We start from the raw sequence: 55,391 nt of genomic DNA, 5'->3' as shown, positions 1-55,391 counted from the left end.
AGTCCGCAAGGCCAAATCCGAGGCGAAGGTCAAGCAGCGGACCGAGGTGCTGTCCGCCACGATCACCGCAACTGAGGCCCTGACGGCACAGCTGCGGGCCGGGCTGGCGGATTTGAAGGCGGCATCAAACGCCCGCGAAATTACCCTGGTGGTGGGTGACGGGGATCTTGCGGTCACCGACGTTGCCCTCGCCGCGAGCGACGAGCCCGCCAAGGCCTGACACCCGGTCCCGTCAGGCCGCCCTGGTTCCAGGGCAAAGGGGAAGCCCCATCAGCGTTTTGCCGTTGGTGGGGCTTCGACTTTTCGGCCATCTGGTGACGTTTGTCCGATGGTCTGGCAGGATCCGCTGAGTTTCCAGGTCTTACTGCTCCGTCACTGGCAGCTTGCATTCGACTTTGCCGATGGCTGCGTCGAAATTGCATATCACTGAATCTTTGGTTCCTGCGTCCCGCTTCTTTCGAAGTGGGTAAGAACCATTGTTCTCCCGTGCCGGGCCACGTGCAAGGGCCCCGGCGGAACTACTGTCATGTAGTTCCCCCGGGGCCCTTGGCGTGCAATCGAACCGGGTTCTAGTCGAACTCGGGGCTCTCCGTGCGGCTGCGCTTCAGCTCGAAGAAGTGGGGATAGCCGGCGATCGCGGTGGTCGCATCCCACAGCTGCCCGGCAACCTCGCCGCGCGGAATGCGGGTCAGGACGGGGCCGAAAAAGGCTGTTCCGTTGAAGGCCACCACCGGCGTCCCAACGTCCTGGCCCACCAGGGAGATACCTTCCTCGTGGCTGGCCCGGAGCTCAGCGTCAAAAGCGTCAGTGGCCGCGGCCTCGGCGAGGGACTCTGGGAGGCCGCATTCGGCGAGGGCCTTGGCAATGACCTCCGACCGGTCCTTCTCCCCACGCTCGTGGATCAGGGTTCCCATGGCGTCGTACAGCGGCTTGATGACCTGCGGGCCGTGCCCTTCGCGGGCCGCGATGATCACGCGGACCATACCCCAGGCGTTGTCCATGGATTCCCGGTAGGCCGGCTCAAGATCGCGGCCCTCGTTCAGGACGGCCAGGCTCATGACGTGCCATTCGGTCTCGATGTCACGGACGGCCTCCACCTCGCCAATCCAGCGGGACGTAATCCACGCGAACGGGCACAGGGGGTCGAACCAGAAATCGGCTTTGTTCTTGGCGGGTGCAGTCACGAAAATCCTCTCGGTCAGGCAGACTTGCGGCGCTTGGCCGCGTGCGGAATCAGGGTGGGTTCGGCGCCCCGCAGCACCACATCCTCGGTGATGACCACGCTGGCAACGTCCTCGCGGCTTGGCAGATCGAACATCACCGGAAGCAGGACTTCCTCCAGGATGGCGCGAAGGCCGCGGGCACCGGTGCCGCGCTCAAGGGCCTGCTCCGCGATGGCGTCCAGGGCGGTGTCGTCGAACACCAGTTCCACGCCATCAATCTGGAACATCTTCTGGTACTGCTTCACCAAGGCATTCTTTGGCGTGGACAGGATCTGGATCAAGGCGTCACGATCCAGGTTGGAGACGGTGGTGATGACAGGAAGCCTGCCGATGAATTCGGGGATCAGGCCAAACTTCAACAGGTCCTCCGGCATGACTTCGCCGTATGAGTCGACCTTCTTGCTGGCCTCGTTGAGCGGGGCGCCGAACCCGATGCCCTTGCGCCCGGAGCGCGAGCCGATGATCTCTTCCAACCCGGCGAAGGCACCGGCCACGATGAACAGCACGTTCGTGGTGTCGATCTGGATAAATTCCTGGTGCGGATGCTTCCGGCCGCCCTGCGGCGGGACCGACGCCACCGTGCCTTCCAGGATCTTCAGGAGTGCCTGCTGGACGCCCTCGCCGGACACGTCCCGGGTGATGGAAGGGTTTTCGCTCTTCCGCGAGATCTTGTCGATCTCATCGATGTAGATGATGCCCTGCTCGGCCTTCTTGACGTCGTAGTCCGCAGCCTGGATGAGCTTAAGCAGGATGTTCTCGACGTCCTCGCCGACGTAACCCGCCTCCGTCAAAGCGGTGGCATCTGCCACGGCGAACGGAACATTCAGGCGCCTGGCCAGGGTTTGGGCAAGGTAGGTCTTGCCGCAGCCGGTGGGACCGATGAGGAGGATGTTGGATTTGGCGATCTCGACGTCGTCATGGTGCCCGGCGTCGCCGAGGCTCCCGGACTTGGGCGCGTGCCCGGCCTGGATGCGCTTGTAGTGGTTGTAGACCGCGACGGCGAGGGAACGCTTGGCGGGCTCCTGGCCTATGACGTATTCCTGCAGGAAGTCGAAGATCTCCCGCGGTTTTGGAAGTTCGAAGCTGCCCAGGTCCGCGACTTCGGCGAGTTCCTCTTCAATGATTTCGTTGCACAACTCGATGCATTCATCGCAGATGTAGACACCGGGCCCGGCAATGAGCTTGCGGACCTGCTTTTGGCTCTTTCCGCAGAAAGAGCACTTCAGCAGATCAGTGCTCTCGCCAATCCGAGCCATATGTGAACCCCTTAGTATCCTGCTGCCAGGCAGCCCTGCGCCGTTGCTGAAAAATCTCTTCCGGCCAGCGGGGACCGGTTTGTGACATCTTCCACTCTAGGTCACATTCGACGCCAAGGGTGGAATGAAAAGGCCGGTGCGGCCAAATGAACTTGGCCGCACCGGCTAATGGCACTGCTACCGCGTGATCGCCTGCGGTTTGATCTTGCGGGAATCGAGCACCTGGTCGATCAGGCCGTAGGCCTGCGCTTCAGCGGCCGTCAGGATCTTGTCGCGCTCAATGTCATTGTTGACCTGCTCCGACGTGCGTCCGGAGTGGTGGGCCAAGGTGTCCTCCAGCCAGGAGCGCATCCGCATGACCTCTGCCGCCTGGATCTCAAGGTCGGAGGCCTGGCCGCCCTGGCCGCCGGAGAGCGCCGGCTGGTGGATCAGGACGCGGGCGTTGGGCAGTGCCAGCCGCTTGCCGGGGGTACCGGCGGCCAGCAGAACGGCCGCCGCACTGGCGGCCTGCCCCAGGCAGACCGTCTGGATCTCGGGACGGATGTACTGCATGGTGTCGTAGATGGCAGTCATGGCCGTGAACGAGCCACCCGGAGAGTTGATGTACAAGGTGATGTCACGGTCCGGATCAGTGGACTCCAGCACCAGCAGCTGCGCCATGATGTCGTCGGCAGATGCGTCGTCCACCTGCACGCCGAGGAAGATGATGCGGTCCTCAAAGAGCTTCGTGTACGGGTCCTGGCGCTTGAAGCCATAGGGCGTGCGTTCCTCGAACTGCGGCAGGACGTAGCGGCTGGACGGAAGATTCCCGGCGGACCACCCAAAGTTGTAGTTCATTGTGTTTACTCCTGATCGAAAGGGTTCTGGATGCCGGTTAGTTCTGCGAGGCTGATTCGCCGGAGGATCCGTTGGACGTTCCGCCGCCGCCGGAAACCGAGCCGGCGTGCGCGGCGATCTTGTCGAAGAAGCCGTATTCAAGGGCTTCGGTGGCGGTGAACCACTTGTCGCGGTCGTTGTCCTTGAGGATGGTCTCCACGGTCTGGCCCGTCTGCTCGGCCGTCAGTTCCGCCATGACCTTCTTCATGTGCAGGATGAGCTCGGCCTGGATCTTGATGTCCGAGGCGGTGCCGCCGATGCCGCCGGAGGGCTGGTGCATCAGCACGCGTGCGTTCGGCGTGGCGTAGCGCTTGCCCTTGGTGCCTGAGGACAGCAGGAACTGGCCCATGGAGGCTGCCAGGCCGGTGGCCACGGTGACGACGTCGTTGGGAATGAACTGCATGGTGTCGTAGATGGCCATGCCGGCCGTCACGGAACCGCCGGGCGAGTTGATGTAGAGGTAGATGTCCTTTTCAGGATTCTCCGCGGACAAGAGCAACAGCTGCGAGCAGATTGCGTTGGCGTTATCGTCACGCACCTCCGAGCCCAGCCAGATGATCCGCTCCTTGAGGAGGCGGTTGTAAATGTAGTTGTCCTGGGCTGCAGGATCGACGGTCGCCATCCGGGGGGCCTCTGAGTGCTGTGACATGTTTATTTACCTCTCACTGGTGACGGTGACATCACTGAAAATCACTACTTGGACACTAACCGGTTTCCCGGACGATTTGTTCGCGCACTGACTGCTGTTCGCTGACGGCGCACGATCGGCGGACAGCGCCCGCTCCGGTTTGCCGCCCAACGCGAACGGCCCCCGGATCGGAAGGATCCAGGGGCCGTTCGCTGCGGCTGGGAAGGACTATGCCTTGGCCTCGGCAGTGGTTTCCTCTGCCTCGGCAGTTTCGGTTTCCACAGCATCGGTGGCGTCAGCTTCAGCCGGGGCTTCCTCGGCGGGAACTTCCTCGCCGCCGGGGCGGACGAAGTCGCTCAGGTCGACTGCGTTGCCCTCAGTGTCGGTCACCGTGGCCTGGCCCAGGACGACGGCCAGTGCCTTGCGGCGGCGGACCTCGGAGACCATCATGGGGACCTGGCCGCTCTGATCGATGATCTGGGCGAACTGGTTGGGGTCCATGCCGTACTGGCTGGCGGTGGTGACGATGTAGTCGATCAGCTCGTTCTGGCTGACGTTGACTTCTTCCTTCTCCGCGATGGCGTCGAGGATGATTTCGTTCTGGAAGGCGCGGGCCGTGTTGGCGCGGACCTCTTCGCGGTGCTCTTCGGTGTCGTGTTCGCCGTCGCCGTGGCCGTTGCCCTCCTGGAAGTGGGCTTCAAGCTGCTCTTCGACCACCGAATCGGGAACGGGGACCTCAACCAGCTCGACGAGCTTGTCGAGGACCTTGTCGCGGGCTTCGACGCCCTGCTCGACGATCTTGGAGTCGGCAGCCTGCTTGGCGAGGTCCTCGCGGAGCTCGGCAAGGGTGTCGAATTCGGAGGCCAGCTGGGCGAAATCATCGTTCGCTTCGGGCAGTTCACGCTCCTTGACGGCCTTCACGACGACCTTGACCTGGGCGGCTTCGCCGGCGTGGTCGCCACCCACGAGGGTGGTGTCGAAAATGGCGTCCTCATCCGCGCTGAGCCCGGTGACGGCCTCGTCCATACCCTCGAGCATGGTGCCGGCACCCACCTGGTAGGACAGGCCGGCAGCGGAGTCAACCTCTTCGCCGTCGATCGTGGCGGTGATGTCGATGGTCAGGAAGTCGCCGTCGGCGGCCGGACGGTCAACGGACTTGAGCGTGCCAAAGCGGCCGCGCAGCTCGTCGAGGGCCTTGTCCACGTCAGCCTCGGAGGATTCCGCGGCGGCGACCTGGACCTCGATGCCGGAGTAATCCGGGAGTTCGATTTCGGGGCGGACGTCAACCTCGGCGGCGAACTTCAGGCCGCCGTCGGTTGCGGAAGGATCGGGCACCTCGGTGATCTCCACCTCGGGACGGCTCAGGGGGCGGATGCCGGATTCCTGCACGGCAGCCTGGTACCAGCCGTTGAGGCCATCGTTGATGGCGGTCTCCAGGACGTAGCCGCGGCCGACGCGCTGGTCGATGAGCTTGGCGGGAACCTTGCCCTTGCGGAACCCGGGGACCTGGATCTGCGAGGCAACGGTCTTGTAGGCCGAGTCGATGCTGGGCTTCAGTTCCTCAAAGGGGACCTCAACATTGAGCTTGACCCGCGTGGGGGTGAGGTTCTCGACAGCGCTCTTCACGGTCTAAGTACTCCTGGGTTGTGGGATGGGTTTCTGCAAAACGCGTTGGATGTCCAGGCCTGCTGGTCCTGGCCGCAGAGTCGGGGTGACAGGATTTGAACCTGCGACTTCCTGCTCCCAAAGCAGGCGCTCTAGCCAAGCTGAGCTACACCCCGTAAGTGCACAGGCAAGTCTACGGTGATACGCGTCGCGAATGCACATTTGACACGTAGGCCATGGATTAGGTTTAGTTGTATCCGGCTTCAACAGCCAGCCCGGAGTTTCCGCGAAAAGCGGATCTTCCTTCGGGGACGTAGCTTAATGGTAAAGCCTCAGTCTTCCAAACTGATTACGCGGGTTCGATTCCCGTCGTCCCCTCCATAAACACAAGAAGGCCCCTCCATGGAGGGGCCTTCTTCGTTTTTCCTACTCGGCCGGCCGCTGGCAGGTGGGGCACCAGTAGAGGTTTCGCCCCACGAGGTCGGTGACGAGCACGGTGGTCCGGCACACCCTGCAGGGCAGGCCCTGCCGCTTGTAGACGAAGTGGACGTCCTCGCGGGCGGGGAAGTGCGCGCCTTTGGGCGGCACGGGATTCCCGGCTGCAGCGGCCTTGGCCGCCGTGGTGCCGTTGAGGGTCCAGTACTTCGGCGGCGTGGTGATGATCCGCCCGTCGGCGACGCCGTCGGCCATGACGGCGACGACGTCACGCCACAGCTTCCGGGCATCGCCGTCCGCGACGGCGCCGCCGGGAAGCCACGGATCCAGCCGGCGCCGGAACAGAACTTCGGCGCGGTAGACGTTGCCTACCCCGGCAATGATCTTTTGGTCCATCAGCAGCGCAGCCAGCGGCGTCTTCCGGGCCCGAAGGTTCGCCGCGAACCGGCCCGCGTCGCCCCGCAGGTTCCGCAGCGGATCCGGTCCGAGCCGGGCCAGGACGGCGTCCGCCTCCGCGGCGGTGATGGTTTCGCAGGTGGTTGCCCCGCGCAGATCCGCCCAGCCATGGCTCCCGGCCAGCCGGACCCGGACGGCCCCCACCGGTGGCGGCGGACCCTCGTACGCTTCGCCGCCGTCGTCATCCCCGCCGGAAAAGGCTTCCCGCTCCCCCACCCGGCGGGGCGCGCCAATACTGGAGGCGCCGGCGAAAGTGCTGTCGCCGCCGAAGCTCCAGGCGCCGTACAGGCCGAGGTGGACGTGCAGTACCAACGCGTTGTCAAAGTGGAGGAACAGGTGCTTGCCGTGTGCCTCGGCGGCGACGAGGGCGTGCCCGTCAAGCAGGGCCGCTCCCCCGGCAAACCTGCCCTGCGGGCTGGAAACAGCCAGGGTTTCGCCAAGGAAGACGTCTCCGAACTGCCGGGCGAGCCTGCGGACCGAATGTCCCTCAGGCACTACTCGATGACCTCGCCTGTGGCCTCATAGGCTGCGATCTTGCGAATCCGGCGGACATGGCGCTCATCGTTGCTGAACGGCTCGGCAAGGAAGGCCTCAATCAGTTCGGTGGCTTCTTCCACCGAGTGCTGGCGGCCGCCCACCGCCACCACGTTCGCGTCGTTGTGCTCGCGGGCGAGGGTGGCGGTGGAAAGGTTCCACGCCAGGGCGGCACGTACGCCCTTGACCTTGTTCGCGGCAATCTGCTCACCGTTTCCGGAACCGCCCAGCACGATGCCCAGGGCGTGCACGCCTGCCTGCTGGTCGGCGACCACGGCGAGGGCGGCGTTAATGCAGAAGGAGGGGTAGTCGTCCTGGGCGTCGTAGACCTTGGGCCCGTGGTCCACCACCTCGTACCCCTTGCCCGTCAGGTGGGACACCAGGTGGGCGCTGAGCTCCATCCCGGCGTGGTCGGTAGCGATGTGGACCCGCGGGAAGGCAGGGGAAGTTGTCACGAGCAAGATCCGTTCGGTTCGGTGGGCTGGCGGCCGGCCGGGTGGGGGCCGGAACAACACCGATAAGGATACTAGGACTGTTCCGGGGTCAGGACCCGGGCTGCCCAACCGCCGGCGGTCCGCCCCCGCGCCGTGCCCTGGCCGCGACCCTGGTCAGGACATCGGCCAGCCGTGCCGCAGAGTCCTGGGTGCCGCCGCTTACGGCCAGGCGCTGGCCGTCCGTCTTGCGCACGACGACGGCGGGCCCGCTGCTGACCAGCATCGCCGCGGTGCCGCGATGGTGCCGGTAGCCCCACCCGCCGTAGTCAGCGGCCCTCACCTCGGCTGCGCTGGCGGCCGAAATGGCGCCGGCGGGGACATCCATGACAGGTACCACTCCGGCAAGCAGGACTTTCAGGCCGCCGCGGTCAGCTTTGACGCGGGCGAACAGGAACGCCGTGCTGACAGCGGCCAGGAGGACCAGCAGGATTCCGAGCCACGGCAGCACGACGGCGAGCAGCGCTGCGGGGAACAGCGTGGCGATGCCGATCATGACGAAGACCGAGCTCCGGGCGTGCACCCACAACCGGACGGTGTCCAAGGCGAGATCCGGGTCCGTTTCCCTGGCGATGGCGGTTTGCAGGGCACGGTCGTCGTCCGGGGACCACTGCCGGTCAGCCTTGTAGACCATGGCCATGGTGACGCCCAAGGAAACAGCAGCGCCGCTCCCGAGCGCCAGGACGGTCATGTCCACGCGTGACTGCCGGGCGTCAGCGAGTCCCACCTGGCCGATGAGGCCTGCCGCCAGGGCCGAGGTGATAAAGAGGCTGAGGAAGAAGCCGGTGCCCATCATGATCCGGCGCATCAGCACGGGCCTGCCCAGGGGCACCGCCTGCAGCAGGACCACCCAGCCGGCAACCACAATCGCCCCGGCCCCTGCGCCCACATAGGCGCCGAATGGGGCGAAGGCGGCACCGCCGTCGGCCGTCCAGCGCACCGCGAGCGGGTCTGGAAGGTCAGGCCGGAGCAGCCAGGCGCAGAAGGCGAAGGCGGCGGCGAGCGCGACGGGGAACCCGAGGGCAAAGCGCAGCGCCTTGGCATCCACCGAATCCAGCAGCTTTCCCATGCATCCAACGCTACCCCCGCAACCCCGGGAGGAAATGACGTGGCCGGGGCCGCGGTGCGCTGTGACCCGGGCAACTTGCCAAGGACTGCAAGGATGAAAGAATGCAGCACAGTGCCGGAACCGGGACCACCGGCCGGCAACCGAAACTTCTCTGGAGGCCCTCCTTTGCCAGGTATGAACCTGACGCGCGCCGAAGCCCGTGAGCGCGCCGAACTGATCACCGCCGAGTCCTACGATGTCAGCCTCGACCTGACCCGGGGCGGAGAGGTCTTTGGCAGCACCACCACCGTGAAGTTCACGGCCGTGCCGGGATCGTCCAGCTTCATTGATGCTGTGACCCGGACCGTGCACAGCGTGACGCTGAACGGCCGCGCCCTCGATCCCGCAACCGTGTCCGACGGCGTGCGGATCCAACTGCCCGGGCTGGAGGAGCACAACGAGCTGACCGTCGTGGCTGACATGCCCTACATGAATACCGGCGAAGGCCTGCACCGGTTCGTGGATCCGGTGGACAACGAGGTCTACCTCTACACCCAGTTCGAGGTTCCGGATTCGCGCCGCATGTTCACCGTCTTCGAACAGCCCGACCTGAAGGCAACCTTCACGTTTACGGTCACGGCACCCTCGCACTGGGATGTGGTGTCCAATTCCCCCACCCCGGAGCCGGTGCAGGCCCCGCCCGCGGATGACGGCGGAGCCAGGTCCGTATGGTCATTTGCGCCCACCCCGCGCCTGTCCTCCTACGTCACTGCGCTGATCGCCGGACCGTACCAGTCCGTCCGCAGCGAGGTTGCCAGCTCGGACGGACGCGTCATCCCGTTGGGCGTGTTCGCGCGGAAGTCGCTCATGCAGTACCTGGACGCGGACAATATCTTCGAACTGACCCGGCAGGGCTTCGGGTTCTTCGAAGCCCAGTTCGGCTGCCCCTACCCGTTCGAGAAGTACGACCAGCTGTTCGTGCCGGAATTCAATGCCGGCGCCATGGAGAACGCCGGCGCGGTGACCATCCTGGAGGGCTACGTCTTCCGCAGCAAGGTCACCGGCGCGCAGATCGAGCGGCGCGCCATTACGGTGCTCCACGAGCTGGCCCACATGTGGTTCGGGGACCTGGTAACCATGCGGTGGTGGAACGACCTCTGGCTCAACGAGTCCTTTGCGGAGTACATGTCCCACCTGGCCGCGGTGGAGGCCACGTCCTTCACCAGTGCCTGGACCACGTTCGCGTCCGTGGAGAAGTCATGGGCCTACCGCCAGGACCAGCTGCCCACCACCCACCCCATCTTCGCCGAGATCAACGACCTGCAGGATGTCGAGGTCAACTTCGACGGCATCACCTACGCCAAGGGCGCCTCGGTGCTCCGGCAGCTGGGGGCCTGGGTGGGTCCTGAACAGTTCATGGCCGGCGTCCGGGAGTACTTCGCCAAGCACTCCTGGCGCAACACCGAGCTGCGCGACCTGCTGGTGGAGCTGGAGAAGGCCAGCGGACGCGACCTTGACGGCTGGGGCCGGCAGTGGCTCGAGACGGCGGGCGTGAACACCCTCACCCCCGAGCTGGAGGTGGACCAGGACGGGACGCTGAAGTCCCTGGCGATCGTGCAGTCCGCCGTTCCGGAGTGGCCCACCCTCCGGCCGCACCGCCTTGCCGTGGGGTTCTACAACCTCAACGACGCCGGAAAGCTGGAGCGGGTGCACCGCGAGGAGCTGGATGTCGACGGCGAACGCACGGAGGTGGCGGGCGTGGCCGGCCTGGCGCAGCCGGACCTGATCCTCGTCAACGACGATGACCTCGCCTACGCCAAGGTGCGGCTGGACCCGAAATCCCTGGCCACCGCCACTGCACACCTCAAGGACTTCGAGGCCAGCCTGCCCCGCACCCTCGTCTGGAACTCGGCATGGGATGCGGCCCGGGACGGCCAGGCCCCGGCACGGAAGTACGTGGAGCTGATCCTGGCCAATGTGGCCGCGGAGACCGATTCGTCCGTCATCCTGGTCCAGCTCCGCCAGCTGGCCACCACCCTGAATTTCTACGTGGCGGAAGAACACCGCGAAGCCACCATGGTGGCAGCCGCAGACAGGTTGTGGGAGCTGGCATCGGAAGTCCCCGGCGGCTCCGACGCGCAGCTGCAGTTCGTGAAGTCCTTTGCCCTCCTTGCCGGCAGCGCGTCCCAGCTCGACCGGGTAGCGGCCCTGTTGGACGGGTCGGCGGTCCTGGACGGGCTGGCCGTCGACCAGGACCTCCGGTGGGAGCTCGTGGCATCCTTGGTGGCCGGCGGCCGGATGGGCCAGGACGGCATCGACGCCGAGCTGGAGCGGGACAACACGTCCAGCGGGCAGAACGCCGCGGCCCTGGCAAAGGCCGCGCTTCCCACGGCGGAGGCCAAAGCGGCCGCCTGGGAGTCGATCGTGGTCAAGGGTGACCTGTCCAACGCCCTGCAGGGATCGGCCGTGGCCGGCTTCATGCGGGTCCGGGACCGGTCGCTGCTGGAGCCGTACGCGGAGAAGTATTTCGCGGCGGTGCCGGCCATCGTGGCGACCCGGACCCACGCACTCGCCCAGCAGATCGTCGTCGGCCTCTACCCGGCGCTGCTGACCACGCAGGCCACCATCGACCAGACCGACGCCTTCCTGGCGTCGCTGCCCGCGGAAAGCGCCGCGCTGCGGCGGATGATGCTGGAAAACCGCGACGGCGTGGCCCGGGCCCTGCGCGCCCGCGCAGCCGACGTGCTGCCGGACGGCAGCGCGGGGTGAGCATCGGCGAACACACCTACACGCTGACGGTCCAGTGGACCGGCAACCGGGGTGGCGGCACGTCGTCGTACCGGAGCTACTCGCGGGACCATGACGTGCTCATCCCGGGCCTGCCGGTATTGAAGGGCTCGGCGGACCCGACATTCCATGGGGACCGGGAACGGTACAACCCCGAACAGCTCCTCCTGGCGGCCCTGGCGCAGTGCCACATGCTGTCCTACCTGCACGTGGCCGTGAAGCATGGCGTGGTGGTCACTGACTATCGGGACGAGGCCTCCGGGGTAATGCGGCTCAACCGCGACGGCAGCGGCCAGTTCGAACAAGTGACGTTGCACCCCAGGGTCACCGTCGCCGACGTCGGCCAGGTTGAGCTGGCCGCCGGGCTGCACCATGAGGCGAACCAGGTGTGCTTCATTGCCCGGAGCGTGAACTTCCCGGTGGGGCACCAGCCCGTTACGGTGGCAGGCTAGGCGCCGCCTTGGTGGAGCATAGCGATCAGCCGCTGCTCCACCTCGGGCGACAGGCCTGCCTTGCGGGGCCGGTCCAGCCCCCGGGCGCGTTCGTCGGCCAAGGTGTCCGCCAGGGTTTCCCGCCAGGGCCGCAGCACCATTCCTGCGGCCCTGGCGGCCTGGTTGCTCCGGGCCATGAAACCCTCGTGGCCGGGCGGGAGCCAGAGCGGCAGGGAGTCCGGGCCTGACCAGTAGTTGATCCCTTGCGCCACCAGCCACGCTTCGGCGGCAGGGGCCGGGGCACCTGGGTGGCCTGCTGTCTCCCGGCAGGCATCCATCAGGGCGCCGAACGGCACCTCTTCCCCGCAGGCGTTGAAAGCACCGGTGGTGCCCTGTCCTGCCGCGGCCAGGATCCAGGCGGCCAGGTCCCGGACGTCAATGGCCTGGGTAGGATGGGCGGCAATATCCGGGACCAGTACCGGCTCCTGGTTACGGGCGAAGCGCGCGGGCCAGTAGCCGTATCGGTCGGACGGGTCGCCGGGGCCGCTGATCAGGCCGGCGCGGCACAGATGGGCGTTCCCGGCAGTCGCCTCAAGGGTGGCCGCCTCGATGGCCACTTTGGACTCTCCATAGTTCTCCGGCGCGGACGGGATCCCCGGAGCGAGCGGAGGCAGGAGGGGTGCGTCCTCCGCCGCGCCCGGAACCGAATGGTCCGCGTAGGCCGAGCAGCTGGAAACGAAGGTCCAGTGCCCCGTCCGGGCGGCCAGCGCCTTGAGTGCGCCGCGGGCAGGTCCGGGGTCCCGCGCCACCTCGATCACGGCATCCCACTCGCCCTCCACCTGGGCATATGCCGCAGCGCCGGCGGACCGGTCCGCCTGCACCCATGCCGTGCCTCGCGGCGGTCCACCCGCGGTTCCCCGGGCCAGGCAGGTGACGGCGTGTCCCGCGGCCAACGCCTGCACGGCAATGTGCTTGGAGAGGAAGGCCGTACCGCCCAGGATGAGGATGCGCATTGCTCCACGCTACGGCGCTAGGGTTGAAAGAGAACAGCGCAAACCCCCAAGGAGCTATTTCCCCCCATGGTCAGTATGTTGTCCATCATCCCCCCGGTATCCAGCCAGCCCGGAGGCGTCAGCGTTCCGGGCATAGTGATCAGCATCGGTGTCGGTGTCGGCGTCTGGCTTGTTGCCACCTTCATCATCTCGCGCATCACCAAGCGGGTGGCGTCCGGAAGCAATTTCTTCAAGAAACCCACGTTCAAGTGGGTGGCACCTGCCCTCAGGGCCCTGGACCACGAACGGCGCGTCCAGCGGGCGGAAACCATCGGGTCGCTGCTGAACAGCATCGTCGGGGTCCTGGTGGCAGTCATCACCGGCATGTATGTCCTGCAGAACCTGGACATCAACATCACTCCCCTGCTGACCAGCGTGGGAATCCTGGGTGTGGCCATCGGCTTTGGCGCCCAGCAGCTGATCCGCGACTTCCTGGCCGGGATCTTCATCACCATCGAGGACCAGTACGGCATCGGCGATGTCATCGAAACCAGCGAGGTGGTGGGCGTCGTGGAGTCCATGGGGCTCCGGATCACGCGGGTCCGCTCCGACGACGGCGCCATCTGGTACCTGCGCAATGGCGAGATCCTGCGCGTGGGGAACCGCTCGCAGGGCCGTTACCTTCCGCTGCATGAGTCCGAGGACGGTACCACCGACCAGGCCTCTGCCCACGTAGAGACCCCAAAGACTGACCAGAAAGCCGGCGAGTAGCATGACTCTTCCCATCGAACCACGCCCCGGGGGCCCGGGCCCCCTCCAGCCACAGCGGCCCCAGCTGATGCAGAACGACCCCTTCAGCCAGCCGGCGTACACCGACAGTTTCTACGAAGCCGTGGGCGGCCACGAGACGTTCGTGAAGCTCATTGATGTTTTCTACGACGGGGTCGCCGCCGATCCGCTGCTTCGGCCGATGTACCCGGAGGAAGACCTGGCTCCGGCAAAGCGCCGGTTCCTGATGTTCCTTGAGCAGTACTGGGGCGGACCCACAACCTACGGTGAGGAGCGCGGGCATCCGCGCCTGCGGATGCGGCACATGCCCTTCAAGGTCACGCCGGAAGCAAAGGACCGGTGGCTGTTCCACATGCGCGCGGCAGTGGACGCCCTGGACCTGCCGCCGCTCTATGAGGGAACACTGTGGGAGTACATGGAGCGTGCGGCCCTGTCCATGGTGAACAGTCCGTCCGGCGCGTGATGCCCGCCCGCCAGGAGCCCGGGTTTACAGGAGGCCGCTGCCGGTGCGCGCCAGGACGTGCCCGCGCGGGCCACTGAGCCTGAACCAGCGGCCGGCACGGTAGAGTGCCTGTTCGCCGTCGGCAAGGAACCCCAGGGCAAGTGCTGCGAAAGCTGCGCCGGCCGGCAGGCCGGAGTGGTCCAGTTCGCGTCCCCACACGGCAGCCCGGGCGTTGTTGACGATCAGGGCGCCGGGTTTGTCCGGCACGATGCCCGCCACTTCGCCGATGCCTGACTCGGCGGCCTCCCGCAGGCGGGCGTCGCTGATGGCGCCCAGCGGCTCCCATCCGCCACGCGGGGCGCCTACCCCGGTCCAGGATTCGGTGACGGTGGTGGGCGGAACCGGCAGGTCGACGTCGGATGCGCCGGCGCGGGCAAGCCGGTCCAGGACGGCCGCCAGGGGCACCGTGACGTCTGTCGCTGACGGCTCCGCCAGCGCCATGGTGCGCAGGCCCAGGATGGTGGGGGTCGATTCACCAAGCAGCCGGGGCCGCAGGACGCACACGTAGGCCGCCAGGACGGAGCCGGCGGCCTGGAGCCGGATGGCGCCGTCGTCAATTGCCTTGGCGCGGGTGGCGAACGTCTTCAGGTCCGCAAGATCCCTGGGATCGGCGAAACGGAAGGACGAAGTGAGGAGATCAGACACAACAAGAACACTACCGGCTGCGGGCAGGTTGAGTGGTTCCGCGGCCGCCGTCTAGAGTCGGACCATGACTGAAGCCGAAGCCGGACTGCTGGCGCCCCCCAGCGGCGATCCCACCTCATCGCTGATCGAACTGCTGGACCTTGGTGATCTCGAAGGCGCCCGGACGGACGAGGACATCTTCCTTGGCCCCTCCCAGCGGCAGCCGCATCACAGGGTCTTCGGCGGCCAGGTGCTGGCGCAGTCCCTTGTTGCTTCCACCAGGACGGTTGATCCGGACCGGCTGGTCCATTCCATGCACGGTTACTTCCTGCGGCCCGGCGACGCCAACAAGCCCATCACGTTCGGTGTGGAGCGGTTGCGGGACGGCAGGTCGTTTTCGGCCAGGCGTGTCCATGCCTACCAGGACGGTGTGCCGATCCTGTCCATGATTGCTTCCTTCCAGGTTGAAGCCGAGGGCATTGAACACGCGGCCGCCATGCCGGCCGGGATCCCGGATCCGGAGTCGCTTCCCAGCACTGCGGACCTGCTGGGCAAGTTCGACCATCCGGTGGCGCGGCATTGGGCGTATGAGCGGCCCTTCGACATCCGGCATGTAGACCCTGCCCTGTACGTTTCGGCCAATGGTCCGCGCGAGGCGCGCAACGCCGTTTGGATGAAGACCCTCGGTCCCGTGCCGGACGACCCCAACCTGCACCGGGCGGCCCTGGCCTATGCCAGCGACTACACCCTGCTCGAGTCAATCCTCCGGAGGCACGGACTGAGCTGGATCACCCCCGGGATGAACGTTGCCAGCCTGGACCATGCCATGTGGTGGCACCGTCCCGCCCGGGTGGACGACTGGCTGCTGTACGTCCAGGAGTCGCCCAGCGCCCAGGGTGCCCGCGGCCTGGCCACCGGCAGGATCTTCAACAGGGCAGGCCAGCACGTCGCCTCCGTGGCCCAGGAGGGCATGGTGCGGGTCCCGCTCGACACGGCGGGAACGCCCGAATCCGGGTCATAGGGAATCTCTGGACGACATAAGGGCGGCACCCTCTCGGGTGCCGCCCTTATGTCTTCGTGGGTAGGCCGCTTTGTCGGCCGCGGTTTAGTCGCGGGTGAGGCGGCGGTGGGTCACACGGTGCGGCTTGGCAGCGTCGGGTCCGAGGCGTTCGACCTTGTTCTCCTCGTAGGATTCGAAGTTGCCCTCGAACCAGTACCACTTCGAGGGGTTTTCCTCGTCACCTTCGTACGCAAGGATGTGGGTGGCCACCCGGTCGAGGAACCACCGGTCGTGGGAAACGACGACGGCGCAGCCGGGGAACTCAAGCAGGGCGTTTTCCAGGCTGCTGAGGGTTTCGACGTCGAGGTCGTTGGTGGGCTCGTCAAGGAGCAGCAGGTTGCCGCCCTGCTTCAGGGTCAGGGCAAGGTTCAAGCGGTTCCGCTCACCACCGGACAGGACGCCGGCCTTTTTCTGCTGGTCCGGGCCCTTGAAGCCGAATGCTGCAACGTAGGCGCGGGAGGGCATCTCCACGTTGCCGACCTGGATGAAGTCCAGCCCGTCCGACACGACCTCCCACAGGGTCTTGTTGGGGTCGATGCCGCCACGGCTCTGGTCCGCGTAGGAGATCTTGACCGACTCGCCGATCTTCAGGTCGCCGCCGTCAAGCGGTTCCAGGCCCACGATGGTCTTGAACAGCGTGGTCTTGCCAACACCGTTGGGGCCGATGACGCCCACGATGCCGTTCCGCGGCAGGCTGAAGGACAGCCCGTCGATGAGGGTCCGGTCCTCGAAGCCCTTCTGGAGGTTCTTTGCCTCCAGCACAACGCCGCCGAGGCGGGGTCCCGGCGGGATCTGGATTTCTTCGAAGTCAAGCTTGCGGGTGCGGTCGGCCTCCGCAGCCATTTCCTCGTACCGGGCCAGACGCGCCTTCGACTTGGTCTGGCGGCCCTTGGCGTTGGAGCGGACCCAGTCCAGTTCCTCCGCGAGGCGCTTGGCCTGCTTGGCGTCCTTCTTGCCCTGGATCTCAAGGCGGGCGCGCTTCTTCTCCAGGTAGGTGGAGTAGTTGCCTTCGTAGGGGTAGAGGTGTCCGCGGTCCACCTCGGCGATCCACTCGGCCACGTGGTCGAGGAAGTACCGGTCGTGGGTGACGGCGAGGACGGCGCCCGGGTAGCTCGAAAGGTGCTGCTCGAGCCACAGCACGCTTTCGGCGTCCAGGTGGTTGGTGGGCTCGTCGAGGAGCAGCAGGTCCGGCTTCTGCAGCAGGAGCTTGCACAGTGCCACGCGGCGGCGCTCACCACCGGAAAGGTTGGTAACGTCGGCGTCGGCCGGTGGGCAGCGGAGGGCGTCCATGGCCTGCTCGAGCTGGGAGTCGAGGTCCCAGGCGTCGGCGGCATCAATGGCCTCCTGCAGTTTGCCCATCTCTTCAAGGAGGGTGTCGTAGTCGGCGTCCGGGTTGGCCATTTCCTCGGAGATCTCGTTGAAGCGCTGGATCTTGCCGTAGATCTCGCCAACGCCTTCCTGGACGTTGCCCAGGACGGTCTTTTCCTCATTCAGCGGCGGTTCCTGAAGCAGGATGCCCACGCTGTATCCGGGGCTGAGCCTGGCCTCACCGTTGGAGGGCGTGTCCAGCCCGGCCATGATCTTGAGAATGGTGGACTTACCGGCACCGTTGGGGCCCACAACACCAATCTTGGCACCCGGGAAGAAGGACATGCTTACGTCATCAAGGATGAGCTTTTCGCCAACGGCCTTGCGGGCCTTGGTCATTGTGTAGATAAATTCCGCCATGGTCTCAAATCTAGTGGGTCGGCGGGCAGATCTCACATTTGCAGGGATCCTTCGGATCGATCAGGACCCGACGAAGCACTTCCCGCTGGCAAGGACGGGCAGGACGGTGACGGTCACGGCCCCTTCCCGGACCTGTCCGATCACGCAGTCCTTGCCTTGCAGCACCGCCGCCTCGATGGCATCCGCTTCCAGCCCGGTCGGCGTGCGGCTTTGCGAGACCTGGAGCACGCCCGGTGAAATGCCGGCTCCCGTCAGGGCGTCGCTTACCTGCCCCGTGGCGGGTTTGGGGGCACCGGCGGCCAACTTGGTCAGGGTGTCGGTGACCGTCCGCTTCACCGTCTCGGTGGCCGCGGCGTCGGCGGCCTGCGACGAAGCTCCGGAGGGCTCCGCGAGCGCCCCGCCGCTGTTTTCACCAGTGGCCGCCGAGGCCTGGGGCCGCGCGGACTGTCCCTGCGTGGCCTGGGCGGCAGCTGACGGAGCCGGGTTGCCGGGCTGGTCCATGGCGGGATCGTTCGCTGCAGGACCGGCAACGCACCCTGTCAAGAGTGTGGCCAGGACGGCGCACGCCAGCGCTGCACCGGCCCGGTTGTACTGCCGGTGGGAAAGGGTGTGCCGCATGGTGCCATTCTGCCATGGCCTCGTAAGCGGACGGGCGGTGGACGGCCGGGGGGTGCCGCCGCTCCGCCCGCCCGGGACCTGATGGGACGCGCTGAAGGCTGATGCGTGGTTCCTAGACTTCTGCGAGTTCCCCCGTTTCGAGGTCAAGCGAGGCCATGGCACCATCACTGTCCTCGATGACCACTGACAGATGGCCTTCATCGTCCGGGTGTTCGTCGTCCCTGTCCTCGGGCTCATCCGGGAGTTGGTCCAAGCCCGGGTGGGGGCCGGGCTCGGGGGCTGGTGGTTGTTCCACGAGCGAGAGCGCCGGCCGTGACGATGTCCGGATGAAGTTGGCCGAGCCCAGCGAAAGGTCGTGCCCCACGGTGTCGGCGTCAATGACGGTGGAGTGGTAGATGCGCCCGTCCTTCTCCCAGGTGCGGATCTTCAGTTTGCCAACCACGATGACGGGCTGTCCTTTCCTGATACTGCATCCAAGGGTTCCCGCGAGCTGGCGGTAGCCCTGGACGGTGAACCAGTTGGTGTGGCCGTCATGCCAGGTTTTGGTTTCCCGGTCGAAACGGCGGCTGGTGGAACCGACGCGGAAAGAGGTCGTGGCCACTCCCCCCGGCGTGGTGGAACTCGTGATCTCGGTGGCCACGAAGCCCCGGATGGTGATCGTTTCGCTCATCTCTTCGTCCTGTCTCAATGGTGCTGCCCTGTGCAGGCATGACCAGCATTGCGCCCGGCGGCGGACGGAAGGAGGGAGAGGTTGGTGTATGTGGACAACGAGGGTGCAGGCGCCTTTGTGGAGGGACAGTGGGTGACGGATGACAGCGCCGGCAGCTCCGGCAAGGTAAACTTTTCGAGGCGCCGGCGTACAGGCCGGAACCCATTGCCTCAGTAGCTCAGGGGATAGAGCAGCGGCCTTCTAATCCGCCGGTCGGGGGTTCGATTCCCTCCTGGGGCACCCGGATACGCCCCGGTCTTCGGACCGGGGCGTATTTTGCATTAACCCTTGCTATGCCAGCAGCCTGTGCGGCGCTTCGACGAGCGACCGGATGACACTGCCGGCGGCACCCAGGAGCGCCCCCGACTCCCCCACGGCCGAAACCGAGACCTGGCCGGCCGCGTACCTGCCTGGAGCGTACTTCTGCAGGCTCTCAAGCAGCGGAGTGCGGAGCCATGGTTCGAGGACGGCGAAGTGGCCGCCGAGGACGACGGAGGCAATATTGACCACCCGGGCTGTTGACGCGAGCGCTATGCCCAGGCAGCGCCCCGCACGCTCGACGGCGGCCAACGCCCCGGGCTGCCGTGCGTCCAGCGCCTGGAGGAGCTTGGCCATGGCCGCCGAACGCGAATGTTCCACGGGTCCAATCCCGGCCGCCTCGAAGATGGCATCCTGGCCGGCCACGGTTTCCAGGCAGCCCGTCCCGCCGCATGAGCATCGCGCGCCGTCGGGGTCCACCACGATGTGGCCCACTTCGCCGGCATGGCCGCCGGGGCCCGTGAAGAGTTCAGACCCAATCACCAGCCCGCCACCGACGCCCACCTCACCGGAGACAAAGAGGAAATCGGATGCCCCATCGGGCCGGTGCCGCAGCTCGGCCAAGGCTGCAGCGTTGGCTTCGTTGAAGAGGGCAACCCCCAACGGCGCTTCCGGCAGGAGGGCGCCAAGGTCAAGGCCGACGCCGGCCCAGCCCAGGTTGGGTGCCGTGAGCACCCGTGCGGCGGCAGGGTCCACCAGCCCGGGCACGGCGAGCCCGCCGCCCAGGACCTCGACGCCGTGTTCCCCGGCCGCACTACGTACCCGGGCGGCCAGAACGGCGAGCGCCGCCATGACGGGACCGTCCACGCTGTTGCGGTTGTCGCGTTCCTGCACCTCACGGACCAGCACTTTTCCGGCCAGGTCAACCACTGCAGCGGAGATGTAGTCCACATTGATCTCCATCCCCATCACTGCCCGGCCGGGGTTGAGTTCCAGCCCGACACCCGGCCGCCCGCGCCCCTGCGGGTTGAAGCCGATCTCGCGGATGATGCCGGCATCCAGGAGATCCAGCACCAGGCTGGACACGGATGCCTTGGTCAGGCCGGTAGCGGCTGCCAGCTGGGCACGGCTGGGATGGGCCCCCCGCGGGAACTCGGCGATCCGCCCCAGCACCAAGGCCAGGTTGCTTCGCCGGACGTCACCCACGCTTCCAGGGGCCGATCCCCCGGATCCCGCCACGGCAGGTGCCGGTATCACCATCACAAAGCTCCTCCGTCAGCACGTGGGCCCGGCCGTCATGTGCCCGCCGGACCCTTGACCCCACCCTACGTCCACCCATATAGTTCAGGCAATAAACTAAAGCTTCGCATCCGGCGGAGCACTCAATTGCAAGGACGCATCATGACTCACTCCCCCACCCCCGCTGACAAGTTCACCTTTGGCCTTTGGACCGTCGGCTGGACCGGCGCCGACCCGTTCGGCGTGGCCACCCGCGCCGCGCTGGATCCCGTGGAAGCAGTCCACCGGCTCAGCGAACTGGGCGCCTATGGCATCACCTTCCACGACAACGACCTGGTCCCTTTTGATGCCACCGCCTCCGAGCGGGAGCTGATCCACAAGAACTTCCGCGCAGCCCTGGAAGAGACCGGCCTGAAGGTTCCGATGGTCACCACCAACTTGTTCAGCCACCCGGTGTTCAAGGACGGCGGCTTCACCTCGAACGACCGCTCCATCCGCCGCTTCGCCCTCTCCAAGGTCCTGCGCAACATTGACCTCGCCGCGGAACTCGGCGCCGAAACCTTCGTCATGTGGGGCGGCCGCGAAGGCAGCGAGTACGACGGATCCAAAGACCTGGCCGCCGCGCTTGACCGGATGAAGGAGGGCGTGGATACCGCAGCGGGCTACATCAAGGACAAGGGCTACAACCTGCGGATCGCACTGGAACCCAAGCCCAACGAACCCCGCGGCGATATCTTCCTGCCCACTGTCGGACACGGCCTGGCCTTCATCGCCCAACTGGAACACGGCGACATCGTGGGCCTGAACCCGGAAACCGGCCACGAGCAGATGGCCGGGCTGAACTTCACCCACGGCATCGCCCAGGCCCTCTGGGCCGGCAAACTCTTCCACATCGACCTCAACGGACAGCGCGGCATCAAGTACGACCAGGACCTTGTCTTCGGCCACGGCGACCTGACCAGCGCCTTCTTCACGGTGGACCTGCTCGAAAACGGCTTCCCGGGGGGTGGACCGAAGTACGACGGCCCGCGCCACTTCGACTACAAGCCTTCCCGCACCGACGGCTACGACGGCGTCTGGGAATCCGCGAAGGCCAACATGTCCATGTACCTGCTGCTCAAGGAGCGGGCCCTCGCCTTCCGCGCCAACCCCGAAGTCCAGGAGGCGCTCAAGGCCTCCGGCGTCTTCGAACTCGGCGAGCCCACGCTCAACGCCGGCGAAAGCACCGCGGACCTGCTCGCCGACGCCGCCTCCTTCGAGGACTTCGACGCCGACAAGGCCGCCGAGCGCTCCTTCGCGTTCGTCCGCCTCAACCAGCTTGCCATCGAACACCTCCTGGGCGCCCGCTAGGCCATGGCACTCGTCGCAGGGATCGACAGTTCAACCCAGTCCTGCAAAGTGGTAATCCGCGACGCGGACACCGGAGAACTGCTCCGCCAAGGCCGCGCCGGCCACCCCGACGGCACCGAGATCCATCCGGACCACTGGTGGACGGCGCTGCAAAAAGCCGTTGCCGAAGCGGGCGGCCTGGATGACGTGGCCGCCATCTCCGTCGGCGGCCAGCAGCACGGAATGGTCTGCCTCGACGCAGACGGTGACGTGGTCCGTCCGGCACTGCTGTGGAACGACACCCGCAGCGCCGGGGCAGCGGTGGAGCTCATCAACGGCGCCGGCAGCGGAGACCCCGTTGCCGGCGCCCGGTACTGGGCCAACGCCACGGGCACCGTCCCCGTGGCCTCACTGACAGTGACCAAGCTGCGCTGGCTTGCGGAGAACGAGCCGGACAACGCCGCCAAGGTCGCGGCCGTATGCCTCCCGCACGACTGGCTGACCTGGCGGCTCGCCGGTTACGGGCCCGGCAGCGGCGCGTCGGGCCTGGCCGCACTGGCAACGGACCGCTCTGATGCCTCGGGCACCGGGTACTACTCGTCGGCGGAGGGCCGGTACCTGCCGGACGTCCTGGCATCCGCGCTGGGACACGTCCCCACCGTCCCCAAGGTTCTCGGGCCACTGGAACAGGCGGGCCGCACCCCCGCCGGCTCCCTGCTCGGAGCCGGTGCCGGGGACAACGCGGCCGCCGCGCTCGGCGCCGGAGCGGACCTGGGCGACGTCGTCATGTCCCTGGGCACCTCCGGAACCGTTTTTGCCGTCTCGGACACGGCGCCGGCGGATGCATCGGGACTGGTGGCCGGGTTCGCCGATGCAGCCGGCCACTACCTTCCGCTGGTGTGCACGTTGAACGCCACGCGTGTATTCGATGCCACCGCCGCCCTGCTGGGCGTCGACCTGGCGGAGTTCAACAGGCTGGCACTCTCTGCCGAACCGGGCGCCGGAGGCCTGGCCCTGGTCCCGTACTTCGACGGGGAACGGACGCCCAACCTCCCGGACGCCACCGGCACCCTGCATGGCATCACGCGGGCCAACTACACCCCCGCCAACCTGGCGCGCGCCGCCGTCGAAGGCGTGGTCTGCTCCCTGGCTGACGGCCTGGCAGCGTTGCAGGAACAGGGCGTGGCCGCGCGGCGGATCCTCCTCGTGGGCGGCGGCGCCCAGTCCGACGCAGTGCAGGACGTCGCAGCGCGCCTGCTGGGAACCCGTGTCACGGTTCCCCTCCCGGGCGAGTATGTCGCGGACGGAGCGGCCCGCCAGGCCGCCGCCGCACTCACCGGGCAGTTCCCCGCCTGGTCCGCGGACGCCGTCGAGCTGCCCGTGGGAACGGACGACGCCGGCGTGCTGGCCCGCTACCGCAGCGTCGCCTTGGCGCACGCCTAGGGCGGTCCGCGAAACCACGAGGGACCCCGACCGCCTGCGGCGGTCCGGGTCCTTCCATATGGGGCGCGGGCTCCTGCCTGCGGAAAGCGCCGGCAGGAGCCCACGGCCTGTATCCGGTCAGGCGAACGGGAGGACGAGCTCCGCGTACCGCTCCTTGACCGTGGCCAGGACGGCATTGCCGTCCGTGTCCCAAATTTCCTGGTTGAAGATCTCCACCTCGATGTCTCCGGTGTAGCCGGCGTCCCGCACCCAGGTGCCGATCGTGGCGAAGTCCACCACGCCGTCGCCCATGTACCCGCGGGACAGCAGCGGGTCCGCGGCGATGGGCATGTTGAAGTCGCACACCTGGTAGGAGGCGAGGCGGTTTTCCCGGCCCGCGCGCCCGATCTGCGCCTTCAGTTCCGGGTCCCACCAGACATGGAAGGTGTCGACGGCGACGCCCACCGTTGAGGGATCGAACGGCGCGGCGAGGTCCAGCGCCTGCCCCAACGTGGAAATCAGGGCACGGTCGGCCGCATACATCGGGTGCAGCGGCTCCAGCACCAGGCGTACGCCGTGCTCCGCAGCGAACGGGACCAGGTCGGCGAGCCGGTCGGCAACGCGCTGCCGCGCCGCCACGACGTCCTTCTCCCCCGGGGCCAGGCCGCCGACCACCAGGAAGAGTTCCCGGGTGTCCAGGGCCACAGCCTCAAGGATCGCCGCGCGGTTGTCCGCGAGCGCAGCCGCCTGGCCGTCGGCGTCCGCCGCGGTGAGGAACCCGCCGCGGCACAGCGAGGATACACGCAGGCCGGCGTCCTTGATCAGGCGGGCCGCCTTGTCCAGGCCGGCCTCCTCCACCCGGTCCCGCCAGGGGCCGATCGAGGGAATGCCGGCGTTGACGCACCCCTCCACCACCTGGGCGAGCGTCCACTTCTTGGTGGTGGCGCTGTTGATGGACAGGCGCGCGAAGTCGCTCATACGCCCACCCCGTTGATGCGCAGGTAGTCGGACATCCGGAAGGCCGCCAGTGCGGGGTCTTTCAGCAGTCCGGCCTGGTCCGCGAGCTCGAAGGTCCTGGCCAGGTGGCAGACCGAGCGGCCCGAATGCAGGCCGCCCACCATCTGGAAACCGGGCTGCTTGCCGTTGAGCCAGGACATGAACGCGATGCCCGTCTTGTAGTAGAACGTAGGGGCGCTGAAGATGTGCTTGCCCAGTTCCCGCGTGGAGTCGAGGATTTCGCGGGCTTTGGCGGCGTTGCCTGCGTCGTAGTTCTGCAGGGCGACCGAAGCGGCGGGGTAGATTGCCGCGAAGATGCCCAGCAGGGCGTCGGAGTGGTGGCTGCCATCGCCGTCGATCAGTTCCGGGTAGTTGAAGTCGTCGCCGGTGTAGAGCCGGACGCCCTCGGGCAGGGCCGCCCGCAGGGCCACCTCGTGGCCGGCATCGAGCAGCGAGACCTTGACACCGTCCACCTTGCCGGCGTTGTCCTTAATGAGGCCGAGGAACGTTTCGGTGGCCGTGGCAACGTCGTCCGATCCCCAGTAGCCGGCGAGGGCGGGATCGAACATGGTGCCCAGCCAGTGCAGGATGACCGGCTGGTCCACTTCCTGCAGCAGGGTGGAGTACACCTCCAGGTAGTCTTCGGGGCCGCGTGCCACTTTTGCCAGGGCGCGGGAGGCCATGAGGATGACCTTGGGCCCGGCCTCGGTGACGACGGCGATCTGCTCGCGGTAGGCCTCAAGGACGGCTTTGATGCCGGCCTCGCCGGAGGGCAGGGCGTCGATGTCCAGCTGGTCGGTGCCGGCGCCGCACGAGACGAGGTCGCGGACGGACTTGCCGGCGGTGGCCGCGTTGCCGGACGAAACCACGGAGGCAGCTTCCACCCCGGTCCGCTTGATGAGCTGCTGGGTGGCGGACCAGTCCAGGCCCATGCCCCGCTGGGCGGTGTCCATGGCGTCGGCCACGCCCAGGCCGTAGGACCACAGCTCGTGGCGATAGGCCAGCGTGGCGTCCCAGTCCAGCCGCGCGGGGGCACCCGGGGTGTTGTCGGCGAGGACTTCGGGGATGACGTGGGCGGCGGCGTACGCCCGGCGTGCGGTCAGGGGTGCCGTGGGGCGGGCCCACGTGGCGCCGCCCTGCAGCCGGTACTCCCGGGTGCCGCCGTCTTCGGAGGGAAGGATGAGGGAAGTCATCGGAGCGTGATCTCCGGGATGTCGATGGTTCGGCGTTCGTCGTTGGACTGCAGGCCCAGCTCCGCGAGCTGGACGCCCCGGGCGGCGGAGAGCAGGCCGAAGCGGTGTTCGCGGCCGGCGACGACGTCGCGGAGGAATTCCTCCCACTGCAGCTTGAAGCCGTTGTCCAGGTCGGCGTTGGCCGGTACTTCCTGCCACTGGTCGCGGAACGACTCCGTCACCGGAAGGTCGGGGTTCCAGACGGGCTTGGGAGTGTGGGCACGCTGCTGGGCGACGCACTTGTTCAGGCCGGCGACGGCCGAGCCGTGGGTGCCGTCCACCTGGAATTCCACCAGTTCGTCGCGGTATACCCGGACAGCCCAGGAGGAGTTGATCTGGCCGACGACCTCGTCGCCGGCCGGGGTAACGAGCTCGAAGATGCCGTAGGAGGCGTCGTCGGCGGTGGCCTTGTACTCCTTGCCGGCTTCGTCCCAGCGTGCCGGAATGTGGGTGGCGGTCTTGGCATTGACGCTCTTGACCTTGCCGATAATGCCTTCGAGCACGTAGTTCCAGTGGCAGAACATGTCGGTGGTCATTCCGCCGCCGTCTTCCTTGCGGTAGTTCCAGGACGGGCGCTGGGCCGCCTGGATGTCGCCTTCGAAGACCCAGTAGCCGAACTCGCCGCGGATGGACAGGATCCGGCCGAAGAAGCCTTCATCCACCAGCCGGCGGAGCTTGACCAGGCCGGGAAGGTACAGCTTGTCGTGCACAACGCCGGCTGTCACGCCGGCCTCCTTGCCGATGCGGGCCAGTTCAATGGCCTCCTCCAAGGTTTCTGCCGTCGGCTTTTCCGTGAAGATGTGCTTGCCTGCCAGCATGGCCTTTTTCAGCGTGGCGGCGCGCAGGCTGGTCATGGACGCGTCGAAGACGACGTCCACGGTGGGGTCGTTGATCACGGCGTCCAGGTCCGTGGTCCACTCGGACACCTTGTGCTGCTCCGCCAGCTCGCGGATTTTGGCTTCGTTGCGGCCCACCAGGATGGGCTCCACCTGGACCCGGGTGCCGTCTTCCAGCGAGAAGCCGCCGGCGTCGCGGATGGGCAGGATGGACCGCAGCAGGTGCTGGCGGTAGCCCATGCGGCCGGTGATGCCGTTCATGGCAATACGGATCGTTTTAGTTTCGAAGCCCATGTGTCCTCCACGGTGAGTGAGCAAGGTGTACTCAAGACGAATCGGGAAAGCGCATTCCCTCTGTTTCCATGATGCACCGCGCCGTTCCGCTTGGCAAGCGCTTTCCGGAAGTAGTTTGAACTGTCATAATGTCCTTAGCCGTTGAGGCCGCCCCGACCACCAGGAGATGCTGTGGCTGCTAGTACCCTTACCGAGGTTGCCCGCCTCGCCGGCGTCTCGCCTGCCACGGCGTCCCGCGTGCTGAACGGCTCCGCCCGGACCCCAGGCAAGGACATTGCCGAGCGCGTCCGCCAGGCGGCGGACTCACTGGGGTACATCCCCAATGCGCAAGCCCAGGGCCTTGCCAAATCCAGCTCGGGCCTGATCGGCCTGATTGTCCACGACATCGCCGACCCGTATTTCGCCGCCATTGCCCGCGGCGTGCAGGATGCCGCTCGGGAACAGCGGAAAATGGTGCTCCTTGCCACGACGGGGGGCGGCCCCGCTGAAGAGAAGGAGGCCGTGGCCGCCTTCGCCGCCCGCCGTGCCGACTCCATCGTGATCGCCGGTTCGCGCTCCTGCCGTGCCGAGGACCAGGAGGGCAACGCACAGCTGGCCGCCGAACTGGACCGCTATTGCCGCAACGGCGGCAGGGTGGCAGTGGTGGGGCATCCCGTGGTGGGCGCCACCGCACTGGAGGGCTACCACGTCGTCGAAGTCCCCAACCAGGAGCTTGCGGGCCGGCTGGCCACCGAGCTTGCCGCCGGCTGGGATGGCGACTTCGTCATCATCGGCGGGCCCGACGGCCTGTACACCTCCGATGACCGGGTCCGGGGTTTCCAGGAAGGCCTGGCACGCGCCGGACACCGCCCGGCAGAGGTGCTCAGGAGCGCTTTCAACCGTTCGGGCGGCTACGAGGCCGGCCTGCAACTGGCCGCACGGATCAAGGCAGCCTCCGCCGGCAACCCTGCCGCGCCGAAGCTTTGCATTTTCGCGGTCAACGACGTGATGGCGATCGGCGCCGCAGCAGCACTGCGGTCCGAGGGGCTGAGGATTCCCCGCGACGCGTCAATCGCTGGTTTCGACGACATCGAAACGCTGCGGGACTTCCGGCCGGCCCTGTCCACCGTGCGCCTGCCGCTCGAAGATATTGGACGGCTGGCAACCAGGGCCACCCGCCCCCGCCCGGCCGGCCAGGACCAGGAAGCAGCGTCCGACGAAGCCGTTACCGGCGAGGTCACGCTGCGGCGCAGCACCGAGGCCGCCGCCGTATGATGCCGCGAAGGATCACCGCGGTTCCGGCCCGCACTGAAGCCGCGGGCCCCCGCCCGGCCATCCTTGTCCTGCCCGGCGGCGGTTACGCGCGCCAGGCGGACCACGAGGCGGAGCCGGTTGCGGAATGGCTCGCAGCGCTGGGCATCCACGCTTTCGTCCTGCGTTACCGAGTGGCGCCGGACCGCCACCCGGCGCCCCTTGAAGACGCCAAGGAGGCCATGCTCTCCATCCGGAGCGGACCGCACGGCCTGGCCGTGGACCACGAGCGTGTGGGCGTCCTGGGATTCTCGGCCGGCGGCCATCTGGCGGCCACGCTGTCCACCGCAGCAGCCACCGGCAACCGGGACCTCGACGTCGATGCCGCCGTCCCGGACCTCTCGGTCCTTTGCTACCCTGTGGTGTCGCTGATCCAGGACACGCACCAGGGGTCGGTGGACAACCTCCTGGGCGGGCTGCCGCCGTCGAACCTTCTTGCGGACCTCTCCGCGGACCGGAACGTGACAGCCCGGACCCCGCCGGCTTTCCTCTGGCACACCGCGGACGACGACGCTGTCCCGGTGGCCAACAGCCTGAACTACGCCAAGGCGCTGATCGCCGCCGGCGTTCCTGCCGAACTGCACGTCTTCCCGGAAGGGCGGCACGGACTCGGACTGGCAGCCGGTGACCCCGGCCCCGGACAGTGGACGTCCTTGTGCGCGTCCTGGCTGGTTCGTGCCGGCTGGGCGGAGCCCACGGCCGCAGCAACCCTCACCGCAGCAGCCGGCCGCCTTTAGCCCCGCCGGTCCACCGCGCGGATGGTCCAGCCCGCCGAGTGGGACTCTCCCGGCTCCAGGTGGATCAGGTCCGTTCCGGAATTGAACGCGTCCGGCGGGCAGGTCATGGGCTCAACCGCGAGGCCCAGCCGGTCCGGACCGACAGGCTTGTCTCCCGTGTGCACCTGGACCCAAGGCCACTCCGGCCCCCATTCAAGCTCCACGCCCGTGCCCGATGGATCCATGACGCGCACGCGCGCCAGTCCGGCAGCGTCGCGGGAGATACCGGTGAAAGCGCGGTCGATCCTGACCGGTCCCAACCTGTGCGGGAGGCGGAAGTCGAAGGCATCCTGCTCCACCTGCCGGATGGCCACCGGGAGCAGCCGGTCCGGGGTGACCTCGAGGTAGGCAACTGCCGGAAGTTCCAGGGACCAGTCATCCAGTGGAGCAGGGCCGGCGACAAGGTAGGGATGGGGGCACACTCCATACGGCGCGGCCCGGGTACCGGTGTTGACGGCGGTGACCGTACCGCGGAGGCCGTCGTCGGAGAGGGAATAGGCGACCGTGAGTTCCAGGCTGCCCGGGTAGCCCGGCCCGGCCGGAACGCGGCAGCCCAGCACCACCCGGTCCGTCGATGCCTCCACAATGTCCCAGGCCTGATGGATGGCCAGCCCGTGCAGGGCCGATCCGCGCTCCGGCTCATTGATGGCGGCCGAATAGGACTGGCCGGCGTACGAATAGGCGCCGTCAGCGAGCCGGTTGGGCCACGGTGCACAGATGACGCCCCGGTAGTCCGGGACCCCGCCCTCCGGCCCAAAGCCCACCACCAGGTTCCGGTCCCCGCAGCGCAGCTCCCGGAGGGCGCCACCGCGGGTGGTCACGACGGCGGTGTAGGGTCCGTGGGTAATGCGGACTTCGGTTCCGGGCATGGCTTCCTCCGCGATGATCTTTGTTAGCGCTAAAACAGCATACGTCATCGAGACGGAATCCGGCTGGCTAGAGTTGCCCCATGGAAGCGGCACCCGACCAGCACCTTATCGCCGCCGTCAGGAGCGCACTGTGGGAGCTGTCCGATCCCGATCGTGCCGCCGGCGCGCAGGCGTACATGAAGTCTTCCGTTCCGTCGCTGGGTGTCCGGGTCCCGGATGTCCGGCGGATCGCGGCGCACGCTACGGCAGAGTTTCCTCCGGCATCAGCCGCCGGGCTGCGCGCCACAGCGCTGCAACTGTGGCGCACGGCAGCGTTCCGGGAAGAACGCTATGCAGCCATCGACCTGACCGGCAACCGGCTGGTTGCCAAAGACCTGGACATGCTGCCGGTGTACGAGGAAATCATCCGCACCGGAGCATGGTGGGATTTCGCGGACGGCGTGTCCGGCAGGATCTGCAACCTGCTGCTGGCTCACCCGGCCGAGATGTCCGCGGTGCTGCGGACGTGGAGCCGTGATCCGGACTTCTGGATTCGGCGCGCTTCCATCACATCGCAGCTGCGGGCCAAGGAAGCCACCGATACGGTGCTGCTTGCCGATGTCATTGAACCGAACCTGGCGGACCGGGAATTCTTTATCCGCAAAGCGATCGGCTGGGCGCTGCGCGAGTACGCCAAAACGGCGCCGGAGTGGGTGCAGGAATTCGTCGCCCTGCACGGGCAGGAGATGAGTCCGTTGTCCCGCAGGGAGGCCCTGCGGAGGATCAGCACCGGCCGGCCGCAGCGTCCCCGCTAAATGACGGGACGTTCGACGACGGGCTCGTGCGACTTCCGGAACAGCCGGCGGGTGCCGGGATCCCAAAAGATCAGATAAAGCCCAAAGAGCAAGGCGGTCAGGGCAGCCGCAATCCGGGCCAGCAGGAGGGCGAAGCCCAGGTCCTGGGTCTGCAGGTAGGGAAAGACGTCCAGCTGGTCCGAGATTGCGTAGATCATGAAGAACGACACCACGAAGTACAGGGCCTTGACCTGCCAGTCATTACGAATGCCCGTCACGGCGAACAACGGAATCAGCCACACCACATACCAGGACTGGATGATGGGCGCCAGCAGGACCACGGCGGCCAGGCCGAGCGTGAGGCGGCGCATCAGCCGGTCATGGTCGCCCTTGAGGATCTGCCAGGCAAGGATGGCCACGGCAAGCAGCTTGCCGGCGTCGAACACCCAGCCCGCCGGGACTGAGCCGTCGAGGCCGAACGCGTTGGCAAGGGACCCCACCACCATGCCGAGCAGGCCCACCGGGGCATACCAGATGGAGATACTGCCGGGGGCGGAAAGTCCGTTGATCCAGCCGAAGCCGAAGCCGTTGACCAGGCTCATCAGGGCCAGCAACGCCAGGCTCAGGCCGGCCGTGAGCGCCCAGAATGCGATCTTTCGCAGCCACCCCGCGTTCCTGCCCGCCCAGAGGAGGCCGATGAACGGAAGGAACACGATGGTGATGGGCTTGACGGCGATGGACAGCGTGACCAGCGCGACGCCCCGGACCTCCCGGCGGGTCGCGGAGTAGTAGAGCCCGGCAAGGGCCAGCCCGATCATGAGTGAGTCATTGTGCACGCTGGCAATGAAGTTGGTCAGGAAGAGCGGGTTGGCCGCGGTGAGCCACAAGGCCCTGTGCGGGTTGATGCCGTGCAGCTCTGCGAGCCGGGGCACGTAGATCACGCAGAGCACCACGCCGGCCAAGGCAACCAGCCGGAACAGCATGATGCACGCTTCCGGCTGGACGTTGGTCACCCACACAACGAACTGCTCGATCCAGAGGAACAGCTGGCCGTAGGGAACCGGAGCTTCGGTCCACTGCTTGTCGGCTCCCAGCTGGAAGTAGTTGGACAGGGCGGAAATGCCGTTTTCGTACGGGTTGAACCCTTCCACCATCAGCCGCCCCTGGCCGATGTAGGCATAGACGTCGCGGCTGAACAACGGGACGCTGAACATCATGGGGAGCCCCCACGCCACCACCGCCGCCAACGTGGCGCGACGGGCCTGGCCGCCCCACACCCGGACTTTTTGGCCGAGCCGCAGCCAGGCGCGCACCAGCAGCATGCCCCCTGCCGCGACCAGCACGATGGACAGGGCCACGCCCGGCGCTTCGGTGCGCATCCAGATGAACAACGGCATGCGGCGGAGTTCGGAGACCGGCGCGAGCCAGCCCACGCCGGCGGAACCGAACATCATGAACATCGACCCGAGGAAGCCGGCAAGCAGTGGAGAGCGGGGATTGTCCACCTCGGCACCGCCCGCCGGGGCAGTACCAGCCGCCGCCATCTCCCCCGCTGCGGGCACAGGCGCCGTCATTTCAGGAATGTCCAATCTTCTTGCGTTTCCGCTCTTACCCGGCGGACCGCGTGGGCGGCCGGGACATCTTCGAAGGCAGCGGGGCGACCCGCCGCGTACCCGAAATCCTAGCATCGGCGGGGCGTCCGGGGCGGTAACGGTAGGCTGGTCCGGTGCCTATATCTAACGAACGAATCGTCTGGATCGACTGCGAAATGACCGGCCTGGACATCAAGAACGACGCCCTCATCGAGGTGGCAGCCCTGGTCACCGATTCGGAACTGAACATCCTCGGGGACGGTGTCGACGTGGTGATCAAGCCCGAGGACGCGGCCGTCGCCCAGATGTCCGACTTCGTCCGGGACATGCACACCAAGTCCGGGCTCCTGGCGGAACTCCCCCACGGCAAGACCATGGCGGAGGCTGAGGCCGCCGTCATGGAGTACATCTCCGCGTGGGTTCCGGATCCGCGGAAGGCTCCACTGGGCGGCAACTCCGTGGGCACCGACCGGGTGTTCCTCTCCCGCGACATGCCCACCGTCGTGGAGCACCTGCACTACCGGGTGATTGACGTCAGCACCATCAAGGAACTCTCCCGCCGCTGGTTCGCGCGGGCTTACTTCCAGTCACCGGCGAAAAAGGGCGGCCACCGGGCACTGGGCGACATCAGGGACTCCATTGATGAACTCCGCTACTACCGCGAAGCGGTGTTCGTGCCGGCGCCGGGCCCTGACAGTGCCACCGCCCAGAAGATCGCCAGGCGCATCACCAGCGGCGACGCTGCCGACCCTGCCGGCGAGTAATCTGCGCCACGTTTGGAGGAAATTTCGCGGAAATCGCCGAAAGTGGACAAAGCACCCCTTCCGAGCAGGTAAGCTATTTGAGTTGCGTTTCCAGGGAGCCGGTAACACGGCCTGACCTTGAAACACATGGTGGGCGTAGCTCAGTTGGCAGAGCGCCTGGTTGTGGTCCAGGAGGTCGCGGGTTCAACCCCCGTCGCTCACCCTCACGGGGCGGCACTTGCAGCCGTCAACAAAGGAGGCCGCACCGGATATCCGGTGCGGCCTCCTTTGTTGTGTCCCACCAAGGTACGTGCAGGGACGCCGGCGCTGCCGGCCCCGAAGCCGAAGGACTAATGCTATGACCGTTCTGCCGATTACCATCTGGGGCGAGCCCGTCCTGCACCGCCGGGCAGCCGAAGTCGAGGTTTTCGACGACGAACTGCGCACCCTGATTGCCGACATGTTCGAGACCAACGACGCCGCCAACGGCGTGGGTCTCGCGGCGCCGCAAGTCGGCGTGGGCAAGCGGATCTTCGTCTACAGGTACGCCAACGACGACGGCGCGCCACCGAGCGGTGTGCTGGTGAACCCTGTCCTCACCCTCTCCAAGGTTTCCGGCGCCGCCCCGGACCCGGACGAGGAAGAAGAGGGCTGCCTGTCCTTCCCGGGCGAGCAGTACCCGCTGAAGCGGGCCGAGTGGGCCCGGGTGGAAGGCTTCGACGGTTTCGGCGAGCCGGTGAAGTTCGAGGCGACGGGCTGGTTTGCCAGGGTCATCCAGCATGAATTCGACCATCTGGACGGCAAGCTGTACGTCAACCGGTTGATGGACCGCTACGCCCGGAAGGCCCTGAAACAGGCCAAGAAGAACGGGTGGGGCGTGCCAGGGCTGACCTGGATGCCCGGCGTCGATCCCGACCCGTTCGGCCACTAAGCGGTTCCCGGGCCGCCCTCAGCCGGCGGTGATCGTTGGCTGCCCGGGGCAGGATGCCAGCACTTTCTTCATGGCATCCTTCTCCGCCGCAGTCACCCACAGGCCGTAGGCGGCCTTGACGGAGATCTGCCGGGCTACATAGTGGCAGCGGATCGCAGTGTTTTTCGGAAGCCACGTTGCGGCGTCACCGGCACCCTTTTTCTGGTTCGCCTGCCCGTCGGCGGCGATCAGGTTGAGCGGATCGTTGGCGAGGCTCTGGCGTTCCTTCGGGGTCAGGCCCTGTGCTCCCTTTTGCCAGGCGTCGCCCAGGGCCACCACATGGTCGATCTGCACCGCGCTGCTGGTGTCGGCGCCGCGGCGGAATTCAATGGCGTGTCCTGTGTACGGCTCCTGGAAATGACCGCCCGATACCTTGCAGGTGGAACCGTCGGCGAAGATGACTCCCGCGAGGTCGCGCCGCAGGATGTCGTTGCGGGTATCGCACCCGTTCCGGTCCACATCCAGCCACGCCTGGCCGAAGGCTTCCCTGCTGTAGCCGGTATTCGGCGCCCTGCCCTTCACGGCCAGGCCATCCAGGGCAGAAACGGCGGCCCCTCCCGGTACCGGATGGGGCTCCGCCACCGGCTTCATCCAGGCGGCATCGAAAACCGGCGCCTCCGTCGGCCCGGCGGCCGCAGGTCCGGCTGCCGCGAACTGTCCGGCGGTGAAGAACCAGAAAAGCGCGGCCACAGCTGAGACGGCGAAGGCGGCCAGCAGACCCCAAGCCTGCCGGGACCGGCGGCGGGCACGGCGGTAGTCGGACCAGCTGACAGTCACGGCGGTGATACCGGATCACTAGTGGGAGGCACCCCACGAGCCTAGGACGGGGAGCCCGGCCGGCGGCCGATATCCACACTGTGGAGGACGGGTGATCCCTCACCCGCCCGCGGCATCTACTGCTCGCGCGTGACCCTCCGGAGGTCCTCCTCCGCGGTGGCCAGGAGTTCCTCGAGTTGGCGGACGCGCTCCTCGCTGGCGTCCCCGGCCTGGTGGGCGGCGCGGGCGCCCTCCAGGAGCCTGAGGGCTTCCTTGTGGTTGGCCTTCGCCACGTCGAGTGCGTGTTCGAGGGTGGTCTCGTGCTGAAGCGTCGATTCGTTGTCCATGCCACCAGTCTGGTCCGGTTTCCCGGCTGATTCCAGTGAACCAGCCGGGAATTGGCAGGACGTGTCGCTTTTGGTCAGACGGCGATGGCGGCCAGGGCGGCCGCGCTTTCCTTGGCAGGGAACGACGGCGGGTTCACGCCGGCCATCTCCTCCATGACCCGGACCACCTGGCAGCTGTAGCCAAATTCGTTGTCGTACCAGACGTAGAGGACCAGGTTCTTGTCCGTGGACACCGTGGCCAGGCCGTCAACGATGCCGGCGCGGCGGGAACCCACGAAGTCGGTGGAGACCACCTCGGGCGAGTCGATGTAGTCGATCTGCTTGCGCAGGTCCGAGTGCAGCGACATCTCGCGCAGGTAGTTGTTCACCTCATCCTTGGTGGTGCCGTTCTCCAGGCTGAGGTTCAGGATGGCCAGGGAGACGTCCGGGGTGGGAACGCGGATGGAGCTGCCGGTCAGCTTGCCCAGGAGCTCGGGCAGGGCCTTGGCCACCGCCTTGGCGGCACCGGTTTCGGTGATGACCATGTTCAGCGCGGCCGAGCGTCCGCGGCGGTCGCCCTTGTGGAAGTTGTCGATCAGGTTCTGGTCGTTGGTGAAGGAGTGCACGGTTTCCACGTGCCCGTGGATCACGCCGAACTTGTCGTTGATGGCCTTCAGGACCGGAGTGATGGCGTTGGTGGTGCAGGAGGCTGCGGACACGATCCGGTCGGAGTCGTCGATGTCCCGGTGGTTGATGCCGTGGACAATGTTCTTCAGTTCACCCTTTCCCGGAGCCGTCAACAGGACGCGTGCAACACCCTTGCTCTGGAGGTGCTGGGACAGTCCTTCGGCGTCGCGCCAGCGGCCCGTGTTGTCCACCACCAGGGCATCCTTGATTCCATAGGCGGTGTAGTCGATGGTGGCGGGATCGTTCGAGTAGATCACCTGGATACGGACGCCGTTGGCCGTAATGGTGTTGGCCTCTTCATCGATCCGGATGGTGCCCTCGAAGGAACCGTGGACCGAGTCCCGGCGGAGCAGGCTGGCCCGCTTGGAAAGGTCGTTGTCGGACCCGCGGCGGACCACGATGGCGCGCAGGCGCAGGCCGTGGCCGCCACCGGCCTTTTCGATCAGCAGGCGTGCCAGGAGCCGGCCGATGCGGCCGAAGCCGTAGAGCACCACATCGGTGCTGGTGCGTTCGTCGCCGCCACGCTTGCCAACGATCTCGGCGAGTTCGGCGCGGAGGAACTCTTCAAGGGTGGCCCCGTTGCCCTCTTCCTTGAATTTCTGGTTCAGGCGGGCGATGTCGATCGCGGCGGCGCCCAGGTCCAGCCCGGCCAGCGTGTTGAGCAGCGGCGCCGTGTCCTCCAGGAGCAGTTCGTCCTTGCTCATCCGGCGCGCGAAGCGATGTGCCTTGAGGATGTTCATGGTGGACTTGTTGATCAGGCTCCGGCCGTGGATGCTGGTCACCACGTTGTTTTCCCGGTACAGCCTGCCGATCACCGGGATCATGGCCTCGGCGAGGGCCTCCCGGCCCATCCACGTATCAAGACAAGAATCAGACGTCTGGCTCACTGAAATACCTTCCTCGGGTCAGCCGTGTACGTCCTCGTACACAGATGTAGGCCACCTGATGATGTCCAGGGGCACCGGCACCTGCAGGGGTCGGCCCCCAGGCACCTGGATCGCGTGCAAAGAAAAACCGCCGGCTGCGAACGCAACTTTCGGCGGTAGAACTCCTGCGTCCGGGATCCATTCTAATTTGGCGCAGCCCCCCGAACACGCCTGCGCTGCGTGAAATCACTCACACGGCTCACCCCGTGGGCTTAGTTGTGGATGGCAGCATACAAGTTGAGGCTGGCGGAAAAGACCACCCAGGAGAAGTACGGCAACACCAGCAGCCCTGCGGTGGCGTCCACCGGGCCGAACCGGACGATCAGGAACGCCAGGGTCGCGGCCAGGGTGCAGATGACGAGGAATGCCGCCCACAAAGCCGCGGCGCCTGCCATGGGGTACATCGCGAAAAACGCCACCGGCCACGCGGCGTTGAGCACGAGTTGGACGGAGTACCCTGCCAGGGCCGGGCCGGTCAATCCACCTTTGCGCCAGACCAGCCACGCCGCGGCGGCCACCCCGACGTACAGCACCATCCAGGTGATCCGGAACATCAGCGACGGCGGCATCCACGGCGCCTTGAGCGAGCCGGCATACCAGCCCGTGGAATTGAGGATGATGGGGATCGAGGCAAGCACCCACGCCGCAGCAGACAGTCCAAGGAAGCCCGCAAAGGCGACAATTTGGGAGCGCAGGCCGGGCAAGGTTCCGGCCGTTCCGGCGGCCGGCCGGAGATCAGTAATAACGGGCACGGTCCAGCATCCCCAACACAGCGCCCAAGGTCAAACCCGGTTTTGCGGATGGGACAGCCGGTACGCCGGGTTCTGTTCTCCCCTGCCGTTGCCGGCAAGGGAGCGACGGCCATCCATCTACGAGTACCGTTGCCGGCACCCTCCAGCGGCTTACCCGGACACTCGGGCGGGCAGCCCTCGAACGTGTCCTGTCTAGCCTTGCTCCGGGTGGGGTTTACCTAGCCTTCCCGGTCACCCGGGAAGCTGGTGGTCTCTTACACCACCGTTTCACCCTTACCTGCCCTCTCCGGCCAAGGCCGGACATGCAGGCGGTCTGTTTTCTGTGGCACTGGCCTGCGGGTTACCCCGAGTGGGCGTTACCCACCACCCTGCCCTGCGGAGCCCGGACGTTCCTCGAGCCACTTGCGTGGCGCGCGGCCGTCTGGCTGTCCCATCCGGATCCAGTCTACCGGGCGCCTCCGACCGCTTTTGTCGCCGGTAGGATCGGACGGTGCTGATTCTGCTACCCCCTTCCGAAGGCAAGACACCCGCACGCCGCGGGTCCGCCGTCGACTGGCCCTCGCTGAGTTTCCCTGAGCTCAATCCCTGCCGCACCAAGGTCCTGGCGGCGCTGGAAGCGGTCAGCGGGCACCCGGACGCCCTCTCGCTGCTGGGCGTGGGCGCCTCGCTGCGGGACGACGTCGAACGCAACACCCGCCTCCACGCTGAGCCGGCCGCGCCGGCACACAGCATCTACTCGGGGGTCCTGTATGACGCCCTGGGATACCGGAGCCTGACGCCCGCGCAGCGGCGCAAGGCCGACGAGTCCGTGCTGGTGGTCTCCGCGCTGTGGGGGGCAATCCGCTTTGGCGACAGCGTGCCCGCCTACCGGCTTTCCATGGGGACGGCGTTGCCCGACGTCGGCCGGCTGGCTTCGTTCTGGAAGGCACAGCTGGATGACACGCTGGGCCGCGCCGCGGAGGGCCATCTGGTGGTTGACTGCCGGTCGAGCACCTACGCGGCCGCCTGGGCGGCGCCGCCGGAGCGTACGGTCACGGTGAACGTCTTTACCGAAGCCGCAGGAGTCCGGAAAGTGGTGAGCCATTTCGCCAAGCACACCCGCGGCGAACTGGCCCGGCACCTGCTGGCCCGCCGCGGGAAGGCTCCGGCTGCGGCCTCTGACCTGCTGAAGGTTGCGCGCGAAAAATGGGACGCGGAGCTGGTGCCGGGTACGGCACGCAGGCCCCATGCCCTGAACATCATCCTGCCGGGCTGAGGCGCCGGCGGTTCAGGACCAGTCGTCCGAGCGGACCAGGATGGCGCCGGAATCCGGGCAGAACACGATGTCATCCGCCGCGGCCGCCTTGATCTCGGCAAGGTCGCCTGGGCTGAGCTTCATCCCCGAGGCCTCCGATGTCCCGTGGAAGAGCCGCGCGGCGCCCACGCCCCGCTTGGCGAGGGTCTTTTCGTAGACGGCCAGCATGCCTGCATCAAGGCCTGCGGCGAATTCGGCGCGCCGGGCCACGAGCCCTTCGGCTTCGGCGGCCACCTCGGCGAGGGCCGCGTCCAGCTCTGCCCGGATCGTGCCGAACGAGCCTTGGATGCCATCAACGATCGCCTGCTGGGCGGCCTGCCGTTCCCGCAACGTGTCCAGCCGCTCCAGGATTTCCAGTTCCACATCTTCGAGGTCTGAGCGCCGCTTGTTCAGCGATTCAATGTCCTTCTGCAGGGCCACCAGGTCCTTGGAGAGCCCGGTTCCGCTGTTGAGCCTGGCCTCGTCGCGTTCGATGCGCGAAGCGACCTGTTCGACGTCGGCTTCCGCCCGCTTGAGCGCGGCTTCAGCGTCATGCACGGCCACCTTGGCAGCGCCCAGTTCTCCGTTGGCCACGGACAGGGCCGCTTCGAGGTCCTTGATCCGGGGATCATTTTCGAGCGTCCGACGTCGGTTGGCGAGGCCGGTCAGCCTGGCGTCCAGTCCTTGCAGTTCGAGCAACTTCAACTGTTCCGCCGGTGCTGCCTTCGCCACTGTTACCTCCGCTTGATCCCTTCCGGCCAGGGCCGGGCACCCTATGGGCGCTTCCTAGACTCTATCGCCTGGGCTGAACCGTTGCCTCGCTGCCGGGCTCAGCCCGGCGTGAGGATGAAGTCCCAAGGATCACTGTTGGTGGTGCTGACCCGGATCTCCAGGTCGTGCCCCTGGTCCGCCAGGACGTTGCCCAGGGCTGCGGCGGCGGCCGGCAACCAGAGCCATTCACTGGCAAAGTGCGAGACGTCCACCAGGTAGGGCCGGCCGTTGAGGGCAGCTTCCCGGGCCTCGGACGCAGGGTGGTGGCGAAGGTCCGCGGTGACGTACACGTCCGCGTTGCTGGCCCTGACCTCGTTGAACAGGGAATCGCCGGCGCCGCCGCACACTGCAATCCGCCGCACCACGCCGTCCTTGTCCCCGGAAACGCGCACACCCCCGGCCACGGAGGGAAGGATGCCGAACACCCGTGCAGCGAAATCGCCCAGGCTCATGGCGTCCGCCAGGTCGCCGACCCGCCCAATGCCTTCCTCCGGCAGCCCGTTGGCCGCCGCGGTGAGCGGGGCAACATCCTGCAGTCCCAGCGCGTCGGCCAGGACATCGGAAACGCCGCCGACGGCGGAGTCGCCGTTGGTGTGCACGGTCAGCAGTGCCGTCCCCGACTCGATCAGCCGGTGGACAGCCCGTCCCTTCGCGGTGGTTGCCGCCACCGACGTGACACCTTTCAGCAGCAGCGGATGGTGGGTAATGAGGAGGCCGGCACCCCACTCAACGGCTTCTTCGATGACCTCCAGGGTGGGGTCCACCGCGAACATCACCTTGCTGACGGGCGCGGACGGGTGGCCTGCCACGAGCCCCACTTCGTCCCAGTTCTCCGCCAGCGATTCAGGCCACAGTTCCTCAACGGCAAGCAACAATTCGGCCAGGGTGGGAGCCTCGGGGGCACTGTCCTGGCCCAGCGCGTCGGAGGAGGCTTCGCCGTCGTGATCTGCCTGGCCGGTAACGTCGGTGTCCACAGGTTCCATAGTCTTAGTTTTACCCCATCGCCTTCCCGGCGCCGCATGTTGCGGTGCCCGGAAGGACCGGCGGGAATCATCCGGGGCCGTCAACCATTGAAGAGGTCATGAAAACTTTTGTTCTTGGCGGGGGCTGCTTCTGGTGCCTCGACGCTGTCTACCAGAAGACCAGGGGCGTCACCTCGGTGGTGTCCGGTTATACCGGCGGCCACGATCCCCATCCCGACTACTACTCGGTGTGCAGCGGCACCACCGGCCACGCGGAGGTTGTGGCCGTGACCTTCGACGAGGAGGTCATTCCGGCCGAAGTCATCCTGGACATGTTCTTTGCCCTGCACGACCCCACCACGCTCAACCGCCAAGGGTACGACGTGGGCACCCAGTACCGTTCCTCCATGTTCTACGAGACCACGGAGGAAAAGATCCTGTTCGAGGAAGCGATCGAACGCAACCAGGCGCTGTGGAAGCACCCCATCGTCACCGAAGTCAGCCGCCTGCCGCGGTTCCACGTGGCGGAGGAATTCCACCAGGACTACTACGCCAAGCACCCCGAACAGGGGTACTGCCAGGTGATCATCAACCCCAAGCTGGCCAAGGCCAGGAAATATTACTCTGCATGGCTTAACGCTTAGCCTGCGTTACGCGGCCTCGTTAGGCTGACCTCAGTATTCACCCCTTAGAGATAGGCGTATGTACATGGCACGGATCTATGACGATGTAACGCAACTGGTCGGCGGGACCCCGCTGGTTCGGTTGAACCGGCTCAGCGAGGGACTGGACGCCACCGTTGCGGTCAAGCTGGAGTTCTACAACCCGGCCAACAGCGTCAAGGACCGTATCGGCGTCGCCATCATCGACGCCGCGGAAAAGTCGGGTGCACTGAAGCCCGGCGGCACCATCGTTGAGGGCACCTCCGGCAACACGGGCATCGCCCTGGCCATGGTCGGTGCCGCGCGCGGCTACAAGGTCATCCTCACCATGCCGGAAACCATGTCCACCGAACGCCGCGTCATGCTGCGCGCCTTCGGCGCCGAGATCGTGCTGACCCCGGGCTCCGAGGGTATGCGCGGAGCCGTGGAAAAGGCCCAGGAGATTGTGGCCAACACGGAGAACTCCATCTGGGCACAGCAGTTTGCCAACGAAGCCAACCCGGAGATCCACCGGAAGACCACCGCAGAAGAGGTCTGGGCCGACACCGACGGTGCCGTTGACATCTTCGTGGCGGGCGTCGGCACCGGCGGAACCATCACCGGCGTCGGACAGGTGCTGAAGGAGCGCAAGCCCGGCGTGCAGATCGTGGCCGTGGAACCCAAGGACTCCCCCATCCTGAACGGCGGCGCTCCTGGCCCGCACAAGATCCAGGGCCTCGGCGCGAACTTTGTTCCGGAACTGCTGGACACCACCGTCTACGATGAGGTCATCGACGCTTCGCTTGAGGACTCGGTCCGGGTTGCCCGCGAGCTGGGCATCAAGGAAGGCATCCTGGGCGGCATCTCCTCGGGCGCCATCGTTTGGGGTGCGCTGGAACTGGCCAAGCGCCCCGAAAACGCGGGCAAGCTGATCGTGGCCGTGGTCTGCGACTTCGGTGAGCGTTACATCTCCACCGTGCTCTATGACGACATCCGGGGCTAAGCAGACTGAGCTGCCCGCCCGTTTCCTGTAGAAAGAACTTTGTGGGCTTTTTCGCAAGACTGAAAGAAGACCTCGAGGCCGCCCGGTCCCACGACCCTGCGGCTCGAGGTTCTTTTGAGAACTTTTTCGCCTATTCCGGCCTGCACGCCATCTGGATCCATCGGCTGACCCACCGGTTGTGGCAGAACCCTGCCCTGCGTTTTCCGGCACGGCTCCTGTCGCAGCTGGGCAGGTTTGCCACCGGCATCGAGATTCATCCGGGTGCCACCATCGGCCGCAGGTTCTTCATCGACCACGGCATGGGGGTGGTGATCGGTGAGACCGCGGAAATTGGCGAGGACGTGATGATCTACCACGGCGTCACGCTGGGCGGCCGCTCGCTGGCCCGGATTAAACGCCACCCCACCATCGGGGACCGCGTGACGATCGGTGCGGGAGCCAAAATCCTGGGGCCCATTACCATTGGCCGGGACAGCGCGGTCGGTGCCAACGCGGTCGTGGTCAAGGACGCGCCGCCGGAGTCGATCGTTACCGGCGTTCCTGCCAAGTGGCGGCACCGCGATGCGCAGCGGGAAACCAAACCCGCAGTGGATCCGGCCGAATACGATATCGAGTACCGGATCTAGGGTCCGGCGTTGCCTGGACGAAGTTCGGGCCCTAGCTTGGCCCGCTGTCCTGTTAGCCGGGGAAGCGCTTGTAGATGTTCCACAGCACGGTGTCGAAGGCGCGGTCCGGAAGCAGCTGGCGCAGCAGCAGGATGGCCCGTGCGCCCTTGCCCACCGGGTAGCGGGTCCTGGGCCGAGGCGAGGTGGCGGCATGAACGATTGCGTCCGCTATCACGGCGGGGTGCGAGGACAACGCCGAACCGTCGGTTGAAGCCAGCGCTGCCGCCACCACCTTGGCCTGGGCGGCGTACGGTCCGGTCCCCGAATTCGCCAGCAGGCCCTCCGCGGAGATGGCGCCCCACTCGGACTGGGTGCCGCCCGGTTCGATGATGGAGACGTCGATGCCGTGTGGCTTGAGTTCTACCCGGAGCGAATCGCTAAGGCCCTCAACGGCGAACTTGGTGGCGTGGTACCAGGCGCCCAGGGGCTCGTACATCTTTCCGCCGATCGAGGAGATATTGATGATCCGCCCCCGGCCGGCGGCCCGCATGGCCGGCAGCACGAGCTGCGTCATCCGTGCCAAGCCAAACAGGTTGACGTCGAACTGCCGGCGGCCCTCCGCCAATTCGACGTCCTCAAGCGAGCCGTAGGATCCGTAGCCGGCGTTGTTGACCAGCACGTCGATCCGGCCGTGGGCCGACAAGCCTTCCCCGACGGCGGCGACCATCGACGCCTCGTCCGTCACATCGAGCGCCAGGGTCCGGACGCCGTCGGCCTTGAGCGGTTCCATTTTCTCCACCCGGCGGGCACCGGCGTACACGGTGAATCCGCGGGCTGCGAGCTTCCGGGCAGCTTCGAAGCCGATTCCAGTGGACGCACCGGTGACGAAAGCGACGGGCTGGTTCATGGCGGACTCCTTGGGACGCCGCCCCGGAGGGAGGGCGGGCTGCGCGGATGAGGGGCGGTGCGGCCGAAAATGCCGACGGCCGGCGCCCCCAGAGTATCGGGAAGCGCCGGCCGCCGCGCCGGAAGACCTGTGGGCTAGTGCGTGTCGACTGCCGAAATTTCGGACTTGTCCTCGCCCCAGAGGGTGTGGAACGTGCCTTCGGTGTCCACACGGCCGTAGGTGTGGGCGCCGAAGAGGTCGCGCTGGCCCTGGATCAGGGCGGCGGCAACGCGCTTGCGGCGCAGGCCGTCGTAGTACGCCAGCGAGGAGGAGAACACCGGCACCGGGATGCCGAGCTGCACGGCGGTGGCTACTACCCGCCGCCACGCCGGGAGGGCGTCGCCAATGGCCTTGGTGAACGCCGGTGCGAACAGCAGGTTTGCGGGCTTCTCGTCCGCAGCGTAGGCCTTGGTGATGTCCTTGAGGAGCTCCGCGCGGATGATGCAGCCGGCGCGCCACAGGGAAGCGATTTCGTCCAGCTTGAGGTCCCAGCCGTATTCCTTGGCTGCCGAGGTCAGCATGTCCAGGCCCTGCGCGTAGGAGACCAGCTTGGAGGCGTAGAGCGCCTGGCGGACATCCTCAACGAACGTCTCGGGGATCTCAACCGTTGCCTCGTTGCCCGCCAGCAGCTCCTGGCCAAGCTTGCGCTGGGCAGCCTGGGAGGAGAGCGCACGGGCGAAGACCGATTCGGCGATGCCGGACACGGGGGAACCGAGCTCCAGGGCCGAGATCACGGTCCAGCGTCCAGTGCCCTTCTGGCCCGCGGCGTCGACGACGACATCCACGAACGGCTTGCCGGTCTTGGCATCGACGTGGCCCAGGACCTCGGCGGAGATCTCGATCAGGAAGGACGAGAGTTCGCCCTGGTTCCACTCGGAGAAGATCTTTGCCTGCTCGGCCGGTTCGATGCCGGCACCGGAGCGCAGGAGGTCGAAGGCCTCGCCGATGACCTGCATGTCTGCGTATTCGATGCCGTTGTGGACCATTTTGACGAAGTGGCCGGCGCCATCGGTGCCAATCCACGCGCAGCAGGGCTCACCGTCCACCTTTGCCGAAATCTTTTCCAGCAGCGGACCCAGGGCCTTGTACGACTCCTTGGAGCCGCCGGGCATGATGGACGGACCGTTCAAGGCACCCTCTTCGCCGCCGGAGACGCCGACGCCCACGAAGTGCAGATCCTTCTTGGCCAGCGCGGCTTCCCGGCGGCGGGTGTCCTCGTAGTGTGAGTTGCCGGCGTCGATGATGATGTCGCCCGGTTCCAGCAACGGTTCCAGCTGCTCGATCACCGAATCGACCGGCTTTCCGGCTTTGACCATGATCAGCACCCGGCGCGGCTTCTCCAGGGAATCGACCAGCTCCTGCAGGGATTCGGTCCGGATGAAATCGCCCTCCGAGCCGTGCTTCTCCAGCAGTGCGTCGGTCTTTTCCACCGACCGGTTGTGCAGGGCAACCGTGAACCCGTTGCGGGCGAGGTTGCGGGCAAGGTTGGCGCCCATCACTGCGAGGCCGGTGACACCGATGTGTGCAGACATCAATAACTCCAATTCATTGTTTGCCCCGGATCCAGGTTCCGGTGCGGGGTGGGACGCCGGGGCATATCAGGGGGTCGGAATAAAGCATATATATTCTGGCGGTGACGCGAAAGTAACGTCCGCGTCATGAAACCGATTGTGTCGCTGCCAGTCTAGGACTGCCGCACTCCCCTGTCCCGGCCGTCCGGGTCAGCCGGCAATCCCGCATCCGCCAGCAACTAGGCTTACAGCATGACCAGCAGCCTCCACCACCGTGCCATCGAGAACCTGGGCACCCGGATCATCTCAGGGGATCTCCCCGCCGGACACGTCATGCTCGCCGAGCAGCTGGAGGATGAACTGAAGGTTTCCCGCTCCGTAATCCGTGAAGCCGTGCGCGTCCTGCAGTCCCTGGGGCTGGTGCAAACCACCAAGCGGGTGGGGATCCGGGTGTTGCCCTCAAGCCGCTGGAACCCCTTTGACCCGCAGGTGATCCGGTGGCGGCTGGCCAGCGATGCGCGCGGAGCCCAGCTTCGCTCCCTCGCCGAACTCCGTGCCGCCGTCGAACCTGCAGCCGCCGAACTGGCGGCAGAGAACGCGCCGGCGCCGCTGCGCCTGGAACTCGTGGATGTTGCCCGCGCCATGCGGGAGGCCGGCAACAAGGGCGAGGTTGCCCGCTTCCTGGAACTGGATATCCGCTTCCATTCGCTGCTGCTCTCCGGCTCCGGCAACGAGATGTTCGCCAACCTGATGGGGCAGGTGGCCGAAACACTGACGGGCCGGACGGTACACGGCCTGATGCCGGACCATCCCCACCAGACCGCCCTGCAATGGCACGAAGATGTGGCAGAGGCGATCGCCAAGGGCGACGCTCCCGCTGCCCGCGAGGCATCGGACCGGATCATGCGGCGGACCATGTCACAGATGGCTGACACCTGGACGGAGCAACCGCGGGTGTTCATCCCCGTCCGGCAGTAACGGTCAGCTGCTTCCGTTCCCGTCGAAGCTGAGGAGGACTTTGCCGGAGCTGGTGGAGTCCTTGGCCATCTCGAAGGCGTGCAGGGCGTCCTCCACGGGGTATTGGTGGGTGATGACGGGGCTGATGTGCAGGGACCTGTCGGCAAGCGCCGCGATGACCTGGTCGATTTCGTCGTTGAAGCGGAAGGAGCCCTTGAGGTCCAGTTCGCGGGTGATGGCCAGCGAGATGGGCAGCGGTTGCATGCCGGTGGGCAGCAGCCCCACCATGACCACGGTCCCGCCGCGGACCGCGCCGCGGATGGCGGAGGCCAGTCCGTGGTGGTTGCCGGAGGATTCGATCACGACGTCGGCCTCCACGGCGGCGATCGCTTCGGTGTCTGCGGCGTTGATGACCTGGTCCGCGCCGACGGCCCGGGCGATCTCCAGTGGCTTGGGATGGAGGTCCACAGCGGTGATGTGCGCTGCACCGGCGCGTTTGAGGACCGCGACAGCGAGGGCACCGATGGGGCCGGAGCCGATCACCAGCGCGGTCTTCCCGGCCACGTCCCCGGCCCGGGAGACCGCGTGCCAGGCCACGGACGCGGGTTCGACCAGGGCGGCCGTGCGCAGGTCGATGCCCTCGGGCAGGGCCCGCAGCATCCGGGCCGGCAGGTTCACGTACCGGCTGAAAGCGCCGTCGGTGTGCGGGTAGCGGGCGGCGCTGCCCAGGTACGTGCACCCGGGTGAGAGGTTGGGCCGGTCCACAGGGTACCGGGCCGCGCCCGGACCGGGGGTGGCGGGGTGGACGGCGACGGCGGTTCCGGGCTGCGGCCCCTCGCCGTTGGCCGCGGCGCGGACCACCACACCGGAAATCTCATGGCCCAGCACCAAGGGCGCCTTCAGGATGGATTCCCCGGCCGCACCGTGCAGCCAGTAATGCAGGTCCGACCCGCAGATCCCGCCGTACAAGACCTCAACCACGGCCTGGTCATCCGCCGGCCGGGCCAGCGGGACCACATCGACCCGGAGGTCCCCCGCGGCGTGGGCCACCACGGCCGGCCCGGAGCCGGGCAGCATGTGGACCCCTGCCTGGACGGGTGTGTTCGCGGGCATCAGACCACCACCGTCATTCCGCCGTCGATGAAAATGGTCTGCCCGTTCACAAAATCCGACCCATCCGAGGCCAGCCAGACCACCGGCCCGGCCAGATCCCTCGGCGTGCCCCAGCGGCGGGCCGGGGTGCGGCCCAGGATCCAGGCATTGAACTGCTCGTCATCCACCAGGTTCTGCGTCATCTCGGTCTGGATATACCCCGGCGCGATCCCGTTGACCTGCAGGCCGGACCCGGCCCACTCGGCCGTCATCGCCCGGGTCAGGTTCCGCAGCCCGCCCTTGGCCGCAACATACGGGGCAATCGTGGGGCGGGCCAGGTCCGTCTGCACCGAACAGATATTGATGATCTTGCCCCGGCCCCGCGGAATCATGCACCGGGCCGCCTCCCGCCCCACCAGGAACGCACTGGTCAAGTCCGTGGAAATCACCCGCTCCCAATCCGCCACGTCCAACTCCAGCATCGGCACCCGATGCTGGATCCCGGCATTATTCACCAGGATCTCCAACGGACCCACATGCTCTTCGATCCACGCGATACTGCGGCCTGCCGCCTCACCATCGGTAACGTCAAACGCGATGCTGGCGATGCGGCCGGCCGGAAAGTCGGCGGCCATCGCCGCCTCGGCCTCCTTGAGCCGCTCCCCGTTGATGCCATTCAACACAACCGTTGCACCGGCGTCCGCCAACGCCCGGGCCAGCGACGAGCCAATCCCCCGGCTCGACCCCGTCACCAACGCAACCCGGTCCGACAAATCAAAAAGTGAACTCATGGAGCAGCTGTTCCTTCCGCCGCAACTGCGGCCCTATGGCTGAGGTTGGAGATGGTTTGGCGCACTACTGCGAGGTCCTGGTCGCCAAGGCCCTGGCGCTTCAGCTCGGCGTAGAGTTCGGCGGCGGCCGTGGCGATCGGGGTTGCCGTTCCCGCTGCGCGGGCTGCGTCGAGCACGAAGGAAAGATCCTTGTGCATGAATTTTGCCGGGCCCGTGGGGGCGTAGTCCTTGCTGACCAGGCGCGGTCCGACGATATCCAGCACCCTGCTGCCGGCCAAACCGCCCGACAGGACGTCGAAGAGCGCCGCCGGTTCGAGCCCGGAACGCTCTGCCAGTTCGGCAGCCTCGGCGAGCGCCGCCGTCGTCGTCCCCACGACCAGCTGGTTGCACGCCTTGGCGAGCGACCCTGCGCCAAGGGGACCAAGGCGGCGGACGGTGGTGCCCATGGCGTGCAGGAGCGGCTCTGCCCTGCGGAACGCGGACTCCTCGCCGCCGGCCATGATGGCGAGGGTGCCGTCCGCGGCGCCCTTGGTGCCGCCGCTGACCGGGGCGTCGACAACCTGGGCGCGCCCGCCGGTGAGCTCGGTGACGCGGCGCCCGAAAACCTGGACGGCGGTGGGCGAGACACTGCTCATGACCAGCAGGACGGTCTGGGGCGCCGGCGGCTCTTTTTTCCACCGGGCAAGGAGCCCGGCCGCCGCCTCCTCGATGTGTGGCAGGTCTGGAAGCATGAAAACGATGACGGGAAGATGGCCCAGGTCTTCCACCGCGGGGACAATTGTTCCGCCGAGGTCCCGCAACCGGGCCGCTGCCCCTGGAGACCGGTTCCAGCCCGTGACCTGCCATCCGCTGCGGAGGGCGTTTGCCGCCATCAGTCCGCCCATCAATCCCAGGCCTGCAAAGCCTGCGCGTTTGTCCTCCATTTACCCAGCCTCACGTCATCGTGCTTTAAAGATTTGTTCAATATCCTAGCCATGATTCAGTATGATGAACACCATGACTTCCATAACTACCGTGGCCATTGCCGTGCCGCTCGAAGCCGAGCTGGTGGACCGGATCAGGGCCGTTGATCCGTCCGTGACCGTCCTATACGAGCCCGACCTCCTGCCGCCGGAGCGCTTCCCGGCGGACCACGCCGGAGATCCGGATTTCCGGCGGACCCCGGAACAGGAAGAACGCTATTGGGCGATGCTGAACAGCGCACAGGTCCTCTACGGATTCCCCAACGAAAGCCCGTCGGGCCTGGCCCGGATTGCCACGGACAACGGACACCTGCAGTGGGTCCACGCCATGGCAGCCGGCGCAGGCGGCGCGGTTAAAGCGTCTGGCCTGGACCAGCAGACACTGCAAAAGTTCAAGGTCACAACGTCCGCCGGCGTGCACGCGCTTCCCCTGGCCGAGTTCGCAGCGATGGGCATCCTGAACGGGTTCAAACGCACCGCCGAGCTGGCGCTGGACCAGCGGGCCAGGAATTGGCCGGAACTCCGCACTCCCACGCGGCTGGTGAGCGGTTCCCGGCTGGTCATTGCGGGGCTCGGTGAGATCGGCCTTGAGACGGCCCGGCTTGCCCGCGCCCTGGGCATGGCCGTCAGCGGAACCAAGAGGACCCCGGAGCCCCTGGAAGGCATCGACCAGGTGACCGGAAACGACGGCCTTCCCGGCCTCCTTGCCACCGCCGATGCCGTGGTGAACACCCTTCCGGGCACCCCGTATACGGAGAAGCTGTTCAACCGGGACGTATTTGCTGTCATGAAACCCGGCACCGTCTTCGTCAACGTCGGACGCGGCACCGTGGTGGATGAGGACGCGCTGCTCGAGGCCCTGGATAATGGCCAGGTCTCCTACGCCTGCCTTGATGTCTTCGCAGTGGAACCGCTCCCCCTCGAAAGCCCGCTCTGGGGCCACCCGAAGGTTCTGGTGTCGCCGCATACGTCAGCTTTGAGCGCCGCGGAGAACAGGCTGATCACCGACCGTTTCTGCAGCAACCTGCGAACCTTCCTCGACGGCGGCGAACTCCCCCACCTCGTGGACACGGTCCACTTCTACTGACCCTTGGCCAAGGCACCGGCAAGGCCGCTGCATCCCCTGCCCAGGGGATGCAGCGGCCGTTCTTTTTGTGGCGCCGGACTGCTGCCCATCAGGCCGCAGCATCAACGGCGCCCCTCGGAACCTCCCGACCTCCGCGATGCCGGCCGGCTTGTCTCCCGCACACGCCAAACGCCCGGCCCGGATGATCCGGACCGGGCGTCAGGCCGGCGTCAGCTGGCGTCTTCGACGAGGACCAGGTCCCGGCCGCCGGTTTCCGGCGTGAAGAACGTGGTGATGAACGAGATCAAAGCGAGGACGAGGGAGTACAGGGCGGGAACCAGCCAGGAGTGGTTGGTGGCCGCCAGCAGGGCGACGCCGATCATCGGGGCGAAGCCGCCGGCGAGGACGGCCGACAGTTCGCGGCTCAGGGCAACCCCGGTAAAGCGGTGCTGGGAACCGAACAGCTCGGGCAGAAGGGCACATTGCGGCCCGAGCATGGCCTGGACGCCGAGGGCGATGCCCACCACCATGACCACCCAGACGAGCGTGACATTGCCGAGGGTCACCAGGTAGAAGGCCGGGAGCGCGATGACCGCCTGGAACAGGGCACCGTAGCGGTAGAAAGGGACACGGCCGTAGCGGTCGGACAAGGCACCGAATGCGACCACCATGACGGCGGCAAAGCCGGCCGCGATCAGCAGTCCGGTTGGTCCGATGAACTTGTCGCCCGGGAAGACACCGGCAGGCATGCTGATGAACGAAACCAGCACGGCCGAGTAAATGGAGGAGTTTCCGTTTTCACCCATACGCAGGCCGATCCCCACCAGGACGTTCTTCTTGGAATGACGCCAGATCTGGGACACCGGGTTCTTCACCACAGCCTTGTGCTTTTCCAGTTCCTGGAAGACCGGCGTCTCCTTCAGGCGAAGGCGGATGAACACCGCAATGCCGATCAGGATGATGCTGGCAAGGAACGGCACACGCCACAGCCAGCCCTGCAGGACGGACTTGTCGGCCATGGCCATCAAGGCGAATGTTCCGGCGCCCAAGAGGGTGCCCAGCTGGATGCCAACGAAGGGCAGCGCGGCAAAGAAACCACGACGGCGGCGCGGTGCCACCTCGGAGATCAGCGTGGTGGCACCCGCCTGTTCAGCTCCGGCGCCAAGGCCCTGGATGATGCGGAGGCTCACGAGGAGGACCGCACCCAGCATTCCGGCCTGGTCGAAAGTGGGCAGGAGTCCAATGGCGAAGCTGGACATTCCCATGAGGCCGATGGTGAGGATCAGGACCATCTTGCGCCCAAACCTGTCACCAATGTGGCCAAAGACGATGCCGCCGAAGGGCCGGGCCGCAAATCCCACACCGTAGGTGGCGAAGGAGGCAATAACGGCGCCGCTTTCACCCAGCGGGGCGAAGAAAAGCGGGCCGAAGATCAGCGCGGACGCCAGGCCGTAGATATAGAAGTCGTAGTACTCCAGTGCGGACCCCACTGAACTTGCAAGAGTTGCCCTTCGCAGCTGGTCGGCGTCGACGGCGGTGCCGTCCGCGGCCTGCGGTGCATTAGTACGAGTTGTCACAAGAACTCCCTCATCACGCGCCAGGCCCCCGTTGGCCTGGCGGGTCAGCAACGACACCCGAGATGTCGATCACTATGTTGAACAGAGTACAGCAAGTTGGACAACAGGCAAGCGGTTGAGCCAAAAAGTACATGCACGGTCCCCTGCGGGACGCCTTCCTAGCTCATGGGATTACCCAAGGACCGTGCCAGTTCCTGAAGTTCCTTGACCATCTGCGCACCCTGCTCGGGGGTATAGGTTGCCTTCAGCGCCGTCACCGATAACCCCAGGCTGGGTCCGTGGGAGCCGCGGGTGGGGACGGCCACGCCCAGGCAGACCACGCCCGTCGTGGATTCCTCGTCCTCGAAGGCGTAGCCCTGCTCCCGGATGGACCGCAGCTGATCCTTGAGCTCGCGACCGGTCCGCAGGGACTTAGGGGTGAGGACGGGCAGCTCGGCGTCATCGGGGAACAAGGCGTCGATGTCGTGGTCGTGAAGCCTGGCGATCAAGACCTTGCCCACAGCACAGAGGGAGACCGGCATTTTGTCGCCGATGTTGGAGGTGAGCCGGACAGCCGGATGCCCCTCGTAGCGTGCCAGGTAGATGACATTGGTCCCGTCCAGCATGGCAATCCGCACCGTCTCGCCGGAAAGGGTGGGCGCCTGCTCGCAGTACCGGTAGAACTCCTGGACCTCGTCCATGCGGCTGAGATACGCCGCGCCAAGTTCAACCAGCTTGCGGCCCAGCATGAATTCGGAGCCCTGCCTGCTGATGAGGCGGGCGTCCTCCAACGCCAACAGCAGGTTGGAGGTGGAGGACTTCGGGATTCCCAGCTCGCGGGCAAGGTCACTGAGGGTCAGCCGTCCCCCTGCGGACGCAGCCAGTGCCTCCAGGACGGCGGCAGCCCGGGTAACGGCAGGCGCAGGCGAAGCGCTTGCAGGCCCGTCGGAGGAACGTGGGGTGCGGGAATCGGCCATGATTCTCCTTCGGTAGGCGCATGCACTCATCAGCTCTGTCCATTCAGCTGAACACAACCCATCATAGTGGCTGGCTTGGGCGGACCTGCGGTGCCCGCCGACGCCTGGGCGATCACGCGGGCGCCTCGGGACTTTTTGTTTCCGGGAGTTCACGGTATATTCATCCCAGGCCCTCCACCGCGGCATCCCCCAATAGTCGCGGTGGAGGGTTTTCCAATGCCCCGAAGCCGACGGACCAAGCGGGGCCGGTCAGGCCGCATCCGCTGCCGACTCCCTGCGCCGCCAGCTGCCGCCCAGGCCGTCACGCTGGAGATACATGGTGGTCAACGCGGACCGGCTGTTGTTACCCAGCCGCACCTGCAACTGCAGGACTTCCACATCCACGCCGCTGTTGCCCTTCGGCATCCGGCGTTTGGTCTCCCACCAATTGACGCGTTCGTACCACCTCACCGGCGCGGCACCCACCGCCCATTCCCTGCCGCGGCTCACAACCGCCGTCGGCATTCCCTCGCTGTCTGTGTGCACTATGACGTGTTCCATCCCTGCACCGTATGGCAGGGCACTGACAACGGGACTGGAAAAGCCGAAAAGCAAAAACCCCGCCGCCCCACCGGAAAGGCGGGACAACGGGGTTTCACATGAGTGGGTCCTACCGGGATCGAACCGATGACATCCACGGTGTAAACGTGGCGCTCTACCAGCTGAGCTAAAGACCCAAATTGCGCGGTTTCCGGCGGTAACGCCGCAACCAACGAACATAAACTCTACCCGACGTTGGACCGCGAACGCGAATCGGCCCGCCCGGGGCCTTCCCGCACTACAGGGAAGGAAGTTCAGCTGCCAGGTAGCCCAATGCCTGGCTGACCCCGGCTTCGAGTTTGATGGTTGCCTTGTCATCACCGCGGGTGGCACCCCGGTTGATGATGACCACCGGTTTTGACTGCTTGGCGGCGTGCCGCACGAACCGCAGGCCGCTCATGACCGTCAGGGAAGAACCGGCCACGACCAGGGCGGCTGCCTCGTCCACCATCGCGTAGGACCGCTCCACCCGGTCCTTGGGCACGTTTTCACCGAAGTAGACAAAGTCTGGCTTCAGGGTTCCGCCGCACGCAGGGCAGAGCGCCACCACGAAGCTGTGGATGAGAGCCTGGTCCTCGACGGTGGCGTCAGCGTCGGGCGCCATTTCCACGAGTCCGGAAGCTGCCGCCCGCTCCAGGAAGCCGGGGTTGAGTTCCTCGAAAACACCGGCAAGGAGGCGCCTGGAATACGTCCGCCCGCAGTCCAGGCAGATCACCTGGTCATACCGGCCGTGGAGGTCGACGACGTTTGAACTGCCCGCGTCCTGGTGCAGCCCGTCGACGTTCTGGGTAATGAGTCCGGTAAGGAAACCGCGCCGTTCGAGTTCGGCTGCGGAATAGTGGCCCTGGTTTGGATCAGCATGCCGCATATGCGACCAGCCGATGTGGTTCCTGGCCCAGTATCGGCGCCGGTTGGCGGCGTCGCGGACAAACTCCTGGTAGGTCATGGGTGAACGGGGCGGCGAGTCCGGGCCGCGGTAGTCGGGGATCCCGGAATCCGTGCTGAGCCCGGCCCCGGTCAGCAGGGCGAAACGAACCCCCGCGAGCAGGTCCCGGATCCGGACCAACACCTCAAGGTCCGCACCCGAGGGCGGGGCCGGGGCCACCAGCGGCATGCTGGCAAAGCCCGTCAGGCCTGTCCCCCGCCGCTGCTCAGCCATCCGCCTCAGGCCTGCTTCAAATCCGCCAAAGCGGCCCGGTACTCACCAAAGTCGCGGGCTTGGCCCCGTGGGTTCACCACGCTGTACCGGACCGTGCCCTCTGCATCGATGATGAAGGTGGCCCGTTTCGCCATGCCGCTGCCGGCGTCGAACACGCCGTAGGCGCCGGCCACGGCCCCGTGCGGCCAGAAATCGGCCAGCAGGTCGAAGCCGTACCCTTCCTGGGCCGCGTAGGCGCGAAGGCTGAACTTGCTGTCAGCGGACACTGCCAGGACGACGGCATTCGAATCCTCGAACGTGGCAAGGTTGTCACGTATCTCGCAGAGCTCGCCGGTGCAGATCCCCGAGAAGGCAAACGGGTAGAACACCAAGGCCACGTTCTGTCCGCGGAAGGACGAGAGGCGCACCGGCTCACCGTACTGGTTGGCCAGCTCAAAGTCGGGCGCGGTTGTGCCCACGGCGGGAACAACTGCGGAAGCGGCCTCGACCGCTGCCGTCATTTGTTCTTCCTGCTGACCAGGCGCGCCGCGCTCCAATCCTTTGAGACACCGGCAGAGGTGGTGACATGCAGGCCGGCCGTTGGTGCGGCTTCCTGGATGTCTGCCGGCGAAACGTAACCGTCCCTGCCCGACTTGGGGGTCAGGACCCAGACAACCCCGTTTTCACTCAGGGTAGTGAGGGAATCCATCAGGCTGTCGACGAGGTCTCCGTCCCCGTCGCGCCACCAAAGGATGACAGCGTCCGCCACCTCGTGGTCGTCCTCATCCAGCAGCTCCGAACCGGTGAGGTCTTCAATATCGTCACGCAAGTCGAAATCGACGTCGTCGTCGTAACCGAACTCCTGAATCAGATCCCCATTTTTGAAACCCAATTTTTCCGCCACATTTACCGAAGTGGCGGCGTCGGCCTCGCTCACGTGTTCCTCCAATACGTCATTAATGCGTTGTGCATAGTGATTTCCATTACTCCCAAGCCAACACCCTTTGCGCCTGCGCTTCAAGCTGCCGCCCCCGGGAGTGCGCATATTCTGCGTCACATCCAGCTGCGGCTGCGCCCGGCAAGGGTATTGGCCACACAACCAGTATGACGAACGAAATACAACAGCAGCACCTGGACCGCAGCTACGCATCGCGTTGCCGTCAGGGCTAGAGTGGCTGGTGACAACTATGCCCGCGGGACGACACCCCTGTGACTCCGGACAGGCATAGGAGCGCTAGGAAGCTGCCCGGCACACATGACCGGGCTGTTGTAACCGATACGTCGCACACGGCGTATATACGCCGGGCAGTCACCCTGCCTGGCCTGAGTGCGCCGATTCATGCGCGCAAAGAGAGGTTGGACGTGGCTGCAGGAGAAGATACCTCCCATATCCTCAGCGGGTTGACTAACCAGCTGCCTGATCGTGATCCGGAAGAGACTGCCGAGTGGGTTGAGTCCCTGGATGCGTTGATCAGGGAACAGGGCACTGAGCGTGCCCAATACATCATGCGGAGCCTGCTGCAGCGCGCGGGCGCGCAGAGCGTCGGGGTGCCGATGGTGACCACCACCGATTACGTGAACACCATCCCGGTGGACCAGGAAGCGGAGTTCCCGGGCAACGAGGAATTCGAGCGCCGGTACCGGGCGTACATGCGGTGGAACGCCGCGGTCATGGTGCACCGGGCGCAGCGGCCCGAGATCGG

Annotated in this window: 56 protein-coding genes, 5 tRNA genes and 1 other RNA gene (1 of these 62 running past the window's edge); 23 read left to right on the top strand and 39 right to left on the bottom strand. The window is 66.5% G+C overall.

What is annotated here, in order from left to right; genetic code table 11:
* Positions 1-220: the 3' portion of a valine--tRNA ligase gene (valS, locus tag QRM96_RS00310; RefSeq protein WP_285317907.1), read on the top strand. 2,402 nt of this gene lie to the left of the window's left edge; 220 of the gene's 2,622 nt are visible here — the last part of the coding sequence; the start codon falls outside the window, past its left edge; the stop codon is at positions 218-220.
* A gap of 349 nt (positions 221-569) precedes the next feature.
* Here the strand turns inward: valS and QRM96_RS00305 are convergent, their stop codons facing one another.
* The 6 genes from QRM96_RS00305 to QRM96_RS00280 form a co-directional block, all read right to left on the bottom strand.
* The gene (locus QRM96_RS00305) at positions 570-1,184 is read right to left on the bottom strand and encodes a mycothiol-dependent nitroreductase Rv2466c family protein (RefSeq protein ID WP_285317905.1); all 615 of its coding nucleotides are present in this window, start codon (positions 1,182-1,184) and stop codon (positions 570-572) included.
* A gap of 14 nt (positions 1,185-1,198) precedes the next feature.
* On the bottom strand, positions 1,199-2,479 hold the full coding sequence (clpX, locus tag QRM96_RS00300; protein WP_018761579.1) for an ATP-dependent Clp protease ATP-binding subunit ClpX: 1,281 nt from the start codon (positions 2,477-2,479) through the stop codon (positions 1,199-1,201).
* A gap of 177 nt (positions 2,480-2,656) precedes the next feature.
* Positions 2,657-3,316 carry an ATP-dependent Clp protease proteolytic subunit gene (locus tag QRM96_RS00295; RefSeq protein WP_018761580.1) on the bottom strand — a complete coding sequence of 220 codons (660 nt, stop codon included), beginning with the start codon at positions 3,314-3,316 and terminating at the stop codon, positions 2,657-2,659.
* 37 nt (positions 3,317-3,353) lie between these two features.
* Positions 3,354-3,977 carry an ATP-dependent Clp protease proteolytic subunit gene (locus tag QRM96_RS00290; protein ID WP_018761581.1) on the bottom strand — a complete coding sequence of 208 codons (624 nt, stop codon included), beginning with the start codon at positions 3,975-3,977 and terminating at the stop codon, positions 3,354-3,356.
* A gap of 234 nt (positions 3,978-4,211) precedes the next feature.
* Positions 4,212-5,609, bottom strand: coding sequence for a trigger factor (tig, locus tag QRM96_RS00285; RefSeq protein ID WP_285317904.1), 1,398 nt, complete (start codon positions 5,607-5,609; stop codon positions 4,212-4,214).
* A gap of 80 nt (positions 5,610-5,689) precedes the next feature.
* A tRNA-Pro gene (locus QRM96_RS00280) sits at positions 5,690-5,764 on the bottom strand.
* A gap of 131 nt (positions 5,765-5,895) precedes the next feature.
* Between QRM96_RS00280 and QRM96_RS00275 the strand changes: the two genes are divergently transcribed.
* A tRNA-Gly gene (locus tag QRM96_RS00275) sits at positions 5,896-5,969 on the top strand.
* Positions 5,970-6,014: 45 nt separating this feature from the next.
* Here QRM96_RS00275 and QRM96_RS00270 read toward each other — a convergent pair.
* The 3 genes from QRM96_RS00270 to QRM96_RS00260 form a co-directional block, all read right to left on the bottom strand.
* Positions 6,015-6,974, bottom strand: a complete 960-nt coding sequence (locus QRM96_RS00270) for an Fpg/Nei family DNA glycosylase (protein WP_285317902.1) — start codon at positions 6,972-6,974, stop codon at positions 6,015-6,017.
* Positions 6,974-7,468: a ribose-5-phosphate isomerase gene (locus QRM96_RS00265; RefSeq protein ID WP_285317900.1), complete on the bottom strand. Its 495-nt coding sequence runs from the start codon at positions 7,466-7,468 to the stop codon at positions 6,974-6,976. Before QRM96_RS00265 ends, QRM96_RS00270 begins: the two co-directional genes overlap by 1 nt.
* Positions 7,469-7,556: 88 nt before the next feature.
* Positions 7,557-8,573 carry a hypothetical protein gene (locus tag QRM96_RS00260; RefSeq protein WP_285317899.1) on the bottom strand — a complete coding sequence of 339 codons (1,017 nt, stop codon included), beginning with the start codon at positions 8,571-8,573 and terminating at the stop codon, positions 7,557-7,559.
* A 174-nt stretch (positions 8,574-8,747) separates the two neighbouring features.
* Between QRM96_RS00260 and pepN the strand changes: the two genes are divergently transcribed.
* Positions 8,748-11,321, top strand: a complete 2,574-nt coding sequence (pepN, locus tag QRM96_RS00255) for an aminopeptidase N (protein WP_285317898.1) — start codon at positions 8,748-8,750, stop codon at positions 11,319-11,321.
* On the top strand, positions 11,318-11,791 hold the full coding sequence (locus QRM96_RS00250; RefSeq protein ID WP_285317897.1) for an OsmC family protein: 474 nt from the start codon (positions 11,318-11,320) through the stop codon (positions 11,789-11,791). Before pepN ends, QRM96_RS00250 begins: the two co-directional genes overlap by 4 nt.
* Here QRM96_RS00250 and QRM96_RS00245 read toward each other — a convergent pair.
* Positions 11,788-12,783 carry an NAD-dependent epimerase/dehydratase family protein gene (locus tag QRM96_RS00245; RefSeq protein WP_285317896.1) on the bottom strand — a complete coding sequence of 332 codons (996 nt, stop codon included), beginning with the start codon at positions 12,781-12,783 and terminating at the stop codon, positions 11,788-11,790. The two genes, QRM96_RS00250 and QRM96_RS00245, sit on opposite strands and share 4 nt — an antisense overlap.
* Before the next feature lie 66 nt (positions 12,784-12,849).
* On the opposite strand from QRM96_RS00245, the gene QRM96_RS00240 reads away from it, so the two are divergent.
* Together QRM96_RS00240 and QRM96_RS00235 are read left to right on the top strand one after the other, a co-directional pair.
* Complete coding sequence (locus tag QRM96_RS00240; protein ID WP_285317895.1) at positions 12,850-13,533, top strand: mechanosensitive ion channel family protein; 684 nt, start codon at positions 12,850-12,852, stop codon at positions 13,531-13,533.
* Between the two features lies 1 nt (position 13,534).
* Positions 13,535-14,014 (top strand): globin, encoded by a 480-nt coding sequence (locus QRM96_RS00235; protein ID WP_285317893.1) that lies wholly within the window; start codon positions 13,535-13,537, stop codon positions 14,012-14,014.
* Positions 14,015-14,038: 24 nt separating this feature from the next.
* On the opposite strand, the gene QRM96_RS00230 is transcribed toward QRM96_RS00235, so the two are convergent.
* On the bottom strand, positions 14,039-14,698 hold the full coding sequence (locus QRM96_RS00230; RefSeq protein WP_018761591.1) for a DUF8185 domain-containing protein: 660 nt from the start codon (positions 14,696-14,698) through the stop codon (positions 14,039-14,041).
* Between the two features lie 64 nt (positions 14,699-14,762).
* Here QRM96_RS00230 and QRM96_RS00225 point away from each other — a divergent pair, with 64 nt between their 5' ends.
* Positions 14,763-15,698: an acyl-CoA thioesterase gene (locus QRM96_RS00225; protein WP_133831679.1), complete on the top strand. Its 936-nt coding sequence runs from the start codon at positions 14,763-14,765 to the stop codon at positions 15,696-15,698.
* Positions 15,699-15,782: 84 nt separating this feature from the next.
* Here the strand turns inward: QRM96_RS00225 and ettA are convergent, their stop codons facing one another.
* From ettA to QRM96_RS00210, 3 genes are all read right to left on the bottom strand, one after another.
* On the bottom strand, positions 15,783-17,465 hold the full coding sequence (ettA, locus tag QRM96_RS00220; protein ID WP_018761593.1) for an energy-dependent translational throttle protein EttA: 1,683 nt from the start codon (positions 17,463-17,465) through the stop codon (positions 15,783-15,785).
* Between the two features lie 60 nt (positions 17,466-17,525).
* Positions 17,526-18,083 (bottom strand): DUF6993 domain-containing protein, encoded by a 558-nt coding sequence (locus QRM96_RS00215; protein ID WP_285317892.1) that lies wholly within the window; start codon positions 18,081-18,083, stop codon positions 17,526-17,528.
* 112 nt (positions 18,084-18,195) lie between these two features.
* Positions 18,196-18,753, bottom strand: a complete 558-nt coding sequence (locus QRM96_RS00210) for a single-stranded DNA-binding protein (protein ID WP_285317890.1) — start codon at positions 18,751-18,753, stop codon at positions 18,196-18,198.
* Between the two features lie 206 nt (positions 18,754-18,959).
* Between QRM96_RS00210 and QRM96_RS00205 the strand changes: the two genes are divergently transcribed.
* Positions 18,960-19,032: transfer RNA gene (locus QRM96_RS00205), tRNA-Arg, on the top strand.
* A gap of 51 nt (positions 19,033-19,083) precedes the next feature.
* On the opposite strand, the gene QRM96_RS00200 is transcribed toward QRM96_RS00205, so the two are convergent.
* Positions 19,084-20,310: an ROK family protein gene (locus QRM96_RS00200; RefSeq protein ID WP_285317888.1), complete on the bottom strand. Its 1,227-nt coding sequence runs from the start codon at positions 20,308-20,310 to the stop codon at positions 19,084-19,086.
* Positions 20,311-20,451: 141 nt separating this feature from the next.
* On the opposite strand from QRM96_RS00200, the gene xylA reads away from it, so the two are divergent.
* Positions 20,452-21,639 (top strand): xylose isomerase, encoded by a 1,188-nt coding sequence (gene xylA, locus QRM96_RS00195; protein WP_285317886.1) that lies wholly within the window; start codon positions 20,452-20,454, stop codon positions 21,637-21,639.
* Positions 21,640-21,642: 3 nt separating this feature from the next.
* On the top strand, positions 21,643-23,061 hold the full coding sequence (xylB, locus tag QRM96_RS00190) for a xylulokinase (RefSeq protein WP_285317885.1): 1,419 nt from the start codon (positions 21,643-21,645) through the stop codon (positions 23,059-23,061).
* A gap of 117 nt (positions 23,062-23,178) precedes the next feature.
* Here the strand turns inward: xylB and QRM96_RS00185 are convergent, their stop codons facing one another.
* The 3 genes from QRM96_RS00185 to QRM96_RS00175 are packed head-to-tail and all read right to left on the bottom strand — an operon-like array spanning position 23,179 to position 26,398.
* The gene (locus QRM96_RS00185; RefSeq protein WP_018761599.1) at positions 23,179-24,018 is read right to left on the bottom strand and encodes a sugar phosphate isomerase/epimerase family protein; all 840 of its coding nucleotides are present in this window, start codon (positions 24,016-24,018) and stop codon (positions 23,179-23,181) included.
* Positions 24,015-25,229 carry a dihydrodipicolinate synthase family protein gene (locus tag QRM96_RS00180; protein ID WP_018761600.1) on the bottom strand — a complete coding sequence of 405 codons (1,215 nt, stop codon included), beginning with the start codon at positions 25,227-25,229 and terminating at the stop codon, positions 24,015-24,017. Before QRM96_RS00180 ends, QRM96_RS00185 begins: the two co-directional genes overlap by 4 nt.
* Positions 25,226-26,398, bottom strand: coding sequence for a Gfo/Idh/MocA family protein (locus QRM96_RS00175; RefSeq protein WP_285317883.1), 1,173 nt, complete (start codon positions 26,396-26,398; stop codon positions 25,226-25,228). Before QRM96_RS00175 ends, QRM96_RS00180 begins: the two co-directional genes overlap by 4 nt.
* A gap of 171 nt (positions 26,399-26,569) precedes the next feature.
* Between QRM96_RS00175 and QRM96_RS00170 the strand changes: the two genes are divergently transcribed.
* Complete coding sequence (locus QRM96_RS00170) at positions 26,570-27,652, top strand: LacI family DNA-binding transcriptional regulator (protein WP_018761602.1); 1,083 nt, start codon at positions 26,570-26,572, stop codon at positions 27,650-27,652.
* Positions 27,649-28,425 (top strand): alpha/beta hydrolase, encoded by a 777-nt coding sequence (locus QRM96_RS00165; protein WP_018761603.1) that lies wholly within the window; start codon positions 27,649-27,651, stop codon positions 28,423-28,425. The genes QRM96_RS00170 and QRM96_RS00165 overlap by 4 nt, the downstream gene beginning before the upstream one ends.
* Here QRM96_RS00165 and QRM96_RS00160 read toward each other — a convergent pair.
* Positions 28,422-29,333 carry an aldose 1-epimerase family protein gene (locus QRM96_RS00160; protein WP_285317881.1) on the bottom strand — a complete coding sequence of 304 codons (912 nt, stop codon included), beginning with the start codon at positions 29,331-29,333 and terminating at the stop codon, positions 28,422-28,424. The genes QRM96_RS00165 and QRM96_RS00160 overlap by 4 nt on opposite strands.
* Before the next feature lie 80 nt (positions 29,334-29,413).
* Between QRM96_RS00160 and QRM96_RS00155 the strand changes: the two genes are divergently transcribed.
* Complete coding sequence (locus QRM96_RS00155) at positions 29,414-30,127, top strand: DNA alkylation repair protein (protein ID WP_285317880.1); 714 nt, start codon at positions 29,414-29,416, stop codon at positions 30,125-30,127.
* Here the strand turns inward: QRM96_RS00155 and mptB are convergent.
* Positions 30,124-31,680, bottom strand: coding sequence for a polyprenol phosphomannose-dependent alpha 1,6 mannosyltransferase MptB (gene mptB, locus QRM96_RS00150; protein WP_026264543.1), 1,557 nt, complete (start codon positions 31,678-31,680; stop codon positions 30,124-30,126). The two genes, QRM96_RS00155 and mptB, sit on opposite strands and share 4 nt — an antisense overlap.
* Before the next feature lie 152 nt (positions 31,681-31,832).
* Between mptB and orn the strand changes: the two genes are divergently transcribed.
* The 3 genes from orn to def all read left to right on the top strand — a co-directional run bounded on the left by orn (position 31,833) and on the right by def (position 33,372).
* Positions 31,833-32,462 (top strand): oligoribonuclease, encoded by a 630-nt coding sequence (gene orn, locus QRM96_RS00145; protein WP_285317879.1) that lies wholly within the window; start codon positions 31,833-31,835, stop codon positions 32,460-32,462.
* Between the two features lie 129 nt (positions 32,463-32,591).
* Positions 32,592-32,664, top strand: a tRNA-His gene (locus QRM96_RS00140).
* A 135-nt stretch (positions 32,665-32,799) separates the two neighbouring features.
* On the top strand, positions 32,800-33,372 hold the full coding sequence (gene def / locus QRM96_RS00135; RefSeq protein ID WP_285317877.1) for a peptide deformylase: 573 nt from the start codon (positions 32,800-32,802) through the stop codon (positions 33,370-33,372).
* Positions 33,373-33,390: 18 nt separating this feature from the next.
* Here the strand turns inward: def and QRM96_RS00130 are convergent, their stop codons facing one another.
* The 5 genes from QRM96_RS00130 to rnpB form a co-directional block, all read right to left on the bottom strand.
* A complete protein-coding gene (locus tag QRM96_RS00130) occupies positions 33,391-34,188 on the bottom strand; it encodes an HNH endonuclease family protein (protein WP_018761609.1) in 798 nt (265 codons plus the stop codon).
* 116 nt (positions 34,189-34,304) lie between these two features.
* Positions 34,305-34,514, bottom strand: coding sequence for a hypothetical protein (locus tag QRM96_RS00125; protein WP_018761610.1), 210 nt, complete (start codon positions 34,512-34,514; stop codon positions 34,305-34,307).
* A 74-nt stretch (positions 34,515-34,588) separates the two neighbouring features.
* The gene (locus QRM96_RS00120) at positions 34,589-36,067 is read right to left on the bottom strand and encodes a glyceraldehyde-3-phosphate dehydrogenase (RefSeq protein ID WP_081624127.1); all 1,479 of its coding nucleotides are present in this window, start codon (positions 36,065-36,067) and stop codon (positions 34,589-34,591) included.
* Positions 36,068-36,318: 251 nt separating this feature from the next.
* Positions 36,319-36,858, bottom strand: a complete 540-nt coding sequence (locus QRM96_RS00115; protein WP_165837974.1) for a TspO/MBR family protein — start codon at positions 36,856-36,858, stop codon at positions 36,319-36,321.
* 45 nt (positions 36,859-36,903) lie between these two features.
* An RNA gene (gene rnpB, locus QRM96_RS00110) (RNase P RNA component class A) lies at positions 36,904-37,291 on the bottom strand.
* A 57-nt stretch (positions 37,292-37,348) separates the two neighbouring features.
* Here rnpB and QRM96_RS00105 point away from each other — a divergent pair.
* Positions 37,349-38,113 (top strand): YaaA family protein, encoded by a 765-nt coding sequence (locus QRM96_RS00105; RefSeq protein WP_018761613.1) that lies wholly within the window; start codon positions 37,349-37,351, stop codon positions 38,111-38,113.
* A gap of 12 nt (positions 38,114-38,125) precedes the next feature.
* Here QRM96_RS00105 and QRM96_RS00100 read toward each other — a convergent pair whose 3' ends face one another.
* On the bottom strand, positions 38,126-38,863 hold the full coding sequence (locus QRM96_RS00100; RefSeq protein ID WP_018761614.1) for a zinc ribbon domain-containing protein: 738 nt from the start codon (positions 38,861-38,863) through the stop codon (positions 38,126-38,128).
* A 98-nt stretch (positions 38,864-38,961) separates the two neighbouring features.
* The gene (locus QRM96_RS00095; protein ID WP_026264547.1) at positions 38,962-39,885 is read right to left on the bottom strand and encodes a Nif3-like dinuclear metal center hexameric protein; all 924 of its coding nucleotides are present in this window, start codon (positions 39,883-39,885) and stop codon (positions 38,962-38,964) included.
* Positions 39,886-39,983: 98 nt separating this feature from the next.
* Between QRM96_RS00095 and msrA the strand changes: the two genes are divergently transcribed.
* From msrA to epsC, 3 genes are all read left to right on the top strand, one after another.
* A complete protein-coding gene (gene msrA / locus QRM96_RS00090) occupies positions 39,984-40,508 on the top strand; it encodes a peptide-methionine (S)-S-oxide reductase MsrA (protein WP_018761616.1) in 525 nt (174 codons plus the stop codon).
* 64 nt (positions 40,509-40,572) lie between these two features.
* Positions 40,573-41,508 carry a cysteine synthase A gene (gene cysK, locus QRM96_RS00085; protein ID WP_026264549.1) on the top strand — a complete coding sequence of 312 codons (936 nt, stop codon included), beginning with the start codon at positions 40,573-40,575 and terminating at the stop codon, positions 41,506-41,508.
* Between the two features lie 41 nt (positions 41,509-41,549).
* Positions 41,550-42,134 (top strand): serine O-acetyltransferase EpsC, encoded by a 585-nt coding sequence (gene epsC, locus QRM96_RS00080; RefSeq protein WP_018761618.1) that lies wholly within the window; start codon positions 41,550-41,552, stop codon positions 42,132-42,134.
* Between the two features lie 52 nt (positions 42,135-42,186).
* Here the strand turns inward: epsC and QRM96_RS00075 are convergent, their stop codons facing one another.
* Together QRM96_RS00075 and gnd are read right to left on the bottom strand one after the other, a co-directional pair.
* Positions 42,187-43,020, bottom strand: a complete 834-nt coding sequence (locus tag QRM96_RS00075; protein WP_285317874.1) for an oxidoreductase — start codon at positions 43,018-43,020, stop codon at positions 42,187-42,189.
* Positions 43,021-43,154: 134 nt separating this feature from the next.
* Positions 43,155-44,591, bottom strand: coding sequence for an NADP-dependent phosphogluconate dehydrogenase (gene gnd, locus QRM96_RS00070; RefSeq protein ID WP_018761620.1), 1,437 nt, complete (start codon positions 44,589-44,591; stop codon positions 43,155-43,157).
* A gap of 231 nt (positions 44,592-44,822) precedes the next feature.
* Between gnd and QRM96_RS00065 the strand changes: the two genes are divergently transcribed.
* Positions 44,823-45,548 (top strand): FadR/GntR family transcriptional regulator, encoded by a 726-nt coding sequence (locus tag QRM96_RS00065; protein WP_285317873.1) that lies wholly within the window; start codon positions 44,823-44,825, stop codon positions 45,546-45,548.
* Positions 45,549-45,551: 3 nt separating this feature from the next.
* Here the strand turns inward: QRM96_RS00065 and QRM96_RS00060 are convergent, their stop codons facing one another.
* From QRM96_RS00060 to QRM96_RS00050, 3 genes are read right to left on the bottom strand one after another with little or no spacing between them, the layout of a single operon-like run.
* Positions 45,552-46,640 carry an L-idonate 5-dehydrogenase gene (locus QRM96_RS00060; RefSeq protein ID WP_285317872.1) on the bottom strand — a complete coding sequence of 363 codons (1,089 nt, stop codon included), beginning with the start codon at positions 46,638-46,640 and terminating at the stop codon, positions 45,552-45,554.
* Complete coding sequence (locus QRM96_RS00055; RefSeq protein ID WP_285317871.1) at positions 46,640-47,410, bottom strand: SDR family oxidoreductase; 771 nt, start codon at positions 47,408-47,410, stop codon at positions 46,640-46,642. Before QRM96_RS00055 ends, QRM96_RS00060 begins: the two co-directional genes overlap by 1 nt.
* On the bottom strand, positions 47,407-48,333 hold the full coding sequence (locus QRM96_RS00050; protein ID WP_109044429.1) for an NAD(P)-dependent oxidoreductase: 927 nt from the start codon (positions 48,331-48,333) through the stop codon (positions 47,407-47,409). The genes QRM96_RS00055 and QRM96_RS00050 overlap by 4 nt, the downstream gene beginning before the upstream one ends.
* A 61-nt stretch (positions 48,334-48,394) precedes the next feature.
* On the opposite strand from QRM96_RS00050, the gene QRM96_RS00045 reads away from it, so the two are divergent.
* Entirely contained in the window at positions 48,395-49,459 is a 1,065-nt protein-coding gene (locus QRM96_RS00045; protein WP_018763963.1) for a D-2-hydroxyacid dehydrogenase, read from the top strand.
* A 209-nt stretch (positions 49,460-49,668) separates the two neighbouring features.
* Here QRM96_RS00045 and QRM96_RS00040 read toward each other — a convergent pair whose 3' ends face one another.
* From QRM96_RS00040 to QRM96_RS00010, 7 genes are all read right to left on the bottom strand, one after another.
* A complete protein-coding gene (locus tag QRM96_RS00040) occupies positions 49,669-51,015 on the bottom strand; it encodes an MFS transporter (RefSeq protein WP_285317870.1) in 1,347 nt (448 codons plus the stop codon).
* A gap of 158 nt (positions 51,016-51,173) precedes the next feature.
* Entirely contained in the window at positions 51,174-51,971 is a 798-nt protein-coding gene (locus QRM96_RS00035; RefSeq protein ID WP_018763965.1) for an IclR family transcriptional regulator, read from the bottom strand.
* Positions 51,972-52,220: 249 nt separating this feature from the next.
* On the bottom strand, positions 52,221-52,511 hold the full coding sequence (locus QRM96_RS00030; protein WP_285317869.1) for a hypothetical protein: 291 nt from the start codon (positions 52,509-52,511) through the stop codon (positions 52,221-52,223).
* A 103-nt stretch (positions 52,512-52,614) separates the two neighbouring features.
* A tRNA-Val gene (locus tag QRM96_RS00025) sits at positions 52,615-52,687 on the bottom strand.
* A gap of 101 nt (positions 52,688-52,788) precedes the next feature.
* Entirely contained in the window at positions 52,789-53,709 is a 921-nt protein-coding gene (locus QRM96_RS00020) for an NAD-dependent protein deacetylase (protein WP_285317868.1), read from the bottom strand.
* Positions 53,710-53,714: 5 nt separating this feature from the next.
* Positions 53,715-54,209, bottom strand: coding sequence for a peroxiredoxin (locus QRM96_RS00015; RefSeq protein WP_018763968.1), 495 nt, complete (start codon positions 54,207-54,209; stop codon positions 53,715-53,717).
* Positions 54,206-54,625 carry a DUF3052 domain-containing protein gene (locus QRM96_RS00010; RefSeq protein ID WP_026265207.1) on the bottom strand — a complete coding sequence of 140 codons (420 nt, stop codon included), beginning with the start codon at positions 54,623-54,625 and terminating at the stop codon, positions 54,206-54,208. The genes QRM96_RS00015 and QRM96_RS00010 overlap by 4 nt, the downstream gene beginning before the upstream one ends.
* Before the next feature lie 425 nt (positions 54,626-55,050).
* Here QRM96_RS00010 and QRM96_RS00005 point away from each other — a divergent pair.
* On the top strand, positions 55,051-55,391 hold a 341-nt coding region (locus QRM96_RS00005; protein ID WP_502934869.1), incomplete at its 3' end, for a pyruvate dehydrogenase E1 component-related protein.

This window comes from Pseudarthrobacter sp. lyk4-40-TYG-27, assembly GCF_030209295.1.
GTDB lineage: Bacteria > Actinomycetota > Actinomycetes > Actinomycetales > Micrococcaceae > Arthrobacter.
Note: the sequence above shows the minus strand (reverse complement) of the source record. Positions and strands in the feature narration are given on the sequence as shown.

Coding starts and splice junctions, on each gene's coding strand:
- clpX (WP_018761579.1), bottom strand. CDS start 2,479: ATGGCTCGGATTGGCGAGAGCACTGATCTGCTGAAGTGCTCTTTCTGC.
- QRM96_RS00295 (WP_018761580.1), bottom strand. CDS start 3,316: ATGAACTACAACTTTGGGTGGTCCGCCGGGAATCTTCCGTCCAGCCGC.
- QRM96_RS00290 (WP_018761581.1), bottom strand. CDS start 3,977: ATGGCGACCGTCGATCCTGCAGCCCAGGACAACTACATTTACAACCGC.
- QRM96_RS00260 (WP_285317899.1), bottom strand. CDS start 8,573: ATGGGAAAGCTGCTGGATTCGGTGGATGCCAAGGCGCTGCGCTTTGCC.
- pepN (WP_285317898.1), top strand. CDS start 8,748: ATGAACCTGACGCGCGCCGAAGCCCGTGAGCGCGCCGAACTGATCACC.
- QRM96_RS00245 (WP_285317896.1), bottom strand. CDS start 12,783: ATGCGCATCCTCATCCTGGGCGGTACGGCCTTCCTCTCCAAGCACATT.
- QRM96_RS00240 (WP_285317895.1), top strand. CDS start 12,850: ATGGTCAGTATGTTGTCCATCATCCCCCCGGTATCCAGCCAGCCCGGA.
- QRM96_RS00235 (WP_285317893.1), top strand. CDS start 13,535: ATGACTCTTCCCATCGAACCACGCCCCGGGGGCCCGGGCCCCCTCCAG.
- QRM96_RS00225 (WP_133831679.1), top strand. CDS start 14,763: ATGACTGAAGCCGAAGCCGGACTGCTGGCGCCCCCCAGCGGCGATCCC.
- ettA (WP_018761593.1), bottom strand. CDS start 17,465: ATGGCGGAATTTATCTACACAATGACCAAGGCCCGCAAGGCCGTTGGC.
- QRM96_RS00215 (WP_285317892.1), bottom strand. CDS start 18,083: ATGCGGCACACCCTTTCCCACCGGCAGTACAACCGGGCCGGTGCAGCG.
- QRM96_RS00210 (WP_285317890.1), bottom strand. CDS start 18,753: ATGAGCGAAACGATCACCATCCGGGGCTTCGTGGCCACCGAGATCACG.
- QRM96_RS00200 (WP_285317888.1), bottom strand. CDS start 20,310: ATGGTGATACCGGCACCTGCCGTGGCGGGATCCGGGGGATCGGCCCCT.
- xylA (WP_285317886.1), top strand. CDS start 20,452: ATGACTCACTCCCCCACCCCCGCTGACAAGTTCACCTTTGGCCTTTGG.
- xylB (WP_285317885.1), top strand. CDS start 21,643: ATGGCACTCGTCGCAGGGATCGACAGTTCAACCCAGTCCTGCAAAGTG.
- QRM96_RS00185 (WP_018761599.1), bottom strand. CDS start 24,018: ATGAGCGACTTCGCGCGCCTGTCCATCAACAGCGCCACCACCAAGAAG.
- QRM96_RS00180 (WP_018761600.1), bottom strand. CDS start 25,229: ATGACTTCCCTCATCCTTCCCTCCGAAGACGGCGGCACCCGGGAGTAC.
- QRM96_RS00175 (WP_285317883.1), bottom strand. CDS start 26,398: ATGGGCTTCGAAACTAAAACGATCCGTATTGCCATGAACGGCATCACC.
- QRM96_RS00165 (WP_018761603.1), top strand. CDS start 27,649: ATGATGCCGCGAAGGATCACCGCGGTTCCGGCCCGCACTGAAGCCGCG.
- QRM96_RS00160 (WP_285317881.1), bottom strand. CDS start 29,333: ATGCCCGGAACCGAAGTCCGCATTACCCACGGACCCTACACCGCCGTC.
- QRM96_RS00155 (WP_285317880.1), top strand. CDS start 29,414: ATGGAAGCGGCACCCGACCAGCACCTTATCGCCGCCGTCAGGAGCGCA.
- mptB (WP_026264543.1), bottom strand. CDS start 31,680: ATGACGGCGCCTGTGCCCGCAGCGGGGGAGATGGCGGCGGCTGGTACT.
- def (WP_285317877.1), top strand. CDS start 32,800: ATGACCGTTCTGCCGATTACCATCTGGGGCGAGCCCGTCCTGCACCGC.
- QRM96_RS00125 (WP_018761610.1), bottom strand. CDS start 34,514: ATGGACAACGAATCGACGCTTCAGCACGAGACCACCCTCGAACACGCA.
- QRM96_RS00095 (WP_026264547.1), bottom strand. CDS start 39,885: ATGGAACCTGTGGACACCGACGTTACCGGCCAGGCAGATCACGACGGC.
- msrA (WP_018761616.1), top strand. CDS start 39,984: ATGAAAACTTTTGTTCTTGGCGGGGGCTGCTTCTGGTGCCTCGACGCT.
- cysK (WP_026264549.1), top strand. CDS start 40,573: ATGGCACGGATCTATGACGATGTAACGCAACTGGTCGGCGGGACCCCG.
- QRM96_RS00075 (WP_285317874.1), bottom strand. CDS start 43,020: ATGAACCAGCCCGTCGCTTTCGTCACCGGTGCGTCCACTGGAATCGGC.
- gnd (WP_018761620.1), bottom strand. CDS start 44,591: ATGTCTGCACACATCGGTGTCACCGGCCTCGCAGTGATGGGCGCCAAC.
- QRM96_RS00065 (WP_285317873.1), top strand. CDS start 44,823: ATGACCAGCAGCCTCCACCACCGTGCCATCGAGAACCTGGGCACCCGG.
- QRM96_RS00060 (WP_285317872.1), bottom strand. CDS start 46,640: ATGCCCGCGAACACACCCGTCCAGGCAGGGGTCCACATGCTGCCCGGC.
- QRM96_RS00055 (WP_285317871.1), bottom strand. CDS start 47,410: ATGAGTTCACTTTTTGATTTGTCGGACCGGGTTGCGTTGGTGACGGGG.
- QRM96_RS00050 (WP_109044429.1), bottom strand. CDS start 48,333: ATGGAGGACAAACGCGCAGGCTTTGCAGGCCTGGGATTGATGGGCGGA.
- QRM96_RS00045 (WP_018763963.1), top strand. CDS start 48,395: ATGATGAACACCATGACTTCCATAACTACCGTGGCCATTGCCGTGCCG.
- QRM96_RS00035 (WP_018763965.1), bottom strand. CDS start 51,971: ATGGCCGATTCCCGCACCCCACGTTCCTCCGACGGGCCTGCAAGCGCT.
- QRM96_RS00030 (WP_285317869.1), bottom strand. CDS start 52,511: ATGGAACACGTCATAGTGCACACAGACAGCGAGGGAATGCCGACGGCG.
- QRM96_RS00020 (WP_285317868.1), bottom strand. CDS start 53,709: ATGGCTGAGCAGCGGCGGGGGACAGGCCTGACGGGCTTTGCCAGCATG.
- QRM96_RS00015 (WP_018763968.1), bottom strand. CDS start 54,209: ATGACGGCAGCGGTCGAGGCCGCTTCCGCAGTTGTTCCCGCCGTGGGC.